This is a genomic window from Pseudoalteromonas sp. P1-7a (genome assembly GCF_001401855.1).
Taxonomy (GTDB): Bacteria; Pseudomonadota; Gammaproteobacteria; order Enterobacterales; family Alteromonadaceae; genus Pseudoalteromonas.
On sequence record NZ_LKDU01000002.1, the window covers coordinates 1 to 57,671 of the forward strand.

Annotated in this window: 56 protein-coding genes and 1 pseudogene (1 of these 57 running past the window's edge); 27 read left to right on the forward strand and 30 right to left on the reverse strand. The window is 40.0% G+C overall.

Going from position 1 to position 57,671, the window contains the following annotated elements:
• The first annotated feature begins 449 nt into the window (after positions 1–449).
• Positions 450–1,751, forward strand: coding sequence for a PAS domain-containing methyl-accepting chemotaxis protein (locus AN389_RS20795; protein ID WP_055014120.1), 1,302 nt, complete (start codon positions 450–452; stop codon positions 1,749–1,751).
• Positions 1,752–1,849: 98 nt separating this feature from the next.
• A complete protein-coding gene (locus AN389_RS02090; protein ID WP_055014119.1) occupies positions 1,850–3,985 on the forward strand; it encodes a TonB-dependent receptor in 2,136 nt (711 codons plus the stop codon).
• Between the two features lie 49 nt (positions 3,986–4,034).
• Here AN389_RS02090 and AN389_RS20110 read toward each other — a convergent pair whose 3' ends face one another.
• Entirely contained in the window at positions 4,035–4,211 is a 177-nt protein-coding gene (locus tag AN389_RS20110; RefSeq protein ID WP_082422655.1) for a DUF2986 domain-containing protein, read from the reverse strand.
• 169 nt (positions 4,212–4,380) lie between these two features.
• Here AN389_RS20110 and AN389_RS02095 point away from each other — a divergent pair, with 169 nt between their 5' ends.
• Positions 4,381–5,868 (forward strand): dipeptidase, encoded by a 1,488-nt coding sequence (locus AN389_RS02095; protein WP_055014118.1) that lies wholly within the window; start codon positions 4,381–4,383, stop codon positions 5,866–5,868.
• 74 nt (positions 5,869–5,942) lie between these two features.
• On the opposite strand, the gene AN389_RS02100 is transcribed toward AN389_RS02095, so the two are convergent.
• Positions 5,943–6,728: a putative porin gene (locus AN389_RS02100; RefSeq protein ID WP_055019175.1), complete on the reverse strand. Its 786-nt coding sequence runs from the start codon at positions 6,726–6,728 to the stop codon at positions 5,943–5,945.
• A gap of 238 nt (positions 6,729–6,966) precedes the next feature.
• Here AN389_RS02100 and AN389_RS02105 point away from each other — a divergent pair, with 238 nt between their 5' ends.
• Positions 6,967–7,146, forward strand: coding sequence for a 2TM domain-containing protein (locus AN389_RS02105; RefSeq protein WP_055019176.1), 180 nt, complete (start codon positions 6,967–6,969; stop codon positions 7,144–7,146).
• A gap of 61 nt (positions 7,147–7,207) precedes the next feature.
• Here AN389_RS02105 and AN389_RS02110 read toward each other — a convergent pair whose 3' ends face one another.
• From AN389_RS02110 to AN389_RS02115, 3 genes are all read right to left on the reverse strand, one after another.
• The gene (locus AN389_RS02110; RefSeq protein ID WP_055019177.1) at positions 7,208–7,645 is read right to left on the reverse strand and encodes an OsmC family protein; all 438 of its coding nucleotides are present in this window, start codon (positions 7,643–7,645) and stop codon (positions 7,208–7,210) included.
• A gap of 141 nt (positions 7,646–7,786) precedes the next feature.
• Positions 7,787–7,933 carry a DUF2256 domain-containing protein gene (locus tag AN389_RS20115; RefSeq protein WP_082422656.1) on the reverse strand — a complete coding sequence of 49 codons (147 nt, stop codon included), beginning with the start codon at positions 7,931–7,933 and terminating at the stop codon, positions 7,787–7,789.
• Position 7,934: 1 nt separating this feature from the next.
• The gene (locus AN389_RS02115) at positions 7,935–9,437 is read right to left on the reverse strand and encodes a cryptochrome/deoxyribodipyrimidine photo-lyase family protein (protein WP_055019178.1); all 1,503 of its coding nucleotides are present in this window, start codon (positions 9,435–9,437) and stop codon (positions 7,935–7,937) included.
• Between the two features lie 84 nt (positions 9,438–9,521).
• Here AN389_RS02115 and AN389_RS02120 point away from each other — a divergent pair, with 84 nt between their 5' ends.
• The 4 genes from AN389_RS02120 to AN389_RS02135 all read left to right on the forward strand — a co-directional run bounded on the left by AN389_RS02120 (position 9,522) and on the right by AN389_RS02135 (position 14,529).
• Positions 9,522–10,130, forward strand: a complete 609-nt coding sequence (locus AN389_RS02120) for a flavin reductase family protein (RefSeq protein WP_055017144.1) — start codon at positions 9,522–9,524, stop codon at positions 10,128–10,130.
• Between the two features lie 71 nt (positions 10,131–10,201).
• Entirely contained in the window at positions 10,202–12,130 is a 1,929-nt protein-coding gene (locus AN389_RS02125; RefSeq protein ID WP_055019179.1) for a S9 family peptidase, read from the forward strand.
• A gap of 261 nt (positions 12,131–12,391) precedes the next feature.
• A complete protein-coding gene (locus AN389_RS02130) occupies positions 12,392–13,846 on the forward strand; it encodes an ATP-binding protein (RefSeq protein WP_055019180.1) in 1,455 nt (484 codons plus the stop codon).
• Positions 13,847–13,854: 8 nt separating this feature from the next.
• The gene (locus tag AN389_RS02135; protein WP_055014111.1) at positions 13,855–14,529 is read left to right on the forward strand and encodes a response regulator; all 675 of its coding nucleotides are present in this window, start codon (positions 13,855–13,857) and stop codon (positions 14,527–14,529) included.
• An 18-nt stretch (positions 14,530–14,547) separates the two neighbouring features.
• On the opposite strand, the gene AN389_RS02140 is transcribed toward AN389_RS02135, so the two are convergent.
• Positions 14,548–15,402 carry a PA4780 family RIO1-like protein kinase gene (locus AN389_RS02140; protein WP_055019181.1) on the reverse strand — a complete coding sequence of 285 codons (855 nt, stop codon included), beginning with the start codon at positions 15,400–15,402 and terminating at the stop codon, positions 14,548–14,550.
• A gap of 253 nt (positions 15,403–15,655) precedes the next feature.
• Between AN389_RS02140 and AN389_RS02145 the strand changes: the two genes are divergently transcribed.
• Together AN389_RS02145 and AN389_RS02150 are read left to right on the forward strand one after the other, a co-directional pair.
• The gene (locus AN389_RS02145; RefSeq protein ID WP_055014109.1) at positions 15,656–15,931 is read left to right on the forward strand and encodes an EF-hand domain-containing protein; all 276 of its coding nucleotides are present in this window, start codon (positions 15,656–15,658) and stop codon (positions 15,929–15,931) included.
• Positions 15,932–15,942: 11 nt separating this feature from the next.
• A complete protein-coding gene (locus AN389_RS02150) occupies positions 15,943–16,395 on the forward strand; it encodes a hypothetical protein (protein ID WP_055017149.1) in 453 nt (150 codons plus the stop codon).
• A 128-nt stretch (positions 16,396–16,523) separates the two neighbouring features.
• Here the strand turns inward: AN389_RS02150 and AN389_RS02155 are convergent, their stop codons facing one another.
• From AN389_RS02155 to AN389_RS02175, 5 genes are all read right to left on the reverse strand, one after another.
• Complete coding sequence (locus AN389_RS02155; RefSeq protein WP_055019182.1) at positions 16,524–17,825, reverse strand: MFS transporter; 1,302 nt, start codon at positions 17,823–17,825, stop codon at positions 16,524–16,526.
• 4 nt (positions 17,826–17,829) lie between these two features.
• Complete coding sequence (locus AN389_RS02160) at positions 17,830–19,770, reverse strand: bifunctional diguanylate cyclase/phosphodiesterase (RefSeq protein WP_055019183.1); 1,941 nt, start codon at positions 19,768–19,770, stop codon at positions 17,830–17,832.
• Positions 19,771–19,903: 133 nt separating this feature from the next.
• Positions 19,904–20,743: a glutathione-dependent disulfide-bond oxidoreductase gene (gene yghU, locus AN389_RS02165; RefSeq protein ID WP_055017151.1), complete on the reverse strand. Its 840-nt coding sequence runs from the start codon at positions 20,741–20,743 to the stop codon at positions 19,904–19,906.
• An 89-nt stretch (positions 20,744–20,832) separates the two neighbouring features.
• Positions 20,833–21,414: a rhomboid family intramembrane serine protease gene (locus AN389_RS02170; RefSeq protein WP_055019184.1), complete on the reverse strand. Its 582-nt coding sequence runs from the start codon at positions 21,412–21,414 to the stop codon at positions 20,833–20,835.
• A 103-nt stretch (positions 21,415–21,517) separates the two neighbouring features.
• The gene (locus AN389_RS02175) at positions 21,518–22,201 is read right to left on the reverse strand and encodes a type 1 glutamine amidotransferase domain-containing protein (protein ID WP_055017153.1); all 684 of its coding nucleotides are present in this window, start codon (positions 22,199–22,201) and stop codon (positions 21,518–21,520) included.
• A gap of 163 nt (positions 22,202–22,364) precedes the next feature.
• Here AN389_RS02175 and AN389_RS02180 point away from each other — a divergent pair, with 163 nt between their 5' ends.
• Positions 22,365–23,288, forward strand: coding sequence for a LysR family transcriptional regulator (locus AN389_RS02180; protein WP_055019269.1), 924 nt, complete (start codon positions 22,365–22,367; stop codon positions 23,286–23,288).
• Here AN389_RS02180 and AN389_RS02185 read toward each other — a convergent pair.
• The 5 genes and pseudogenes from AN389_RS02185 to AN389_RS02205 all read right to left on the reverse strand — a co-directional run bounded on the left by AN389_RS02185 (position 23,285) and on the right by AN389_RS02205 (position 29,017).
• A pseudogene (locus AN389_RS02185) lies at positions 23,285–24,032 on the reverse strand (dienelactone hydrolase family protein). The gene AN389_RS02180 and the pseudogene AN389_RS02185 sit on opposite strands and share 4 nt — an antisense overlap.
• Positions 24,033–24,109: 77 nt before the next feature.
• Positions 24,110–25,441 carry a glycerophosphodiester phosphodiesterase family protein gene (locus AN389_RS02190; RefSeq protein WP_055019186.1) on the reverse strand — a complete coding sequence of 444 codons (1,332 nt, stop codon included), beginning with the start codon at positions 25,439–25,441 and terminating at the stop codon, positions 24,110–24,112.
• A 55-nt stretch (positions 25,442–25,496) separates the two neighbouring features.
• Positions 25,497–26,360 (reverse strand): carboxylate/amino acid/amine transporter, encoded by an 864-nt coding sequence (locus AN389_RS02195; RefSeq protein ID WP_055017155.1) that lies wholly within the window; start codon positions 26,358–26,360, stop codon positions 25,497–25,499.
• A gap of 103 nt (positions 26,361–26,463) precedes the next feature.
• On the reverse strand, positions 26,464–28,599 hold the full coding sequence (locus tag AN389_RS02200; protein ID WP_055014099.1) for a M3 family metallopeptidase: 2,136 nt from the start codon (positions 28,597–28,599) through the stop codon (positions 26,464–26,466).
• A 211-nt stretch (positions 28,600–28,810) separates the two neighbouring features.
• A complete protein-coding gene (locus tag AN389_RS02205) occupies positions 28,811–29,017 on the reverse strand; it encodes a hypothetical protein (protein ID WP_004587392.1) in 207 nt (68 codons plus the stop codon).
• A 205-nt stretch (positions 29,018–29,222) separates the two neighbouring features.
• Between AN389_RS02205 and AN389_RS02210 the strand changes: the two genes are divergently transcribed.
• The 6 genes from AN389_RS02210 to yegD all read left to right on the forward strand — a co-directional run bounded on the left by AN389_RS02210 (position 29,223) and on the right by yegD (position 36,172).
• Positions 29,223–30,086, forward strand: a complete 864-nt coding sequence (locus AN389_RS02210) for a mechanosensitive ion channel family protein (RefSeq protein WP_055019187.1) — start codon at positions 29,223–29,225, stop codon at positions 30,084–30,086.
• Between the two features lie 405 nt (positions 30,087–30,491).
• Complete coding sequence (locus tag AN389_RS02215; RefSeq protein WP_055019188.1) at positions 30,492–32,756, forward strand: TonB-dependent receptor; 2,265 nt, start codon at positions 30,492–30,494, stop codon at positions 32,754–32,756.
• A gap of 104 nt (positions 32,757–32,860) precedes the next feature.
• On the forward strand, positions 32,861–33,160 hold the full coding sequence (locus AN389_RS02220) for a hypothetical protein (protein WP_055017158.1): 300 nt from the start codon (positions 32,861–32,863) through the stop codon (positions 33,158–33,160).
• Positions 33,161–33,213: 53 nt separating this feature from the next.
• Positions 33,214–33,870 (forward strand): HAD family phosphatase, encoded by a 657-nt coding sequence (locus AN389_RS02225; RefSeq protein ID WP_055014096.1) that lies wholly within the window; start codon positions 33,214–33,216, stop codon positions 33,868–33,870.
• Positions 33,871–33,903: 33 nt separating this feature from the next.
• Positions 33,904–34,746, forward strand: coding sequence for a DNA ligase (locus AN389_RS02230; protein ID WP_055014095.1), 843 nt, complete (start codon positions 33,904–33,906; stop codon positions 34,744–34,746).
• 61 nt (positions 34,747–34,807) lie between these two features.
• Entirely contained in the window at positions 34,808–36,172 is a 1,365-nt protein-coding gene (gene yegD, locus AN389_RS02235) for a molecular chaperone (RefSeq protein ID WP_055017159.1), read from the forward strand.
• Between the two features lie 11 nt (positions 36,173–36,183).
• Here yegD and AN389_RS02240 read toward each other — a convergent pair whose 3' ends face one another.
• From AN389_RS02240 to AN389_RS02250, 3 genes are read right to left on the reverse strand one after another with little or no spacing between them, the layout of a single operon-like run.
• Complete coding sequence (locus AN389_RS02240; protein WP_055014093.1) at positions 36,184–36,648, reverse strand: methylglyoxal synthase; 465 nt, start codon at positions 36,646–36,648, stop codon at positions 36,184–36,186.
• 42 nt (positions 36,649–36,690) lie between these two features.
• The gene (locus AN389_RS02245) at positions 36,691–37,335 is read right to left on the reverse strand and encodes a LysE family translocator (protein WP_055014092.1); all 645 of its coding nucleotides are present in this window, start codon (positions 37,333–37,335) and stop codon (positions 36,691–36,693) included.
• On the reverse strand, positions 37,332–38,525 hold the full coding sequence (locus AN389_RS02250) for a multidrug effflux MFS transporter (RefSeq protein ID WP_055014091.1): 1,194 nt from the start codon (positions 38,523–38,525) through the stop codon (positions 37,332–37,334). Before AN389_RS02250 ends, AN389_RS02245 begins: the two co-directional genes overlap by 4 nt.
• 183 nt (positions 38,526–38,708) lie before the next feature.
• On the opposite strand from AN389_RS02250, the gene AN389_RS02255 reads away from it, so the two are divergent.
• Complete coding sequence (locus AN389_RS02255; RefSeq protein ID WP_055017160.1) at positions 38,709–39,185, forward strand: hotdog fold domain-containing protein; 477 nt, start codon at positions 38,709–38,711, stop codon at positions 39,183–39,185.
• Positions 39,186–39,189: 4 nt separating this feature from the next.
• On the opposite strand, the gene AN389_RS02260 is transcribed toward AN389_RS02255, so the two are convergent.
• The 3 genes from AN389_RS02260 to AN389_RS02270 all read right to left on the reverse strand — a co-directional run bounded on the left by AN389_RS02260 (position 39,190) and on the right by AN389_RS02270 (position 41,285).
• Positions 39,190–39,681, reverse strand: a complete 492-nt coding sequence (locus tag AN389_RS02260) for a polymer-forming cytoskeletal protein (RefSeq protein WP_055014089.1) — start codon at positions 39,679–39,681, stop codon at positions 39,190–39,192.
• Positions 39,671–40,834, reverse strand: coding sequence for a M23 family metallopeptidase (locus AN389_RS02265; RefSeq protein ID WP_055017161.1), 1,164 nt, complete (start codon positions 40,832–40,834; stop codon positions 39,671–39,673). The genes AN389_RS02260 and AN389_RS02265 overlap by 11 nt, the downstream gene beginning before the upstream one ends.
• Positions 40,835–40,970: 136 nt before the next feature.
• A complete protein-coding gene (locus AN389_RS02270; RefSeq protein ID WP_055014087.1) occupies positions 40,971–41,285 on the reverse strand; it encodes a YebG family protein in 315 nt (104 codons plus the stop codon).
• A 345-nt stretch (positions 41,286–41,630) separates the two neighbouring features.
• Here AN389_RS02270 and AN389_RS02275 point away from each other — a divergent pair, with 345 nt between their 5' ends.
• The gene (locus AN389_RS02275; RefSeq protein ID WP_055014086.1) at positions 41,631–41,927 is read left to right on the forward strand and encodes a ComEA family DNA-binding protein; all 297 of its coding nucleotides are present in this window, start codon (positions 41,631–41,633) and stop codon (positions 41,925–41,927) included.
• Between the two features lie 13 nt (positions 41,928–41,940).
• Here the strand turns inward: AN389_RS02275 and AN389_RS02280 are convergent, their stop codons facing one another.
• Both AN389_RS02280 and dsbB read right to left on the reverse strand, forming a co-directional pair.
• Positions 41,941–42,243 carry a DUF6170 family protein gene (locus tag AN389_RS02280; RefSeq protein WP_055014085.1) on the reverse strand — a complete coding sequence of 101 codons (303 nt, stop codon included), beginning with the start codon at positions 42,241–42,243 and terminating at the stop codon, positions 41,941–41,943.
• Position 42,244: 1 nt separating this feature from the next.
• A complete protein-coding gene (dsbB, locus tag AN389_RS02285; RefSeq protein WP_055019189.1) occupies positions 42,245–42,763 on the reverse strand; it encodes a disulfide bond formation protein DsbB in 519 nt (172 codons plus the stop codon).
• A gap of 633 nt (positions 42,764–43,396) precedes the next feature.
• Between dsbB and fadR the strand changes: the two genes are divergently transcribed.
• On the forward strand, positions 43,397–44,110 hold the full coding sequence (fadR, locus tag AN389_RS02290) for a fatty acid metabolism transcriptional regulator FadR (protein ID WP_055014083.1): 714 nt from the start codon (positions 43,397–43,399) through the stop codon (positions 44,108–44,110).
• A gap of 235 nt (positions 44,111–44,345) precedes the next feature.
• Positions 44,346–44,951: a peroxiredoxin gene (locus tag AN389_RS02295; protein WP_055014082.1), complete on the forward strand. Its 606-nt coding sequence runs from the start codon at positions 44,346–44,348 to the stop codon at positions 44,949–44,951.
• Positions 44,952–45,036: 85 nt separating this feature from the next.
• Here the strand turns inward: AN389_RS02295 and AN389_RS02300 are convergent, their stop codons facing one another.
• Together AN389_RS02300 and smpB are read right to left on the reverse strand one after the other, a co-directional pair.
• On the reverse strand, positions 45,037–47,628 hold the full coding sequence (locus tag AN389_RS02300; protein WP_055014081.1) for a TonB-dependent receptor: 2,592 nt from the start codon (positions 47,626–47,628) through the stop codon (positions 45,037–45,039).
• 541 nt (positions 47,629–48,169) lie between these two features.
• Positions 48,170–48,649, reverse strand: coding sequence for an SsrA-binding protein SmpB (gene smpB / locus AN389_RS02305; protein WP_055014080.1), 480 nt, complete (start codon positions 48,647–48,649; stop codon positions 48,170–48,172).
• A gap of 145 nt (positions 48,650–48,794) precedes the next feature.
• On the opposite strand from smpB, the gene AN389_RS02310 reads away from it, so the two are divergent.
• Together AN389_RS02310 and AN389_RS02315 are read left to right on the forward strand one after the other, a co-directional pair.
• Positions 48,795–49,232 (forward strand): type II toxin-antitoxin system RatA family toxin, encoded by a 438-nt coding sequence (locus tag AN389_RS02310; RefSeq protein ID WP_055014079.1) that lies wholly within the window; start codon positions 48,795–48,797, stop codon positions 49,230–49,232.
• On the forward strand, positions 49,232–49,549 hold the full coding sequence (locus AN389_RS02315; RefSeq protein ID WP_055014078.1) for an RnfH family protein: 318 nt from the start codon (positions 49,232–49,234) through the stop codon (positions 49,547–49,549). The genes AN389_RS02310 and AN389_RS02315 overlap by 1 nt, the downstream gene beginning before the upstream one ends.
• Before the next feature lie 61 nt (positions 49,550–49,610).
• On the opposite strand, the gene AN389_RS02320 is transcribed toward AN389_RS02315, so the two are convergent.
• Entirely contained in the window at positions 49,611–49,970 is a 360-nt protein-coding gene (locus AN389_RS02320; protein WP_055014077.1) for an outer membrane protein assembly factor BamE, read from the reverse strand.
• Positions 49,971–50,077: 107 nt separating this feature from the next.
• Here AN389_RS02320 and AN389_RS02325 point away from each other — a divergent pair, with 107 nt between their 5' ends.
• The gene (locus tag AN389_RS02325) at positions 50,078–50,392 is read left to right on the forward strand and encodes a GIY-YIG nuclease family protein (RefSeq protein ID WP_055014076.1); all 315 of its coding nucleotides are present in this window, start codon (positions 50,078–50,080) and stop codon (positions 50,390–50,392) included.
• Here the strand turns inward: AN389_RS02325 and AN389_RS02330 are convergent.
• The 3 genes from AN389_RS02330 to ilvC all read right to left on the reverse strand — a co-directional run bounded on the left by AN389_RS02330 (position 50,378) and on the right by ilvC (position 55,191).
• Positions 50,378–51,556 (reverse strand): tetratricopeptide repeat protein, encoded by a 1,179-nt coding sequence (locus AN389_RS02330; RefSeq protein WP_055019190.1) that lies wholly within the window; start codon positions 51,554–51,556, stop codon positions 50,378–50,380. The two genes, AN389_RS02325 and AN389_RS02330, sit on opposite strands and share 15 nt — an antisense overlap.
• Before the next feature lie 79 nt (positions 51,557–51,635).
• A complete protein-coding gene (locus tag AN389_RS02335) occupies positions 51,636–53,555 on the reverse strand; it encodes a methyl-accepting chemotaxis protein (protein WP_055019270.1) in 1,920 nt (639 codons plus the stop codon).
• A gap of 163 nt (positions 53,556–53,718) precedes the next feature.
• Positions 53,719–55,191 (reverse strand): ketol-acid reductoisomerase, encoded by a 1,473-nt coding sequence (gene ilvC / locus AN389_RS02340; RefSeq protein WP_055014074.1) that lies wholly within the window; start codon positions 55,189–55,191, stop codon positions 53,719–53,721.
• Between the two features lie 138 nt (positions 55,192–55,329).
• Here ilvC and ilvY point away from each other — a divergent pair, with 138 nt between their 5' ends.
• From ilvY to AN389_RS02355, 3 genes are all read left to right on the forward strand, one after another.
• Complete coding sequence (gene ilvY / locus AN389_RS02345; protein ID WP_055014073.1) at positions 55,330–56,235, forward strand: HTH-type transcriptional activator IlvY; 906 nt, start codon at positions 55,330–55,332, stop codon at positions 56,233–56,235.
• A 121-nt stretch (positions 56,236–56,356) separates the two neighbouring features.
• Complete coding sequence (locus AN389_RS02350; RefSeq protein WP_171037626.1) at positions 56,357–57,403, forward strand: GGDEF domain-containing protein; 1,047 nt, start codon at positions 56,357–56,359, stop codon at positions 57,401–57,403.
• A gap of 112 nt (positions 57,404–57,515) precedes the next feature.
• Positions 57,516–57,671 carry the 5' portion of a MipA/OmpV family protein gene (locus tag AN389_RS02355; protein WP_082430531.1) on the forward strand. Its footprint extends 708 nt past the window's final position, so 156 of the gene's 864 nt are visible here — the first part of the coding sequence; it begins with the start codon at positions 57,516–57,518; its stop codon lies off the right edge, out of view.

Here is a 57,671-nt window from a genome sequence, read left to right on the forward strand (position 1 = left end):
ATAAATGTACCTAGCGCTAACACTAATAAAATAGCCGCTTTGTTTAACTGATTAGATGCCGACGCAACATCTGCACTCATAGAAGATCCTTTAACTTTGATTTTAAAATAACGAATAGCCACACGTTAACTGTGTGGGGAGTAAACATATATTAGGTGTGGAGTGTGTCAGTGAGATGGCTATTTTAAGTTAAAAAGTGTACTGCGTCATGTATAAAAATAGTATTTTTGGCTTGTTTTACTTTTGTTAACTACTAAAAAATGATAGCTATAGTGTTAATTTATAAAAAGATAATGAAGAGCAGTAAATTAGTAAGCTATTATTTGCTCGCAGAATAGCTAAAAAACACTTATATTTACAAAGTTGTTACATTTATTGCTAGCTAACATATTATTTTTATATTTGCTTGTTATTGTCGCTCTAATATTAGTCTCTAAAGGTTTTAACATATGTTTGGTCTACGAAAAGATAACGCTAAAGTTGATGAATTGGAACGTCAACTCAATGAAAGTAAATCAGTACTATCAGCTATTTATAAGCATGTAGCGTATATTGAATTTACACCTGAAGGAAAAATTTTAGATGCTAACGAACTTTTTTTAGACACCATAGGTTACAAAAGAGAAGAAATAATTGGCAAGCATCACCGTATGTTTTGCGACTCTGATTATGCTAATTCAAATGAGTACAGCCAATTTTGGCAATCGTTGCAAGGTGCAAACTCAGCGAGCGGTACTTTTATGCGCTTTAACGCTAATGGTGAAAAACTATGGCTAGAGGCTACTTACTTTCCTGTGGAAGTTAATGGTGTGGTGAGTAAGGTGATTAAAATAGCCTCTGATATTACAAAAGATTATGTACAGCGAAAATCTCAAGAAGCGCTCACCGAAGCACTTGATAAGGCACTGGCCACAATTGAATTTAACCCCGATGGCACCATTATTAAAGCAAATCAAAACTTTTTATCTACAGTGGGTTATTCACTTGCAGAAATAGTGGGTAAGCATCACAAAATGTTTTGTACTGACTCTTTTTATCAAAATAATCCTCGGTTTTGGGAGGAGCTAAGCGAGGGACAGTTTAAATCGGGTAAGTTTAAACGCATAACCTCTAACGGGGATGAAATTTGGTTAGAGGCAACCTACAATCCTATTTTAGATAACAAAGGCAACGTAATAAAAGTCGTGAAGTTTGCCTCTAATATAACTGAACGGATAAAAGAAAACGAAGCTGTAAGTGACGCTGCAAAAATTGCACACGAGTCAGCCGTGTCGAGTGCGCAAACGGCCAAAAGAGGGTCAGAGATATTACACGATGCAATTGCAAACTCCGATGCAATTGTAAGCCAAGTGCTTAAATCGGTTGATTTAATTAAAAATCTGAATGAACAATCGGCGGTTATCGGGTCTATTGTTTCGACCATAAGCAGTATTGCCGATCAAACTAATCTATTGGCGCTCAATGCCGCTATTGAGGCCGCACGAGCGGGTGAGTACGGCCGCGGCTTTGCCGTTGTGGCCGACGAGGTTAGGCAGCTTGCTGCAAGCACCAGTAGTTCTACCAACGAAATTGCTACTGTGGTTAAAAATAACCAAGAATTGACTAACGATATTTCAAAACAAATTACCTCGGTGTCTGACTCCTCAGAGCAGGGTCGTGAGCTTGTAGCAAAAGTCTCTGAAGTAATACAAGAAATAGAACGAGGCGCTGATGCTGTCTCTGCCACAGTGTCTAGACTTAACGTGAGTTAAGTTGCAGTAATTTGTTAAACTGCGACATTTTGTCGCGCTATAATCCTATAAGTACATTATATAATTTATGCCATATATAACAGTGGCATAAATTATAAATGGCTTATATCAAACGTATACAACACACTTATTTACTCTCTCCTTTAGCACTATTAATTAGCGGCTTTTTATCGCCTGTGGTGCTCGCTGATGATAATGACTTAGAAGTTATTGAAGTTCACGGACATACACAAAATAAGCATTTATCACTTGGCTCATCAGAGGCAATGCTTGGTCATTTAGGTGTTGATTTTTCGGCTGCGGGCGGAGTGTCTAACTTACCTATTTTAAATGGTTTAATGGGCGATAGAGTAAAAGTATTTGTAGATGGAGCGGATTTAACAGCTGCCTGTGCTAATCAAATGAATCCGCCGCTTTCTTATATTTCTGCCAATCAAGTTGCGGCTTATAAGGTTGTTGCTGGTGTCTCGCCAGTAAGTGCAGGTGGCGATAACATTGCAGGTGTAATAAGTGTTAATTCTATTTCACCACAATACAGCGAAACGAGCGAGTTAGCATGGCACTCCGGTTATGTGTCGGCTAAATACAGTAGTGTCGATAATGGCCGAAAGTTAGGTGTTGGCGCTCGTATAGCCAGTGATACATTAAGCTTTGATTACCAGGGCGCGTTTAGTGATGCCAACAGCTACGAAGATGGCAAGGGTAACAAAGTACTTGATACACTATACCGCGCTCAAAATCACAGTTTAACGGGCGCGATACGCGATGAAAAACAACAACTGGTCGTAAAGCTTACGCATCAAAAAATACCGTTCCAAGGTTTTGCTAACCAGTACATGGATATGACTGACAATACCAGCTATGGCGCTATTGCCCAATATAAGCGCAGCTTTGAAAGCAGTGAGCTGCAAGGGCAGGTCAATTGGCATAGTGTAAAGCACGAAATGGGCTTTTTTAGTAAAGAAAAAACCGGCATGATGCCCATGAAAACAGATGCAAAAGATATAAGCACGCAGCTTAAATGGCGTCTTACACTTGATAAAAATAGCTCATTACTGCTCGGGCAGGAATATTATAACTACCGCATTGATGATTGGTGGCCGGCGATTGAAGGCTCAACCATGATGGGGCCAAATGATTATATAAATATTAATAATGGGAAGCGTGAGCGTATTGCCTTATTTGCAGAGTATGAAAGCCAAATTAATAATAAGCTTTGGTTAAATACGGGAGTGAGGGTTGAGCGTGTTAATACGCAAGTTGATGAAGTGCAGGCCTATAACGATGGCATGAGTATGATGGATATGGGCAGTATGAGCACGATGACCACTGCTAATAATGCGCTAGCTGCAAATGACTTTAATAATGCCGATAGAGACAAAACCGACACTTTAGTTGATGTAAATGTACTCGCTAATTACCAAATTACACTTTATGACGAGCTCCAATTAGGCCTTGCTCGCAAAAATCGCGCACCCAATTTATATGAGCGCTACAGCTGGGGTGTAAGTAATATGGCAAGTACTATGATTGGCTGGTACGGCGATGCTAATGGTTATATAGGCAACCCAAACCTTAACGCCGAAACCGCCCATACCATTAGTGCAACGTATTCAAAAACAGCTAAAGATGATGCGTGGCGTGTAAGTGCTAATGTGTGGTATACCGATATAAACGACTACATTGATGCAAATATTGTTCGTAATTTTAATAGTTATGGCTTAGCAAACACAACGCGTAATATTTTACAGTTCACTAATGTTGACGCCACATTGTATGGTGCAAAGCTTGATATAAGTAAGTCGCTTTATCAATCAAAGCAGTTTGGCAAATGGCTGTTAAAAGCAAACGTTACAAGTACCCGTGGCAAGCGCGACGACACAAACCAACCGCTATATCAAATTAAGCCATTACATACAGAGTTAACATTAAGCCAGCAAATAGGGGTATTTGAAAATACGCTGTCGTGGGAGTGGGTTGATTCAAAATCACGCGTTGATGTTAACCGCCTTGAAAACCAAACAAGCAGCTATAATTTAGTGAACTTGTCCTCTAAAACCACCTTTAATGCATTAACGCTAAGTGCTGAGGTAACTAACTTATTTGATGTGTTTTACGAGTTGCCATTAGGGGGAGTAAGTATTGCTGCACTAAAACAAAATAATAGCGCGGGCTTTACCCAATTGTCGGGGCAGGGGCGCTCATTTAATATAAGCGCAAGTTATGCTTTTTAGAGGTTATTAATAGTTAAGTCACCATTGTGTTGTGGCTTAACGCTAATTATTAATCAGTAGTCGCACTTTGCTCATCGTCGGCACAAAGAGATTGCTCTGCTTCTAAAGCTTGTTTTTCGCGCTCGGCTTTAGATACATACGCTGGTTTATTACTTTTGTGTAATTTAGCATTAGCACGTTTATCTTTTTTCTGAAATTTAGTGACGATTTTTTTACGGCGATTCATTAGTACTAATACTCTGATAAATTTAGTTCGCGCATTATACAACCAATGCGATTAAAGCCGCCATATAAATTTAAAACACGATCATTGTAATCCTGTCGCAAAGCGCTATTTAATATTATGCTGCAGCGCTATAATTTGGCCTTTATTTAGTCATACAACGGGATACGTTTTGAAAAAGTTAGTTTTGCTCTGCAGTGCTTTATTTGCTTTTAATACTCATGCGCAATTACATGAAAATATTGATAGTGTAGCTGATTACGCTGTAAATACTTATCAACAATCACAAATTCACACACTAACTAATTTAGTGGCTTTTCCTACAGTAAATAAAGATTCAATACCCGCGCCACAAAATCCTGACTTTATTAATTTTAAGTCGGTATTAAAAATGAAAGCCTCAGAGCTTGGGTTTGATTACCAAGACTTAGGCTATACCGTGCTTATAGGTATGGGCGATCAAAACGAAAAGGTTACCGTTGTTACTCACGGAGATGTACAACCTGCCAATGCAAGTAAGTGGAAACAAAGCCCATTTATCATTGATACCTCTGAGCCTGGAAAATTAGTAGGGCGCGGCACAGAAGATGACAAAGGCGCTATAGCTACTGCGCTTTACGCTATGAAAGCGATTAAAGATAAAGGCATAAAGCTTGATAACCGTATAGAGTTGATGATTTACCTTGCCGAAGAGTCAGACTGGGACCCACTTACTGAATTTATGAAAACCTATGAGCAACCAAAATATGCAGTAACCATTGATGCATCATACCCTGTAGTTGTTGCCGAAAAAGGCTGGAGCTTAATTGCCCCTACGTTTAATGCTACCTCAAAGCAAACTGGGGTTTATGTAAGTGATGTTGCTGGTGGCGCGTTTAGAAGCCAAATACCGGAAGATGCAAGCTTAGTGCTGCATAACGCAAGCGCTGCAATTATTAACTCATTAAAAACAAAAGCTAAAACGCTTAGTGACGTTGAGTTTAATTTTGAAGAGCAAGGTAAAGGCTTAAAAATAACTGTAAAAGGGGTATCTGCGCACTCATCTGAGCCTGAGTCGGGCGTTAATGCCATCGCACACCTGGGTGAGTTATTTAAAGATGTAGCGCTTGAAAATAATAGCGATGGCCAGCTTATTAAATTTGTAAACCAATTAATTGGCTTAGATATTCATGGTAAGCAATTTGGTAATATTGCTTATAAGCATAATTTTATGGGCCCAATGACAGTGGCGCCTACCCTTATCGAGCGCGATGGTAATGCACTAACGTTAGCCATTAACGCGCGCCGCCCAGTAGGCAAAGAGGAAAAACTACTTAAAGCGCAAATTAACAGTGCGATAAAGGAATGGGAAACAGCAAATAACGTAATGCTTAGTAAAGTAGATACGGTTATTGGTACACCCATGCTGTTAGATAACGCACCGCACGCACAAAAGCTACTCGATATATTTAAGCATTTTACCGGCGACAAAAAAGCTGACTTCGTATCAATAGGTGGCGGCACTAACGCAAAACTATTTGATAATGCCGTGTCATTTGGCCCTTCAATGCCGGGTAAACGTTACACAGGCCACTCTGAGCATGAATTTATAACGCTTGAGCAATTGGCGCTAAATTTACGTATGTATACGGCAATGATGATAGAGCTAGGAAATATGTAAGCTATAGCTGTTTTAATTTAAAAGCCGCCTTGTTTAACTAAAGTGACTTCAGCAAGGCGGCTTTTTTGTATTTATTAAAACTGGGCTACAAAACTGAGATTGTATATATCATAGTTATTTTTATCAGTGTAGTTGGCGCTGAAATAGTAGCTATCGTTAATAAAGTATTTACCCTCAACAACTAAATCTGAGTCGCTTACGCCGATACCCACTGCAACGTGCTTATTGAAGTAGTAATTTGCCAGTACATCAAAAAAAGGGTCATCACCAGCATCGAGATAGTCAACATTTATAGAAACGTAGCTTTCATCGTAAAGGTGAGCAAAGTAACGTGATGATAAGTCCCACGAGTCTATTTCATCATCAGTCTCGACAGTAAAACCTAGGTAGTCGGTGTCATTAATTTGATGGTTATATTGCGCTTTAAATAAATAAACCGTATCACCAAATTCGTAATCTACCATGCGTGCAGATACTTTTAACGAATCTGCAAATAAGTAACCTATACCAAGCGAATAGGTATCTGTATCGCCAATGTTGGGTAATTCAAAAGTTGCAAAAGCATTACCGTAAAAGCCTTCTCCAAAAATCCCTTTTTTGCTATAACCATCTGAATTAAAGTAATTTAAGCCTATATTACTATCTGTATCTAGGTAGCCATAATCATCCCACACTCCCGAGCTTTGTTGCTCTTCAAAGTAATAATGCGTAGATAATCCGTACACATTATCGCTGTAATAGCGTGAATCAATTTTTGCGTAGTTAATTGTATTAAACCATTGCTTTGATGCTGATTGTTCAGCGTTTACTGACGCTGCACAGCTAAGTGCAAGCAAAGAGAGTGGTATTAAGTAGCGCATAAGTATCCTTTCTTATAATTAAATAGGTGTATCTGAAAAAGGTATTGTATTTAACACTCGTTAAAATACATTTAAAAAATTGTAAGTAACTGTGTGTTTGTATAAGTATTTGTAGGAATGCGCTTGAAGGGGCTGCTATAAATTTATGACTAATGTCATATTAACTGATGACAAATAGCACCTTTCAGGCTTAAAAATTAAGGCAATAATAACCCTACATTTTAAGAGGAGAGCAAACATGAATACATCAACATTTTTTGATAACTTAAAACGTTACTTAGTGGTTTTAACTTTTTTTACTGTAGTTAACCTAATTACATCACCCAATTATTTGTGGGTTGTGTGGCCTGCGCTAGGGATGGGTATTGCGCTTCTTAACGACTTATTAGATTTAAATCGTTCAAAAAGGGTAGGGTAATGAAAGTGAAGCCAAGTGAATTTACTTGGCTTAAATTACTTAATGTAAAAGAGATAGCCGTTTATGAGGCGCTCTTGAGTGTTGCATTAAGAGATATTTCGGTATTGAGCAGCTTTGAAATAGGGCACCCTTTTTTAGTTTGCTCACACAATGCCTGAAATTGCTCGTTAGCAATATCTTTAATCCGTGCGTTTACGTCAAGTGCTATATGGGTGACTGCAAAGCCATCATCAACTTCATCGAGACTTACCGTTGCTTTGGTATCAATTTTATCGGCTGTAAAGCCTGCATCACCTAATGTAAGTGACAACGCCATACTAAAACAGGCACTGTGCGCCGCACCTACCAATTCTTCTGGGTTTGAACCAGGCTCGTCTTCAAAGCGAGTATTAAAGCCAAAAGGTTGTTTATCAAGTGCGCCGCTTTGCGTAGAAATACTGCCTTTACCTGTTTTAATATCGCCAGACCAGGTTGAGCTTGCCGTTTTTTTAATCGTCATTATCTTCTCCTTGCGTTGCATGTAAGCTTTTCAGACTAAATAAGTGCTATTTACATAAAGCAGCTAAATACAGCCTTAAAAGCCGAATTATCCATACCTTTGCAAAATAGACGCCAGATAGCTCACACGTAGCATGAAGGATTAATACTTTTTATTTTTATTACGTTTACAGCGCTCTGAGCAGTAAATAACGTTATCCCAATCACGCAGCCACTTTTTGCGCCATGTAAAAGGCCTATTGCAAACAGGGCATGTTTTTTGTGGTAAGTGACTTTTTTTGTGTGCCATATTAATTGCTTTTTGCGGTGTGTTTTTGTGTGCGAGTAAGTCCTACATGCTTTTTTAATATGTTAGGAATTGCACGTTTGACATCGGCGCGCTCTCGATATTGCCATAAACGTTCGCGCGCTTGTTTAGAGGCATCGGTTAAATCAAGCATGGGCTCGGGGTAATCTTCTCCTAATTTAAAGTCGTTAAACAGCGCTTCCATGGGTGTTTGTTGCCACGGTTCGTGTAAATATTCTATTGGTAGCTTTTCAAGTTCGGGGCACCACTTTTTAATAAAGACGCCGGTTGGGTCTTGATCTTCAGATTGTTTAATTGGGTTGTAATGCCTAATGGTGTTAATACCCGTAACTGAGGCCTGCATTTGTATTTGCGGGTAATGAATACCCGGTTCAAAGTCTAAAAAGTAATTTGCCAGAGGTAAGCTTGCCTGCTGCCAGCTTATATTTAAATGGTGCGTTACAAAGCTAACCAACATAGCGCGCATTCTAAAATTAATATAGCCTGTAGCTTTTAAACAGCGCATGCAGGCATCAATAATAGGGATACCCGTTTGGCCTTGCGCCCAACGCTCAATATCGCGTTCTACATGCTCATCGGTACGATACGGAAATACATGATAACCTGGGTTTAATGCTTTAAATTCCATAGTGCATTCACTTTCAAACTTTTGCATAAAGTGGCAATGCCAGTGCAGGCGCGATACAAAAGCAGCGAGCGGACGCTTCCAGCCTTTTTTGCTGGGGTGTTTAGAATGGTATTCATCAATTGCCATTTGGTACACTTGCTTAAGGCTAATATTACCCCACGCTAAATAAGGTGAAAGCCTAGAGCAATGAATACGGCTTAAACTGGGGCTAGATATGCCTTTTTGATATCCCTTACCGCGCTCAGCAAAAAAGCTTTGCAGTATTGTGCGCGCAGTTAAAGGCCCACCTACTTGAAAGTTATCATCATTTTGCGTGTAGCTTTTGGGTAATTTAGGTGTTTTGTGGTTATCAAGGGAAATGGTTTTTATATTTTGCCAATTAGGAATAGCAATAGGAGCCTGCATTGTTTGTTGCCAGCGTGCGTTCCAATCTTTACGGTTTTTTTTGCCACGAATAACGGCGCCCGTTTGTGATTCATGCCAGTGTACTTGTTGCTCTTTACACCACATGGCAACGGCTTTATCTCGCTCAAAGGTATTGTTTAAGCCAATTTCTTGATGGCTAAATATGTTTGCTATTTGGTATGTTTGATTAAGCGTGTTTAACAGTGTCAGCATGTCTTGGCTAAAAATATAAAGCGTTGCTTTATAGCGATTTAGCTGCTGATTTATTTCATATATTGATTGATAAACAAATCGCCAATGGCGCACATTATAATGTGCATCCTCAAGCATTAGTGGCTCAAAGTTGTAAAGCAGTAACGTGGGTAAACCGTTATTAAAAGCATGTTTAAGTGGTTGATGATCGCTAAGGCGTAAATCGCGTTTAAACCACACTATGTTTATCTTTTCGCGCATATTTAAAAAAGTGGCTGCAGTTATGAAATACTGTACGCAATAAAGCGTTTTTACGATTTGCAGTACGACGTATAAAGGAGAATTATGTTTTTAGATTTAACACAAAACACGCAGCACAATGTTTACTCTTATTTAGTTGGGGGTATTAGCCCACGGCCGATTGCTTGGGTAAGCACACTTAGTAAGGAGGGAATTGCTAATATTGCCCCGTATTCTTTCTTTACAGTGGCCAGCTGTAACCCCCCAGTGTTGAGCGTGACTCAAGTAAACCCACGCGACAAAGCCAATAAAGATACGCTTTTAAACCTTCAAGCCACTAACAGCTGCGTGGTTAATATTGTCAGTGAGGAGCTAGTCGAGAAAATGAATCAAAGCTGCGCTAATTATCCACATAATGTGAGTGAATTTGAAGCGGCGAATATTGAATCAGTTGCTAGTACACAGGTTGCAGCCCTAGGCGTTGCAACGGCTAAAGTAAGATACGAATGTACTTTAAGAGAAATTATTCAAATAAGCGACGAACCCGGTGGCGGCAAAGTTATGCTGCTCAACGTGGTAGGAATTTATATTGATGATAAGGTGTTAGTGAATGGCTATATAGACCCCACGCGTTTAAACAGCGTAGGCAAAATGGGTGGAGACTACTTTAGCTCTACCAAAGATAAATTTGTACTAAAGCGGCCACAATTGTAAAATAACAGATTAACTTTATACACTTACTGTTAACTCATTAAGCGTTACTTATAAAAACAAATGGATATTGAATGTCTAAATTTTACCTCACTTTAGTACTTGCCCTACTTAGTTTTAGTTGTCTCTCAGCGCCTGATAAAAAGTTACCCATAGAAGCGTTTGCTGGCTTAAAAAGCATAAGCCAAGTTAAGCTCTCACCTGATGGAAATAACATTGCGTATGTAAAAAACCTTGATGGCGATTTAGTTTTAATGGTGCAGAGCCTTACAACGGGCAAGGGCAAGCCGATTATTAAATCGGATAATCATACTGTATTTTTTGACTGGTTTAGCTGGGCAAACAATAATGTGTTGTTATTGGGTGCACGATACATTAAATATCAATTTGGTGGGGTTAAGTATACATCTACTTTAATGTATTCGTATAATTTAAGTGATGATAAAGGAATAAAACTGGCTTTTAGGGCAAACAAAACACGTGATGAAAAGCAGCCCCAGTTTTCTGACCAAATTATTAGTTTTTTACCGGAGCAAGAAAATAAAATACTTGTGCAGGGGGATTTTAAAATTGCCAATACCCCTGCTGTGTATGAGCTTGACCTAACTACTTTACGTAAAAAACAAATACAACGTGCTCGTGCAGATGTAACCAGTTGGTTTGCTGATAGGCAAGGCAAAGTTCGTATTGCTAAAAAAATGGATGAAACACAATTTACTTACGAGCTGTACAACGAGCAAAAAGAGTCGTGGCAAACACTATTTAGCTACGAAGTATTTAGTGAGCAAAGTATTTCGATACTTGGCTTTGATAAAGACCCTAATTTTTTATACATCACTGCGCTACATGAGGGACGTGAAGCATTATTTAAGCTTAATTTAACAACTAACAAACGTGAGCTCATTTTTAGCGATGATAAGTACGATGTAGATGGCGATATTTTTTACTCCCGTAAAACTGGTGAAGTTGCAGGCTTTACGCATTCTCAGTTAGAAGATGGTATTGCGTATTGGGATGAAGACTTAGATAAGTTACATCGTTCTTTACGAGCTTCATTACCTAAAGATTCATTTGAAATGGATATTGTTAGCACCAGCGACGATCAACAAAAATATGTACTTTATGTCAGCTCAGATAAAACTTCAGGCGCCTACATGTTAGGTGACAGAAAGCGAGGAGACTTAACATTTTTTGCAGACGTTTACCCACACATTAATGAAAGCGTATTCGCCGGTAAAGAGCTCATTAGCTATAAAGCACGTGATGGGCTTGTTATAGAAGGCTACTTAACGCTGCCTGTTGGCTATGAGAAGGGCGATAAGTTACCCACTATTATATTTCCACATGGTGGGCCTATGGCGCGAGATTATGCAGGCTTTGACTATTGGACGGCGCTACTGGCATACAATGGTTACGCCGTGTTACAGCCTAACTTTCGTGGCTCAAGTGGTTATGGTTATGACTTTTTAATGCAGTCGATCCAAGGTTTTGGTTTAGCCATGCAAGATGACTTACAAGATGGAGCTAACTGGTTAATAGACCAGGGGATTGCTCAGCCAGATAAAATTTGTATTGGTGGCGCAAGCTACGGTGGGTATGCCGCCCTAATGGCTGTTATTAAACACCCTGAAACATTTAAATGTGCGGCAAGTTTTGCAGGGGTAACTGACCTTGAGCATATTGTGAGTAAAGCTCGATACTTTACAAACAAAGACATAGTAAGAAAACAGTTTGGAACAAATAGCGATAAGTTAGAGGCTAATTCTCCTGTTAACTTTGCAAAATCGATTAACAAACCAATTTTACTTATTCATGGCAGCGACGACAGCGTAGTACCTATTTATCACAGCCGAGAAATGGAAGGTGAATTAGATGACGAAGATAAAGATGTTACTTACATTGAGCTAGAAGAGGGTGATCATTACTTGTCCTATCAGCCGCATAGAATTAAAACATTACAAGCGTTTCTCGATTTTTTTGATAAGCATTTAAAAAACGATTGATAACAAAGGCGACTTAGGTCGCCTTTATTGATCTTAAATTTCTAAATAATGCACATTGTTTGCACTTTTACTTGTTAACATTGTACGTTGTTATTAAAGGCGCTATTTATAAGTCGCTATAATAGAACACACAGTTAATACAATTGGTATTACAGGCTATTCTTAAAAGTGCTTAGAGCTTTTAAGAATACGTTTTAGCGGTAAAAAAATACGTAATAAATAATAGCTCAAATGCTTTAGAGTCAGGTTTATAAAAAATAAATGAAAATTCATAATAAACTTTTTTTAATATTATTTAGTTTTACTTTTAGCATTATTGCGGGGTTAGTTGTGCTTATTCAGTACAGTATTGGCCAAGGTGTTATTGATTTTGTTAACGCTAAAGAAGTAAAAGCATTAGAGCCATTGGCAGTACAACTCGCTAATAAGTATGCGCACACTCCCTCGTGGGATAAAATTATAGGTAACGATCAGCGCTTTTTAAGGTTGGTTGAATCGCAATTGCAATCAAGTCAGTTTTTACCTAGTTTACGCGATATGCCACAGCGCCCAGAAATTCGCGGCGAACGCAGACCCAGGCCCCCACAGCATTTGGCGCAGCGCGATCGTCGCCCACCGCCTGAGCATGCCGCGCACTATGCACTACTTGATGAAAACCAGCAGCGTATTTTTGGTAAATTATTTGAGGATTTAAAGTACATTAAAACGCCCATAGAGCTTGAAGGTAAAACAATTGCTTATCTGGCTGTTTCAAAAAGAAAAAGCCTAGCAGATGGGTACGAGCTTGATTTTTTAAAGCAGCAAACTAACTATTTATGGCTTATTGCGTTAACCGCAGGGCTACTTACCTTAATGTTGTCTTTTTTATTAGCAAGGCACTTAGTTGGGCCTGTAAAGCAAATAGCCAGCGGTATGCACAAGCTTACTAAAGGGCAGTACAGCACAAAGCTTTTATTAGATAGAAAAGACGAGCTGGGCCAGCTTAGTGAAGATTTTAACACCTTGGCCTTTACGCTTGCTAAGGATGAGCAAGTACGTAAACGTTGGCTTGCAAATATTTCTCATGAACTAAGAACGCCCATGAGCATTTTACTCGGTGAGCTTGAAGCTATGTTGCTTGGGATACGTGAACCAAATAATAAAAATATTAGTTCTGCTAACGATGAAGCGCTGCATTTAAAGCGCTTGATTGACGACCTACACATGCTAAACAGTGCCGAGTTAGGTGGCATGCATTACACCATGGAACCAACCGATGTAGGCTACTTACTTAACTCCATAGAGCAAAAATACCATGTTATTTTTAAGCAGCACGCTATTAATTTTTACCTTCTTAATAGCGCTAACAACACCACAGTAAACGCAGATAAAACACGTATACTGCAATTATTAGATAATATATTAATGAATGCGGTGCATTACGCGCAGTGTACAACTATTTCTTTAAGTGCCAATAACGTAAATATAAAAGGCCAAGCCTATTTAGAGCTTATAATAGAAGATAATGGGATAGGTGTTGAGCAAACGCATTTATCGCATTTGTTTGAATATTTATACCGTGTAGACAGCTCTCGCAACCGCCAAGAGGGAGGCTCTGGTTTAGGTTTATCAATTTGCCAACATATCGTTAAAGGCCATAATGGCGAAATAGCGGCTGAAAAAGCAAGTTTAGGTGGTTTAGCGATTATTATTCGCCTGCCTTTAGTAAAGGTTTAGAGGACAGTATGGAAGATCAAATACTTATTGTTGAAGATGAAATAAAACTTGCCAATTTAATGAGCGACTTTTTAACAAGTCATCATTATCAAACGCACCTTATTCATCATGGTGATGAGGTACTTAGCTGGCTTGAAAGTAACAAGCCAAGTGTTATTTTATTGGATATTATGCTGCCAGGGCAAAGCGGTATAGAGCTGTGCAAAGCGATAAGAAAGTTCTCTAATGTGCCCATTATTATGGTTTCGGCAAAGGTAGAGGAGATTGACCGATTGCTTGGGCTAGAATTGGGCGCCGATGATTATATTTGTAAACCGTTTAGCTATGCTGAGCTGGTGGCGCGTGTAAAAGCAATTTTAAGGCGTGTGAATAGCACAAAAGAGCCTGTAAATAATGCCATGACACTGGATGAAAGTACTTACAGTGTTAACTATAAAAATAGCAGTATAGAACTAACTAATTTTGAATTTCAGCTATTTAAGCCTTTGTATTCAAATCCTAACCGAATTTACTCACGCGATAGCTTAATGGACACCATGTACGCAGACCAACGTATAGTTAGCCACCGCACTATAGACAGCCACATAAAAAAATTACGTAAAAAGCTGGATGAAGTAACGCAAACCGAAAGCGTTATTCAGTCGGTTTACGGGGTGGGCTATCGGTTTGTTCATCCTCAATAGCTAAAAGTGAGCGCAGCTTTACTCATCATCTGCATTTTTAATACGTTCTAAACGGTCGAACTCTTCGTATTCGGCCGCTTGTATTTCATCTAGCACAGCATCTACATCTGCAACTTCGCTACTGTCTTCAAATTCCCCGCTGAGCACCGTGTTTGGCGTTAAGCTGGCCTCTTCAAACAGTGCCCACATTTCTTTTGCGTATTGGGTTTTTAAAAGGCTAGGTGCAAACTGCGCATAATAACGGCGTATGTTGTTTACATCGCGCGTAAACATTGCTTGCGCACTGTTATTAGCCGCGGCGTTTATAGCTTGCGGAAGGTCAATAATGACAGGCCCTTTATTATCAACAAGTACGTTAAATTCCGATAAGTCACCGTGGATAATACCCGCGCACAGCATTAATTTAATATAATGAATCATCATACTGTACTGCTCAATAGCGTGTTGCTGCGTAAGGCTCACATGCCCTAACTGTGGAGCAACATCACCGTCTTCATCGCACACAAGCTCCATTAACAACACGCCATCAATACAGTAATAAGTGTCGGGAACTCTGACGCCAGCACGTGATAAACGGCTAAGCGCGTCTACCTCTGCATTTTGCCAAATTTCCTCTTCTAGTTGCCGCCCATAACTAGAGCGTTTACCCATGGCACGGGCTTGGCGTCCGCCTCTCACTTTTCGACCTTCTTGATACTGTGCGGCTTTTTTAAAGCTGCGTTTAACGGCTTCTTTGTAGACTTTAGCACAGCGAATTTCGCCACCGCTGCGTACCACAAATACATCCGCTTCTTTGCCGCTCATTAAGCGGCTTATCACTTCATCAATTAGGCCATCATCAACGAGTGGCTGGAGGCGTTTAGGTATTTTCACTGCGATACAACTAGTAAAATTGGAAGATTAAACATGTATGTTTATAAGCCCTTAGTATGTTAGCTCTCAAAAACGTGTTGAAAGTGGTTTTAGGTAATTAGTTATCACAATAACCGAAATACCGAATAAGGTAAAAATAACATGATAAAAATCAGCTTTATTTTTATTTCCTTATTTTTTGCACAATGTTTGCGCTTTTTAGGCGTACTTTATATTCATACCCTTTATTAATAGCTAACCCAAGGTGACCACGATGAAGCATTTCTCTACTTTTGCCGTTGCTGCATTATTATCTATGGCTTTTTCAGCCAATGTTGCAGCCCGAGGCGGTGATAACCCACCACCTAAACCTGACTTTTCGAGCATAGATGCAGATGGTGACGGTGTGATTAGCCTTGCAGAATTTAGTGAAAGTGCGCCACCGCAAGGCGATGCGCAAACTATTTTTGATGCTATAGATGCCGATGGGAATGGCGAAATTAGCGAACAAGAATTAAGTGAACACAAGCCACCACGCCGCGCACGTTAAGGAAGAAAAAAATGATCAACAGTATTGGTAGCTCAGCGAGTTTTATGGCTCAACAATCGAGTCAAGTAAGTGCTTTAACCACAGAGCAAACTGAGTTTGTTAAAGAAACACTGGCAGAATTTGATGCACAAAACCTAAGCACAGAAGATGCGCAAAGTATTCAAGCCGCATTTGAAGAGCAGGGGATCTCGCCTACAAAAGAGTTAGCGGATTTAATGAGCGAACTTGATTTTGACGCTAAAAGTATAGGCGATGCAGGACGTCCTGAAGGGCAGCGTCCGCCACCGCCGCCACAAAACGCGCTAGAATCTGTTGATACTGACGAAGTGGTTAGCTACTTAGATGAGTTATTAACTGAGTATTCAAGCCAGCTATCAGATGAAGATAAAGAATCAATTCTTTCATCGGTACAAGAAAAATTTGGCTTAAGTGAAGGCGATTCACTGCTAAATGTAACAGCTTAGGTGTTATAACTTGAGGTAAAGCTGAGCGTTTATCCTTAGGTCTTAAGTCCAAAGTCCGGCAATTATTTTGTTGGGCTTTTTTATTATACCCATTCGCTTAATTGATTACGTATTAGTGCGGATTGGGTTTACTCTGCTTGAGGCAAAAAAATCGCGCTAATAGCACCTAATAAACCGAGCAGGCTATACAACAAAATAAGCTGTGCAGTTGATAAAAATGCATCTAAAAGCCCTATACTGCCTAACATTAGAAGCAAAATACCAATTATAGTATTGCTAACCGACACGTAATCGGTGCGTTTATTGCCTTGTGCCATATCCACTAAATAGGTTTTACGCCCGAGCCGCACCCCTTGATGAGCAATACAAAGCAAAAAATAAAAACTAGGTATTACCCAAGCATATTCAAACAGTTGGCTATACCATGAGGCTATTACAAACACGCTTACGCCATTTATGGTGACAAGTAACGCACTGATCACAAGTACCTTTTGGCTAGAAAAATCGCTAAGTCTTCCCCATATTGGCCCAGAAATTAAACTTGCTAAGCCAGACACGGCTAAAAATATTGCCAATAATGAAAATTCAAACTGTTGAGAGCTTGCTAAAATAATATAAAAAGGCGCGCTTAGGGCTGAGCAAAGTAAAAAGGCGCGGGTAATGACAAAGTGTGCAAATTGTTTATCTTGATAAAGCAGCTGTAATTTACTTAGCGCATTTAAAAAGCCATTTTTACCGCCTTGGGTCGCGCCTTTGTATTCGTTTATGCGGCTATAAAAAAGTGCAGCAGCAACCCACAAAACGGCGCCTAAACTTAGCGCAATTAATACCGTATTTTGCTCTTTTTGCCCCGAAAAAAAACACATCATTAAACCAAAAGTAAGTGTTGCAAGTCCGGCAATACTTGCTGCCAGGCCACTAATATTACCTCGCTTTTTTTTAGGGATCACTTTACCTAATACATCTTTAGCAGCAATAGAGTTAAACCCGCGGGCGAGGCTAAAGAGCACCAACAGAGCTAAAATTGCATAGCCAGCTTGAGCGCCTTCTAGCACAAATGAAACACCCACCATAGCGCCAATACATAAAGCTTGGGCAAATGCACCGCAAACCCATACCCACTTTCTCACAGGGCGTTGGCGGATAATATTGGCTATCGCTAATTGGGGTAATAAAGAGCCTGATTCTCTAATAGGCACAAGCCAGGCTATAAACGCGCTTGGTACGTTTAAGCTTTGCATTAACCAAGGTAGGGTTACTTTAGGATTGAGGAGGGCATCGGCAAATTTACTAAAAAGCTGGCTTGCTAATAAAAGAATAAAGTTACCAGCAACTTCTTTGCAGTCTTCATCGTTTATGTCTTTACAGGCACGTGCGTCTTCATCGTTATTAAGGCGTTTATAGACTTGCTCTTTAGTGAGTTTTTTCATATTGCTAGCTACACAATTTGTTTTGCTCGTTGAGGTATGATTCTACAAAGTGTTGTTCCATAGGTTTAGAAAAATAATAACCTTGCAGGTGAGACACGCCAATTTCTTTTAGCACATTGGCTTGCTCTAGGGTTTCGACGCCTTCGGCAACTACTATAAAATCAAGTGTAGAGGCCATTTGCACAATTGCATGAATAATACTTAAGCCTCGCTTATCCATATTCTGAATAAAGCTTTTATCTATTTTTACTATGTCTACACCAATATCTAACATGCTCGATAAGGATGAATACCCCGTACCAAAGTCATCTATAGAAATACAAAATCCTTGTTTTTGCAGCTCTTTTACTGCGGCTAAAAAGGTGAGCTTATCCTCTGCAAACACAGATTCAGTGATTTCAAGGTGCAGGTTTTCGGGCTTTACATGGTATTGATTCACTATATTTACAACTTTAGTGACAAAATCAGGGTCTTGAAGTTGTATTACCGATACATTAACGCTCACAGCAATAGTGGGTTGTACGTTTTTAAACGTGCAAGCTTGCGCACACGCTTGTTCAATCACCCATAAGCCAAGTTCGGTTATGAGGTTGTATTGCTCGGCAATGGCAATAAACTCATCGGGAAATATCGCTTCGCCATTTAACTGCCACCTTAAAAGCGATTCAAACGAGGTTACCTTTGTTGTTTTACTATCAACTATAGGCTGAAACACTAATCGCAAGCCGTTATTTTTTATTGCCATTGCTAATTGTTGGCTGAGTAACTGTTCGCGCTCTTGCTGACGCTTTAAGTCGTTGTTGTAAATATTAACGCAGCCTTTTGCAGTTCGCTTTTGATGGTACATGGCTAAATCTGCTGAGCGGATTAATGCGCCCAAATCAGCCTCATGTTCAGGAAATAAAGCGATGCCAATAGTGGCTGATACCCAACTTTGATATTTATATCGTTCATGCTCGGCACTAATACTTTTAATCACCTTTTTGGCAAAATTAAATAAATCTTGTTGATCTTCGTAGGTTGTTAAAATTAAAAATTCATCTCCGCCCCAGCGACATTTGTATAGATGTCGAGTGCACACCGTACTGAGGCGCTCGGCTATTTCCTTAAGCACTTGATCACCTATTTTATGTCCCATAGTGTCATTAATTTGCTTAAATCCATCTAGATCTACAAAAAGTAAAGCGAGTTTTTCGTTAGGGTGATCTGCAAGTTGTTTATTAGCTACCTTTAAAAAAGCGGTGCGGTTTAATAAATTTGTTAGTGGGTCAGTATTAGATAAGCGGTAAATTTCTTCAGTGCGCTTTTCTACTTTGCTTTCCATCTCGTTAAGTAGTTTGCGGTTTTGATTTCGTAATTTTATTGCTGTTTGGGTAAATGTGGCAGATTTATAGGAAGAGGCAACCATAATGGCTGAAAAAGTAATGCCTAAGAACCCAAGTATATACTGGTAATAGTTATCAGATAAGCTAAGCACTAAAGAGTAAGGCATTAATAAAATAATGCTGTAGCACACTGAGGTAAAACGACTGCCAGAGAGTAAATTGGCAGAGCCTCCAGCAAAGGCAGACAAAATAGCTATAGTGGTGGTAATTTCAACGATGGATGAGCTTTTATGAAACCACAGTGCGTAACATGACCATGAAATAGCAGTTGCAATGCAGCCCACTGAAAAGCGTTTTAAAAAGTTATTTGCATTAAATCGGTGGTTAACGACTTTAGTGTAGTTGAAGTAAATAACATCAATTAGCCTAATTGCTAAAATGACCAGCATGAAAAAAAGCCAAATTATTTTTTCTTGTTTGGTTGTCTTATTCGTTAAGTCAAAAGCAAATACAAGCACAAAGCTTACCAATGCAGAAACGCCAATGCCAGATAAAGCATTAGAATATAAAAGTTTTACGGCTTCTATGCGTTCATTACTATTTAGGTTTTTATATTGCACTCATCAAAGCCTTATTAAAGTAATGCGGGTTACATTTATAAAAATACAATAATAAATATAGTTTAATGATAGGAAAATGCAGACTTTAAATAAAAAAATGCCCATAACACAATGTCTTGTTATGGGCTTTAAGTTAAAAATCGTTAGCGCTATGACGCTCGCTGAGTTGTTCTTCTTCTGGGCCCCAAGTACGATTAACCCGCTGACCACGTTTAACAGCGGGGCGCTTCGCTATTTGTTCTGCCCAGCGCATTACATGAGTGTAAGAGGCTACATCTAAAAACTCGGCAGCGTCGTATAGTTTTCCAAGCACCAATGAGCCATACCAAGGCCAAATAGCAATGTCGGCAATAGAGTATTCACTACCCGCCATGTATTCGTTTTCACTCAAGTGACGATTTAATACATCGAGCTGTCGCTTAGTTTCCATAGTAAAGCGGTCTATTGGGTATTTCATTTTTGTTGGTGCGTAGCTATAAAAATGGCCAAATCCACCCCCTAAATAAGGTGCAGATCCCATTTGCCAAAACAGCCAATTACGGCATTCTGTCTTGGCTTTAAAATCTTTTGGTATTAGTACATCAAATTTTTCTGCCAAGTATTGTAAAATTGAACCCGACTCAAAAATGCGTGTTGGTGGTGTGGTTGAGTGATCCATAAGCGCGGGGATTTTAGAGTTTGGATTAATATCAACAAAGTCCGAGCCAAATTGGTCGCCTTCGCCAATGTCAATTAAGTAGGCATCGTAGTCGGCATCGGTTAGACCAAGCTCTAATAGCTCTTCAAACATAATGGTCGCTTTTTGGCCATTAGGCGTAGCTAATGAATAAAGTTGAAATGGATGTTCGCCAATGGTCAAGTTTTTATCATGTGTGGGGCCTGCAATAGGGCGGTTGATGTTGGCAAATTTACCACCACTTTCACTGTCCCACGTCCACACTCTAGGCACAGTGTGTTCGTTTTCATTACTCATAAATAACCTCAATTTAAAATGTATTAATTTCTATACTGACAAATAAAAAGCTGGGGGTGTAAATAATTATTTAAAGACAATGCAAAAAATTATCGTGCTTTTAATTTATCTGATTTGGCAAGTTTATATCCTAAAAAGAACCCACTTAACGCACCAAATAGATGACTTTCAAATGAGACATGAAAGCGCTGTGGCAAAACGCCCCAAATAAAGCCGCTGTAAAGCACCGCAACTACTACGGCAATAACAATCGATTTGAGTGAGCGCCTAACCACTCCATAGCACAGTATAAACCCCCACAAACCATAAATAACACCGCTTAAGCCTACATGAAAACTACTACGACCAAAGGCCCACACTAATAGCCCACCCATTAATGCAGTAAAAATGAACACAGTATAAAAGCGTTTTACACTGTATTGGCAAATAAGCCAGCTAAGTACAGTAAAAGGCAACATGTTGCTAGCAAAGTGCCACCAGCTTCCGTGCAAAAATGGAGCGCATAAAATGCCAATTAACCCGTGTACACTTCGCGGATAAATTCCTAAACCATTAAGGGTAATGCCTGGTAAGCTATTGATAATTTGCAGTACTAAGCACAAAAAAACAACGCTAAATATTGCAAATCGAGTACTGGTTATAACTGAAGAAGATGATGAGTTAGTTGGCATATAAACGCCTTTGTAGGATTATTTTGTACCAGTATAGGAGTATGTTTTCGCTATTAAAAGCAATTTAAAAAGCGCGGCGATATACACCGCGCTTAATGGTTGTTTAACCAAGTTTGGTTAATAGCTTTTTCGCCGCAAGCTCTGAACTTGCTGGGTTTTGGCCTGTAATCACTAAACCATCTTCTACAGCTAATACGCCCCAGTCGTCGGTTTTTTGATAATCACCGCCTTTTTTAATAAGTTCATCTTCAACTAAAAATGGCACTACATCTGTTAATTGCACGGCGGCTTCTTCTGAGTTACTAAAGCCTGTCACTTTTTTACTCGCTACAAGCGTATTACCTTGCTCGTCTTTAACATTTAAAAAAGCAGCACTAGCGTGACAAACAGCCGCCACAGGTTTTTGTTCTTTTACAAACTTTTCGATAAGTGAGATTGAATCGCTGTTATCTACTAAATCCCATAGTGGGCCGTGGCCGCCTGGGTAAAATACAGCGTCAAAGTCGCTGGCGTTTACTTCGCTTAATTTTTTTGTGTTTGCCATAAGTGTTTGTGCTGCGCTGTCATTGTCATAGCGCTTTGTTGCAGCAGTTTCAAAATCAGAAAGTGTACTCGTTGGGTCAATCGGTGGCTGGCCACCCGCAGGGGAAGCAAGTGTTACCTCTGCACCGGCATCTACAAACGCGTAGTAGGGGGCTGCGAATTCTTCTACCCAAAAACCTGTTTTTTCGCCTGTGTTACCAAGCTCTGAATGCGAGGTAAGTACCATAAGTATTTTTTTAGCCATAACAATATTCCTTCGATTAGTGAGTAAATTAAAGCTTGGTGTTAACCAAGGTGTTGTAATAACTATATGCACTCACAAGGATTTAAACAACGATGATAAAGTTAACTTTATTGGTTTAATTATTGATACAATGATTGAGTTAATAACCAAAGGTGGGTGTGTGATGAAAGTGTCGTTTGAGCAACTTAAAAGCATGGTGGTATTTGCGCAAATAGTAGAGCAGGGCAGTCTAACCGCGGCTTCGAAGCAATTAGGGTTAACGCGAGCGGTGGTAAGTTATCACCTTAAGAAACTAGAAACGCAATTAGAAGTAACATTGCTTAACCGCTCTACCCGCACAATGGCGCTAACCGAAGCCGGTATTGCTTATTACGAACGCTGTAGAGTGATCACCGAGCAAGCAAACGCGGCTAATCAGCAAATAGAAAACATTAAAAGTGAGCCACAAGGAATATTAAAAATAAGTTGCCCTGTTAATGTTGGCATGCAATTAATTGTGCCCGCAATTAATACGTTTAAACGCCAATACCCTAAAATTGAAATAGACTTACAGCTCACCGATGATGTGGTTGATATAATAAAAAATGGCTTTGATATAGCTATCCGTGGCGTCGCTTTAAGAGACTCTAATTTACAGGCTACTAAATTAACAACCATGAGTACCTGTATTTGTGGTTCTGCAACGTACTTTGAGCACTTTAGCAAACCGTACACGCCAGCTGAATTAGCCTCACATAAATGGGTGGTGTACCAACTTAGCAGTAAAACATTAACCCTTAGCAAAGAGGGCAAAAAATACGATGTAATACTACAAGGTGGCATAAGCACCAACAATGCCGCCGCGCGTACAGCGTTTGTGGAAGCTGGGCATGGGCTTGGTCGTATTCCTTTGTATGACGCGTGGCCTAAAGTACAAGCTGGGCTGCTAGAAATAATACTTGATGACTATAAAACAAAAGATATAGAGCTTTATGGTGTGTTTCCGCCTGGGGCCGCTGGCTCTAAAAAGCTTAGGTTATTTATTGATTACTTAAAAGCGTATTTTGTAAAACAGCACACCGCGTTGGGCATGCTGAAAAACGTTTAAAAAGCCTTGTGTTGAAGCGTGCGGCTAAATAATGCCAGCTTGCTGATACATAGTGATCGCAAGCGCTGCATCGTAGCGGTCGCCCTCATCACGCATAAACGCATGCTGTGCGTTTACTTCTTGCCAGTGGTAGTTAATACCTGTAGCGACACATTGCTGATAAATTTTACTACGCCCTTGTTGCGGTACATGTGGGTCTTGTTTACCCCAAATAAAGTGTACTTCGCCTTTAATATCAGCCATGCGTTCAAACGAATTGTTACCTGCATTAGCGGGTAAGGTATCACTATGAATATCGGTGGCGTATAAACAAAATGCCGCTTGTATATGTGGATTTAATGCGGCTCTGTAAGCTAAATGCCCACCGATGCACACACCCATAGCTCCTACGGTACCAGTGCAGTAATCTTGGTTTTGTATAAAGTCGATGAGTGCTTGGGTATCGCTGTCGTGTTGCTCAAGTGGCTTTTGCCATTTATCGGCATTGCCTTTATCTTTACCCGCCTCATCGTAGGCAAGTACAGTACCAATCGGGTTTAGCTCATGAAATACCTCAGGCACTAACACAACAAAACCATGGCTTGCTAAAATTGCGGCGCTGCGCGCAATCGGGGCTGTTTGCTGAAAAATCTCAGAGTAAAAAATAATACTTGGGTATTGGCCAGGAGCATGAGGACGGTAAACGGTAGTTCGCATCAAGCCTGTTGGGGTGGGTAGGTCGGTATTATGGTGTTGGATTATCATAAAAGCGCTCAGTTAAATAATTAATAAGGTTATGGTAACTGAGCGCAAAAAAATAAACGACCGCTATAATACGTTTTTTAAATACTTGCAGGCATTTTATTGCAACTTGCGTAGTAGCTTACGGTCGCAGGCCAATCCGAAAATATTCCTATAACGCCTACATCCTGCGCGAGTACATCAACGACCTTCATCATGTCGCCATCGTTATCAATAACATCAGCGATAGATTGATAGTAATAGCCACCGCCCTCGTTAAGAGGCCCCGAACGCTCTAGGCTCCATGCAATTAGTTCAAGCCCCGCTGCTTTTGCATCAATAGCGTATTGTGAGGGGACTATATTACTTTCGTTATCGATAGTAAGCATCATCCAAATAGGAGGCGCTAAGATTTTAACACCATCGGCTACCAGCGCTTCCATACTTGGTTGCCATGTATCAGGGTTACTTGGGTCAAAGCCCGCTTCGCTGTCGCGGCCATCTAAATATACGCTTTGATTTGCAAAGTCAGGATTGTTATTTATCCAATACTTTACATCATCAAGATTAAACGATTGCGGGTACACATCACTGCTTGGTACGTCTAATAGCGTGTACTCATCAAGCATTTTTTGTGCGTATTGCTGTTGTGTCATCCCCTCAAAAGGCATGCTAACTTGCGGCGACTTTAGCTCTGGGGTCATTTTTACCCCAAGGCTTTTAAATAACTCAATACTTTGTTTATGCGTTAATAACGTGCCACTAGTAGCGTATAGGTCTGTACGCCAGCTAGGCGTACCTTTGATGTATTCATCGACGGTGCTGGCTTGGGTATTGGCGCCATCCATTTTACCTTCAAGTGTTAAAAATTCGCTTAAGGTTATATCGCTTGTGCAGCATTTAGCGGTGGCAGGCGTGCCACTTGCCGTGTTAGCTGGCGTAAAAGGCACACTGCATTTAGCGGCAAGTTCATCAATGGCTAATATATTGGTGGTGGTGTGCAAATCGCACTGAGAGTGGCGACACACTAACTCTTTGTCGCTTGTAAAAGTGACATCGCACTCTACAATACCTGCTCCCATTCGCGCCGCAGCTATATAAGACTCTTTCGTATGCTCAGGGTATTGCATAGGCGCACCACGATGCCCAATAGAAAAATCTGTACGATAAAATGGCCCATCTTTACACGATTCTAATTTTGTTTTTAAATCGCTCTGAGTCATATCGTTAATTAGGTAATCAGCACGAGTACCTAACTGAATATCTGGCGCATCGCCTTTTGCCACTTCAACAATCACTGGCGTAGGTACTTCAACAACTTCAACAGTGGTATTGGTAACCACCACCTCTTTTTCTACCACTTCGACATCGTCATCGCACCCGCTAAGTAGTGCCAGCATTACAGAGCTTGTTATTAGGGTAAGGTGTTTCATGTTTAATCCTTCATATTATTTTCCTTAACCCTAATCGTATTTAATGACAAATTAACTACAAGGGTGTGACGTTCTGTTTATTTGTGCCTACTTTATTGACTGCCAGTGCTGCTAACATAATTACCCCACCGATACTTAAGCGCATAATATCTGCATCTTTATTCCATATAAGCACGTTAACAATAATGCCGGCAGGAATAAGTACGTTGTTCATAACGGCTAACACGCCTACATTTACTTTGGTTGCGCCTTTATTCCATAAAAAGTAACCAAGGCCCGAGGCAACAATACCTAAATATATTAAAATACCCCACTGGGTAGGTGTACTCGGTAACTTGCTTGTATCGCCAAATAATACGTAGCAAGCACTTGCCACCACCAAGGCGCCAATAAAAAACCAGCCAAATACGGTTTTGTCATCTAGCTGATTAGAGGCCATTAAACGTTTATAAGTTACTTGTCCTGTTGCAAAACTAATATTGGCACCCTGAACCAGTAATAAACCTAACATATAGTGATTATTGAGGTTTTCCCAGCGGATAGCCACCGCGCCCAACACAGCGATAAGCGCCACTACAAAAAAGCGCGGGTTAAAATGTTTGTTAAGCGCATCGTTTAAAAGCGTTATATAAAGCGGCGTCATAACAGTAAAAAGCAACACTTCGGGCACGCTTAAAAATAAAAAGGAATGATAGTAAAAGCTGTACATAACACCCAGCTGCACAGCGCCTATCAGCATAAGCTTTAGTGCGAGTGGTTTTGAGGTAAGTTTAGGTTTTAAAAAGGGTAAAAAAACCAATGTGGCTAATGCAACGCGTATTAATACGCTAAACCATGCGTCTACTTGGCCTGCTAGGTACACACCAATTAAACTAAATGAAAAAGCCCACAGTAAGGTAACAGCAAATAAATAGCCCATAATTGTCGTTTTTTATAATTTATAATGTGGCTAGTTTATCTGTTATAAACAATAAAAGCCCGCAAGCGGGCTTTTATAAAGCAAAAATTAATAAACGAGGTTATTAATCAACTAAACCACGACGCTTAAGAAGTGCATCTGTTGTTGGTTTTTGGCCTCTAAACTCAATGTAGCTTTGCATTAAGTCGCGGCTGTTACCTTTAGATAGGATTTCTTCACGGAACTTGTCACCGTTTTCGCGGGTTAGGCCACCGTTATTTTCCATATGTGCAAAGGCATCTGCTGCAAATACTTCTGTCCATAGGTAGGCGTAGTAACCTGCTGAGTAACCACCGGCAAACGTATGGCTAAAGTAGTTTGATTTATAACGCGGTGGCACTGGGTAGTAATCAATACCGTGTGCTTTTAGCGCATCGCTTTCAAACTTTTGAACATCACTGATTTTTTTATCAGAACCAAATGAGTGCCATTCCATATCAAGTAAAGCAGCTGCTAAGTATTCAGTAGTACCAAAGCCTTGGTTGAATTTTTGCGATGCTAGTACTTTATCAAGTAATGCTTGTGGAATTGGCTCACCCGTTTTGTAATGCTTAGCGTAGTTAGCAAGTACTGTAGGTTCAATCATCCAGTCTTCGTGGGCTTGTGATGGAAACTCAACAAAGTCACGTGCTGTAGCCGTACCTGCTAGGCTTGGGTATTTAACATTTGAGAATAAACCGTGCGCAGCATGACCAAATTCATGGAACATAGTCGATACTTCGTCGAAGGTCATTAGCGTAGGCTCGCCCTCAGCTGGTTTTGGAATGTTTTGTGCGTTATAAATAACCGGTTTAGTGCCTTTTAAGCCGCTTTGGCTTACATATGCACTCATCCATGCACCGCCACGCTTACCTTCACGTGCGTATGGGTCCATGTAAAATAAACCAATAGCGCTGCCATCAGCGTTAAATACTTCGTATGCAGTTACATCTTCATGGTAAACAGGTAGGTCTTTACGCTCTTTAAAAGTGATTCCGTACAGCTTGTTCATTGCGAAGAATAAACCATCATGGATCACAGAGTTCATTTCAAAGTATGGCTTAACTAGCGCTGGGTCTAGGTCGTACTTTTCAGCACGTACTTTTTCTGCGTAAAACGCCCAGTCCCAGGGCTTAAGCTCAAAGCTCTCGCCTGAATCGTTAATTACTTTTTGGATAGCGGCCGCTTCTGCTTTGGCTTTTTCAACTGCTTTTGGTGCTAGGTCATCTAAAATGCCGTACACGTTATCGGTTGTTTGTGCCATGCGCGATGTCATTACATACGATGCCCAATCTTTAAAGCCTAATAGCTCTGCTTTTTGTGCACGCAGGTTTGTTTCTTCAATAATGATAGGACCGTTAGTTTTAGCAGCACGGTTTGTAGAGGCTTTAAAAATTTGCTCGCGTAGCTCACGGTTTTCAAGGCTTGATAAAATTGGCTGCTGAGTAGTATTAACCAAAGTTATCATGTAGCCCTCTTTACCTGCTTTTTTAGCAGCGGCTGCAAGGCCTGCAATTTCACCTTCAGATAGGCCGGCAAGTTTAGATTTGTCAGTCACTACAATTACGTCTTCTTTAAACGATTTTAAAATGTTTTGAGAGAACGCGGTAGATAGTTTTGCAAGCTGAGCGTTTATTTCACGCATTTTTGCTTTTTCAGCATCGCTTAACTTAGCACCAGCTTTTACAAACTGCTTGTAGTAGTAATCAACTAAGCGTTGATCTTCAGCGTTAAGTGCATCTTTATTATCGTAAATAGTTTGTACACGCTTAAATAACGCACCATTTAGGTAAATGTCATCAGAGTGAGCAGATAATACCGGCGCCATTTTTTTACTTATACGTTGGTATTCGTCATCTGAAATTAAACCCGATAGATTATAAAAAGCAGCAGATACGCGGTTTAACAATTCGCCAGACTTTTCCATCTCAACAAGTGTATTTTCAAATGTTGCTGGTTCTGGGTTGTTTGCAATTGCTTGAACTTGTGCAGTGTGCTGAGCAATACCTGCATCAAAGCCTGCTTCGTAGTCTTTTGTACCAAATTTATCAAACTCTGGCGCCATGTATTGTAATGGGCTTGGTTTGAATAATACATTGTTTGCGTTCATATCTTGCACTTGTGCTGCGCTCTCTTTAGCTGTGTTCTGAGTTTCGTTAGATGAACAAGCAGATAGGATTAGGGCACTAGCAATAGTAGTGGCGATCAGTGTTTTACGCATAATAACTCCATAAAAAGATGAGCCGAAATAGGCTTTTCGAGTCGAAAACCCAGTTAACTTATCAAATTTTGGCGTTTATACAATAAAGTTTATCGGTATTAAGCGGGATTTAAACGCAAATTAGCTACTAAAAATGCGTTTTGGAGGTAAAAGTAGCCTTAAAAATAAGCGTAAGGCTACTTAAATATTGTATTGTGTGTGTTTTAAAAGGTTAGTTATAGCCAAGCACAAAGCGTTTTTCAGAACCAAAGCTATTTGATTGCTGGCCAAATTCTTTATTAATTGTCGCCAGTGTTTGTTCTTGTTCAGCAAGAAGACACAAAATTTTATTGCGATAATCTAGGCTGCTTTCAAACAAATTTAAGTCTACCTGCGGCTGCAAAGTGGCGAGTCTTTGATTTAAAGTAAGTTGTGACATATGTAATCTCCAGTGCGTGTACACTATTTATATAGCACTCGGTGCAATAAAGAGTTAATAAATTGTTTAAACAAAAACGTTAAACCTATTAACTTAGCGACTTAACCCTATTATGCCGTGCTAAGCTTAGCGAAGACTGAACCACACTAAATTTTTACTGAACAAACAACAAACAACAAACAATGAATAAGACTTTGGAAAACATATGACGCTCGAACATATTCAACATTATCTTAGCTTTGTCATTTTTACCTACAACGACGTGCACATCACCGTAGCTAAGGTTATACAGGTCCCTTTAATTTTATTTGCTATGTGGTTTGTAGTAACGCGGATTGGCAAACTTATTAAAAAAACACTGCTGGCTAAAAAAATAAGCCAAGATGCGGTCCATCTGTTTACGCGCATTTACTTTATTTTGAGTATTGCGATACTTATTTTCACCTCGTTAGAGGTCTTAAATATTCCACTTACTGCCTTTGCTTTTGTATCAGGAGCCATAGCCATAGGGGTAGGTTTTGGCGCGCAAAATATTATTAATAACTTTATCAGCGGTTGGATATTAATGTGGGAGCGCCCAATCCGCATTGGTGATTTTTTAGAAGTGGGTAACGCAAAAGGCGTTGTTGAAACTATTAATACACGCTCTACCCGTATCCGCCGAAACGATGGTGTACATATGCTGATACCTAATTCCCAGCTTTTAGAAAACACCGTGACGAACTGGACGCTAATAGATGGTAATGCACGTTCGTCGGTAAGCGTGGGCGTAGCCTATGGTTCAGATGTTGTGCTTGTTAAAAAGTTAATTCAACAAGTGCTTGATGAGCATGATGCTATATTAGCAAATCCAACAGCTTCTGTTTTATTTGATGACTTTGCTGATAGCTCTCTTGTATTCAATGCGGTTTTTTGGGTTTGTGCAGAGTCAGAAACCATGCTCAGAAAAGTACGTAGCGATATCCGCTTTAGTATTTATGCCGTTTTTGAAAAACACGATGTGGTGATTGCATTCCCACAGCGCGATATTCACATTGATGGAGAAATAGCGCTAAAGCGTACTCAATAAATGTAGCTTTTAAAATTTAGTGGCATTGGTGGGTTTTAATTGCGTGTTTCTGTATTGGGTTTATTTGTCAGGTTATATATTTTGCTACTTTAAAGTGGGTTTTGATGATAAGGACATATGTCCGCATTATTAGCCTTTTGCATCTAAATAAGGGTAAAAAAGCAAGAAAATGTGGTTAAATGTTGCAAAAAAGTTTACTTTTTTGTACATATTTATGCAGTAAATTTGTAATACAATGGTATAATCTGCATCGTTCGTTCAGCCTCATTACTCCGTTTTTGTACTCTCGGTGATGAGGTCCGCGCAACTTTTTAGTCGCGAAAAATTGGCCGAACCCGCAATGAATACATTGCGCAACACAAAAAACCGTTGAACAAGAGTGCATACAAAAGGTTAATACCCGACATGAAAGCAATCAAAAAAACTGCAATAGCGACCATTATTAATGCTGCTTTATTATCTGCAGCTGGTACCTCTGTTTCTACTCTTGCTGCTGAAGAAGAAACAGCAAAAAAAAATAACCAATTAGAAGTTATTCAAGTTACTGCTCGTAAACGTGTAGAAAATGCACAAGAAGTGCCTGTTGCTGTATCTGCATTACAAGGTGATAACCTTGATGCTTATAGTTCTGCTGGTATGGATATTCGCTTTATGAGTGCGAAAATTCCAAGCCTTTCAATCGAATCATCGTTTGGACGTTCTTTCCCTCGTTTTTATGTTCGTGGTCTGGGTAATACCGATTTCGATCTTAATGCTTCACAACCTGTTTCATTAGTTGTTGATGAAGTAGTTCAAGAAAATGCTATTTTAAAAGGCTTTCCTGTATTTGATGTGGAGCGTGTAGAAGTACTACGTGGCCCACAAGGTACTTTGTTTGGCCGTAATACGCCGGCTGGCCTAGTTAAATTTGACACTGTTAAACCAAGTCAAGAATTTGAAGGTTACGGTGCTGTTTCTTACGGTAGCCGTGGCGCTGTAGATACTGAGGGCGCTGTAGGTGGTGCACTAACTGACCGTTTATCTGCACGTGTTTCTTTGCTATGGCAAGATAAAGATGATTACATCGATAACCAAGCGCCTGGCTTTGAAGCGAAAGACGAGCAGGGCGGCTACACAGAAAAAGCAGCGCGTATTCAGTTTTTATACGAAGGCGATGACTTTACTGCTTTACTAAACTACCACACGCGTGACTTAGACGGCTCACCAATTGCGTTTCGTGCAAATGTTATTGAAGCTGGCTCAAATGATTTAGTAGACAACTACGAGCATGATGTTGTTTATCAAGATGCTGCTGTACGCAACACACAGCAAGTTGAATCTGAAGGCGCAAGCTTAAAGCTTGAGTGGGATATTAGCGATGAATACACGCTAACCTCTATTTCAGGTTGGGAAAGTGCAGAAATATACTCACGTGCCGACATTGATGGTGGTTACGGTGCTTCTTATATCCCAGATTACATGGGTCCAGGTTTTATTCCATTTTCTTCAGAAAGTGCGGATGGTATTCCTGAGCAAGACCAGTTAACGCAAGAGCTTCGCCTTGCTAGTAACTTTAGCGGAGATTTCAACTACCAAGTTGGTCTTTTTTACTTTGATGAAGAGCTTACAATCGAAAACTTTAGTTACGATACGTTCTCTTCACCTGCTGGCGCTTTAAACGGTTATGTTCAGCAACAACAAGACACAACAGCATGGGCTATTTTTGGCTCAGTAGATTACATCTTCTCAGATAAGTTAAAAGTAACTGCGGGTCTTCGTTACTCTGATGACGAAAAAGATTTTGTTGCAGACCGTACAATTAGCCCAATTGGCGGTGGTGCTTTATACGTAGAGCGTAGTGTTAGCGACAGCCACGTAAGCTGGGATTTATCAGCAAATTACAAAGTTAATGACGATGTGAACTGGTACAGCCGTGTAGCAAACACGTTCCGCGCGCCTAGCTTACAAGGCCGTATTTTATTTGGTGATGACGTAACAACGGCTGAATCAGAAACCGTCACTTCATTCGAAACTGGTATTAAATCAGACGTTCTTGACGGTCAAGGCCGTGTAAATGCAACGGTATTTTACTACACAATGGACGACCAACAGCTTACTGCTGTAGGTGGTGGTGCTAACTTTAACCGCCTAGTTAACGCTGATAAAACAACAGGCTACGGTTTTGAGCTAGATACAGAATGGGTATTAAGCGATGAGTTTAATGCAACATTTAACTTAAGCTACAACAAAACTGAAATTAAAGACGATGAGTTAGCTGTAGCGGTGTGTGCTCAATGTATCGTAAATGACCCTATTAACGATGCAGGCTTAGCGGTACTTGATGGCAACAGCTTACCGCATGCGCCGGAGTGGATCTCTAACTTTACCCTTCGTTATAACAAAGAGCTTGAAGATGGCAACTTCTTCGCATTAGGTGATATTTCTTACCGTAGCGAAATTAACATGTTTCTTTATGATTCAGTAGAGTTTGAAGGTAAAGCATTAACAGAAGTAGGTTTACGTGCAGGTTATGAGTGGGCTGAAGGTGACTACGAGTACCAAGTATCTGCATTTGTTCGTAACTTATTTGATGAGCAACAAGCAATTGGTGCGGTAGACTTCAATAACAATACAGGTATTGTTAATGAAGAGCGCTACATTGGCGCTGAATTTAAAGTTAACTTTTTCTAAAGCTAACTTAAATTAGATTAATTTTAAAAGCCTGCCTTGTGCAGGCTTTTATGTTTTTATAAAGCTGGTAAAGTAGCGTTAATTAAATTGAATGAGATAAACAAATGGCTGGATTTTGGAACTACCGTGTAATTTTTTGTGAAGCAACGAAAGACGAAGCAGCGCAATACCAAATACACGAAGTAGAATATAACTTAAATGGCAAAGTAACTAATTGGTCAGAAACAGGCGCAGCGCCTTTTGGTACCACACTTGATGAATTAGCCGCTGATGCCGAACGTTTAAAAACGGCGCTAGAAAAACCTGTACTTAAGGTTGTTCGCAAAGCCCGAGGCTACGAATTGGTTGACGTTGAAACAGGTGAAGAAGCATTTGCGGAGCCACCTGCTGGCTTAACAGCATAATATTATAAAGGCGCTTAGGCGCCTTTTTTAACGTTAAAATTTAAGGAATGAGGATGAGTTTAAACGCAGTATTGTTTGATATGGACGGCACGTTAGTTGACTCTGAAAGCATGCACTTTGCGTGTTGGAGCCAGCTGCTTGCACCCTACAATGTAAGTTATAACGAAGTGGAGTTTTGTCAGCGCTTTTCAGGGCGCCCAACGTTAGAAGCTGCAATTGATATTAAAAATGAGCATAATTTAAACGTCAGCGCACAGTTTTTAGCAGATGAAAAATATCGATTATTTGGTGAATACGTAAAAACTAATTTACCGCCTGTTATGCCTTTTACTGAGCAAACTTTACACGCTGTTAAAAACTGTGGGCTAAAAATGGGATTAGTTACCGGTAGTGCTCGCAGCGAAGCCATACCTATTTTAAAAGGGCTAGGTTTTTATGAGTTATTTGATACGGTAGTGACAAAAGATGATGTAGCAAATCCAAAGCCTGCAGGCGATCCTTACCTTTTAGCGCTTGAACACATACATGTAGCCCCAGAGCATGCAATTGCAGTAGAAGACACCTATACGGGCGTTTGCGCTGCAAGTAATGCACAGGTTAGTGTTGTTGCCATTGCAAATCATCACACAGTTGACCATGACTTTACTAAGGCGACCTATAAAATGGCTGACCTAGGTGAGTTTTGGCAGTGGGTAGAATCTCAACTATAGTTAAAGCCTTATTTTATTTGCAGGGATGCAGTAATGGCTCAGCTAAAGTACTTACTTTTAATTGTTATTTTAATAGGTTCATCGCTTACGTTTGCGGCGCAGCCTCAAGTGTTATTGGCAAAAGTATATGATGAATCTAAGCATGGTGATATTAGTGAATACCTCGTTAGTGAAAAATTCGATGGTGTAAGAGCAATATGGACGGGTGATAAGTTTATTACCCGCAGAGGAAATGCGATTAATGCCCCGAGTTGGTTTACGGCGCCTTTACCCGATGTTTGGTTAGATGGAGAGTTGTGGATAGCACGGGCTCAATTTTCTTTGGTCAGTGGGGTTGTAAGAACTAAGCATCCCCGTAATTCAGATTGGCAGGCTATACGCTTTCAAATATTTGATATGCCAGATGCAACCCTTCCTTTTAGTACGCGTTATAAAAACTACCAAGCCTTGGTAAAACAAATCAATAAGCAGCATATAACTGCAGTTAAGCAACACCGCTTTACCAGCACAGCCCAACTAACAGAGTACTTTGAAGATTTAACTAAGCAAGGGGCTGAAGGGGTGATGCTGCATTTAGCCAATGCTAAATATAAAAGCGGACGCAGTAATACATTATTAAAATTAAAGCCCTACCTAGATGCTGAAGCAGTTGTTATTGCACATTTACCCGGTAAAGGAAAATACACCGGTATGTTAGGTGCATTAAAAGTAAAAACGCCCCACGGGCAAATATTTAAAATAGGCACGGGCTTTAGTAACAAACAGCGCCAAACACCGCCGGCTATAGGTAGCACGGTAACATATCGGTACCACGGTTTAACAAAACATGGTTTACCACGTTTTGCGAGCTTTTTAAGGGTAAGGGAGGGTCATTAGCGTTTATAACTTTGGCAAAGTATGCTAAATTGCGCGGCCTTTTTCTAATGTATGGTGAAGTATGTTTGTAGGTTTTGATTACGGTAGTTCTAATTGTGCCATGGGAGTTATGGAGCAAAAGGAAGTACAGTTAGTGCCACTTGAGCAAGGAAAACATTATTTACCTTCTACTCTTTATACGCACCATAGCGCATTAGTTGTCGACTTTGTGGCAAAGCATGTAAAAGGCACAGCACACGAGCATGACTTTTTAACGCAGCGCCAAGCTTTATTAAATACACTCCCGCGTATTAAGTCAGACCTGGATTTACAACCTACAGATGAAACGCTTTTTATTGGCCGTGAAGCTATTAGTGAATATGTGCAGTTTCCTGAAGAAGGCTATTTTGTTAAATCTCCTAAATCATTTTTTGGTGCCACAGGATTAAAGCAAGGGCAAATTAATTTTTTTGAAGACATTGCAACCGCAATGATTTTAAAAATAAAGCAACGCGCCGAGCTTTCGCTTGATAAAGCACTTACCCAAACAGTTATTGGGCGTCCTGTTAACTTTCAGGCCGTTGGCGGTGAGCAGTCAAACCAGCAAGCGCTTGGTATTTTAGAGCGAGCTGCAAAACGCGCAGGCTTTAAATATGTTGATTTTTTATATGAGCCGCTTGCAGCCGGAGTTGATTACGAAAGTGGTTTGACTGAAGATCAAAAAGTATTAGTTATAGATATTGGCGGTGGTACCAGCGACTGCTCGTTTGTACAAATGGGGCCAAGCTTTAAAGGTAAAAGTGAACGCGATAATGACTTTTTAGCGCACAGCGGTAAACGTGTTGGCGGAAATGACTTAGATATAGCCCTTAGTTTTCATGGCTTAATGCCTTTGCTTGGTTTGGGCAGTACCTTTAAATCGGGCTTACCTTTACCAAACCAACCCTTTTGGCAAGCGTGTAAAATTAACGATGTAAATTTACAAAGCCAGTTTTACAGTGAAAGCCACTACAGAGAACTCACCGCACAATTACGCGATGTAAGTGCGCCTGCGCTTTACAAACGCTTAATACAATTACAGCAAAATAAGCAAGGTCATCAACTAGTTCAACAAGGTGAGGCGGCTAAAATAGCACTTTCAACTGCAAGTACATTTGATTGCAACCTACATTTTTTAGATAGTGATCTTAATAAAAACCTATCGGTTAGTGATTTAGCGGTTGCAGTAGAAAGCAGTATTAGTCAAATAGTTACGCTTGCCAAACAAGCAATTACCGATGCAGCCACCACCCCAGACGTTATTTATTTAACGGGCGGAAGTGCGCAGTCACCGCTTATTAAAGCGGCGTTAAGTGAGCATTTAGGTGATATAAAAATGGTGAACGGAGATCACTTTGGTAGTGTTACAGCTGGCCTAACAAAATGGGCCAGCATGCTTTATAAGTAACCTAAAAAACTTTAAAGATTGATTTGCCGGGTTGCGAGATACTTTTCGTAATCCGGCAAAGTACGTTCCAGCTCTGTATCCATAAGTGGTGAGCTCAAAAGCATATCGGCACTGACTTCATTACAGGCCACGGGAATATTCCAAACAGCGGCTAAACGAAGAAGTGCCTTCACGTCCGGATCATGTGGCTGCGAGGCCAATGGGTCCCAGAAAAACACCAATACATGAATTTCATGTTCGGCAATTTTTGCGCCTAACTGCTGATCGCCTCCCATCGGGCCACTTAATAATTGAACAACTTCAAGCCCTGTTGTTTTTTCAATCAGATGCCCTGTAGTGCCTGTGCCATAAAGCGTGTGTTTGCTAAGCGTATTTTTGTGTTTTTCACACCATAGTTTTAGCGCGGCTTTTTTTCCATCATGAGCAACTAAGGCAATATTTTTATTGGCTGGTAACGACTGTTTTTTTTGTTCCATGCTGCGTCTTATTATTTGTGAATAAATACTACTTACTTGTAACTAGTATAATAAATTTATGGCAAGCGCAATAAACACTATACCGGTGACTCTATCAATCCACAGCTGACTGTGTGGATTACTTCTAAAAAACTGGGCAATTTTATCGCCAAAATAAATATACGTGCAGTCAATCGGAAAAGCAAAAATAGGGTAGAGCAAACCAAAAAAAGCCAGCTGAAAAGTCGCTGATGATAAAGTTGGATCTACAAATTGTGGTATAAACGCAATAAAAAACAACGCCACTTTAGGGTTTAGCACCTCGGTCATCATGGCTTGAAACATTACATTTGATTTTTTACTCGTACTAATGTGCGGTTTGTCTTCGCTTGTACTGTCCTCTGAAGTGTCGGGGGTCTTTAATGTGCCCTTTATCATCATAAGCCCTAAGTAACATAAATAGGCGGCCCCTGCATATTGCACTGCACTATAAGCGGTAGGGGAGGCTTTTAGTACCGCGCTTAGGCCAATTACGGCAAAAAAGGTATGTATTACCCCACCTAAAGCAAAGCCAAATGCGCTTTGCATGCCTGCTGTTCTGCCATTGGCAAATGTTTGCGCCATTAAAAATGCGTTTGATGGCCCAGGGGCCACCGCCATTAAAAAGCTCGCCAATAAAAATGATGCTAAAAAATCAGGGTTGATCATGTATTAACCGGGTGCAATGTATGGGCTTTTTTACTCATTAAAATTAGCCAAAGTGGCGTCAGTAATAATAAGTGAAATGCAATTAGCCAAGGTGTGCTAAGGCCTAAATATTGAGTCAAAAATACAAGTAAGCTAGCGCCACTCATTTGCATAGCTCCAATTAATGCTGAGGCAGTACCCGCTTGCTTAGGGAAGCGCGATAATGCCATACCAGCTGCAGAGCCTAAGCTCAAAGCAAAACCAAGTGCGGCTATTAAAATAGGCAGCATAAGCGCAATGGCCGACTCGATATGGCTAAGCGCAATCATTAATATACCTGAGCCTACTAACACAGTAACACCTACACGCAGGGCTTTTTGACTATTGCGCTTAATGTAAATGGGGGTAGTAAAGCTGGCTACGATGCTTAAAATTGCATTGAGCGTAAACCAAAAAGTAAAGTCGGCCACAGTGCCACCTAGGTGTGTAATAATCCACCCCGGTGCTAAGGTAACAAACACAAGGATTGCGGACATCGCAACCATACACAGCAAGCTATTAAATAAAAATATGGGAGTGGTTATTATTGGAACAAAGCGACGTAGGTCTAAAATGTGCCCTTGATAGTGACTATCTGCTGGGCGAGTTTCTCGAAATAGAGTGAGCGTAATTACCAACCCCGTTAAGGCAAATAAAGTTAAAAACATAAAGTTCATACGCCAGCCAAATTGCACGGTAAGCCAAGCACCTAAAATAGGTGCAAGCGCAGGAATAAAGCACACAATTCCATTTAAATAGGTGATCATTTGCCCACTACGTTCGCTGCCATACTTATCACGTACGATAGCAAAGGCAACAACAAACGTAGCACATGCACCTAAGCCTTGTAGAGCGCGTGCACACATTAATACAGCAAAAGAGGGCGCCATATAGGCGAGTAAAGCTGAGCCTGCATATAAACTAACACCAACAACCGCTACTGGTTTTCGGCCAAACTTATCGGCAAGTGGCCCCGCAATTAATTGCCCTAAACCCACAGTAAGCATAAAAATAGCTACCGTTTGCTGAACTTGTTGTTCAGTTACATTAAATTGCTTGGCAATAGTTGGAAAAGCGGGCAGATATATATCAATAGCCATAGGGCAAAAGATTACGAGTAACGCTAAGATGAGTAATAAAATTAAGTTAGGTTTAGCGGGCTGTGTTTGCATTAGGTCTCCTTTTGCTGGCTATTTTAGGGGTCCGCTTATAAAAAAGAAAGGACTTATGAGTGAGCCACACTTCATTGTGATAAATATTTCATGACATAAGGATTAACAGCACGATGAATTGCACTTTTTTTAACTGGTCTGATGTGTTAGTTTGGATTTATAAACACAAGATGGGAAATAACAATGAGTAATAAATCTGCCCTTTTAAAAACGTGGCATAAATTTAAACGCTTACCTTTTGGCAATTGGTTGTTTAGTAAAGCTGTTTGTATTAAAGCCCCTTATTTTGGCTCAATGAAACCGTATGTGCTCGATTTAAGAGAAGGGCACTGCAGTGCTGTGGTAAAAAATCGACGAAGCGTACATAACCATATTGGGACTATTCATGCTATTGCACAATGTAACTTAGCAGAGCTGTGCGCTGGTGTAATGGTAGATGCGACCGTGCCTTATAAAACGCATCGCTGGATCCCTAAAGGAATGACGGTGCAATATTTAGCTAAAGTTGATACCGATGTAACGGCTATTGCAGAAATTGACTTGCCACGCCAATGGTTAGATAAAGAGGATTTAGTGGTGCCGGTCAAGCTTTTTAATACCCGCAATGAACTGGTGTTCACTGCCGATATTACAATGTACATAACCGAAAAAAAGCAATGAGTGCTTAATTAGATTTAGCTTTATCAGCGGCTTGTTTATTTACAAACGATAAGTCGCTATCAGCCCCATCAAGCAAAGTTTTTACTTCTTTTGCGGGCTTTAACTCTTCGCTAATAAGTTCCGGTTCTTCTTTTTCAAAGCGTTGTTTTAAGCTGCCTTCAATAATGGCTCCTGCGTCAATACTGAGGGTGTCGTGAAAAACATCGCCATGCACGTGAGCACTGCTTTGAATATTCACTTCACTGGCATTAAGAGAGCCAATAATTTTACCCTTTACAACGACGCTTTTAGCCTCAACCACACCTTCAACAATGCCGGTAGAGCCAATTACCAGGTGCTCTGCTTTTATATCGCCATCAATGCGGCCATCTAGCTGTACTTCGCCTTGGCTGGTAAGTGTGCCAGTTAAGCGCACATCTTCAGAAATAATAGAAGGGGTGTGATTTACTCTTTTTAAAGTAGCCTGGCTACTTGATTGCTTTTTTTTACCGAACACGAGAAAGCGCCTTTGTTATTTTTAGAGGATTGACATGTTTGCCATCGAGTAACACTTCATAGTGTAAGTGGGTGCTGGTACTTCTGCCAGTGCTACCCATTAATCCAATTACCTCATTTTTAGCGATTGTTTGGCCTTTTTTTACTTTAATCTTATTTAAGTGGCCAAAACGAGTTATCAAGCCATTTTTATGCTCTAGCTCGATAAAGTTACCATAGCCGCCGTTTCTGCCAGCGCGAAGCACAACAGCATCGGCAGGGGCAAAAATTTCGGTTTTGTGCCAGCCGGCTAAATCAACACCTTTGTGAAAAGCTCGGCGGTTGTTCATTGGATCTTTTCGAAGACCAAAGTTGCTCGAAATATAGTATTTAGCCGCAGGTAAGGGCAGCGAGTTAGGCAGCTCGGTTAAAAAGTTTTCAAGGTTGTTGAGTAATAAAAGCTTATCAACAATGACTAAAAACGGCTTTGGTATTTTAGTTTCATCAAATACATCTAACGGCCCACCTTGTGCGCTGTTTTGGGAGGCCAGCGCTAAATGTTGTTCAAGAGCGGATTCTAACCCAGCCCCTTTTAACATCGCTAAAATTGCATCATGGCGCTTATTTATTTGTGCATCGATACGCGCAAAATTATGCTCATAGTGTTTATTTAAGCGCTCATATCGTGCAGCAAAAGTTATTGGCGTTAATAGGTTTGCGTGTTTGTTTTTTTGTTCTTCATCAACAAGCGGCTCATGAAACTCGCCTTTGTCTTCATTTATAGGCGATTCAAGTTGCTCTTCTAGTTTTATAGTATCTTTGCTTATAGATGCGGGGAGAGATTCAATCATACCTTGTAAAAGCGCTTGCTTTTGCTCAAGGACGGCAAGTTGCTCTAACTGCTTAGCGTGCAGCGCCTTTTGTTCACGAACCTGTTTTTGCCAAACTTGTTGCTTATCAATTTGGCTTTGTTCAATGTGTGTTATTTTATTTGTTTGGCTATAAACACGAAAACTAGATATACCCACCCAAATAATAGTGCCTAAAATAAGTAGTACTGTAAAAAGCTGAAACCAAGGCGCCAAAACAACATGCTTAACTTCGCCATTTTGACGAATAAGTAACTGACGGGCTGGAAAAATTTTTTGGTAAAAAGACTTAATAAATACTGACATGACACATAAATACTCGCTATTAACCGGATTAATGTATCAATTTCAGTTTAAAAAGCCAGAAAAAATTTGTAACTGTTCAAAAATTAATAAAAAAGGGCTGCTATTAATAGCAGCCCTTTTTATAATTTGACGCAAATTAGCTAGCTTGTTGCTCATCGTTATTTTTTATTGATGCTACGTTGTCGGCTTTTTTAGCTTTAGCTGCGCCTTTTGTTGAGGGCTCTTTTGCACCTTTTAGCACTGCCATAAAGTCATCTTTACTCTTTGCAATTTCAAGCGCGAGCGATTCTACTTGTTGCTCGCTTAAAGGCACATCTACTTTTTCCAGCATTACTTCAAGCGATTCTGCTATATCGAGCATTTTGTCATAGGCATCCGCTTCTTTTTTAGTAGTAAACGTCATTCGCTCAACTCCGTTTCGTTCTACAACATATTTAACAACAACAGCCATGATCTCTCCTGCTTGATTGCGTGGTAATGTGGTTACTGACTTGTAGGTCACTGTTTTTATATACAGTAAATGTTTGCGAAATAAATTGCAAGTATTCACGACATTTTAGATTGTCATAGATTTGACAAAAAAGCGTAACTTTACTTTATTTAGATAATCACTTTGTTGTACCAGCTGCATTTTAGGTTTTCGGATTTAGGTGATTATGCACTGGAAATAATATAAGTGATGCAAGTCGATCCTTATTTTAGATTATTTCCTCTAATAAAAATTAAGCCCTTGCTTAAAGCCAAATTAGCCGTTTAACCATAACGCTTTGGCATAAACAAAAATAAGGAATAACAAATGAAAAATCTTTTAACGCTACTTATTATTAGCTTTCTAGGTTTTAGCGCGCTCACCTACGCTAACCCTGTGGTTGATAAGCCTATGGCCGAAATGCAACAACCCCCCGTTATTAACATTAATAGTGCCGATTCAGAAATGCTATCAACGCTTCCCGGTATTGGTAAGAAAAAAGCGCAGGCTATTGTTGATTACAGAGCCGAAAATGGTGAGTTTACTGAGCTAAGTGATTTAGCTAACGTAAAAGGAATAGGCAAAAAGTTGGTAGCTAAATTAGAAGGAAAAGTATCTCTATAGGTTAGGCAGGGCGCTAAGCGCCCTGTGAATATTGCTCAAGTGCTTTTGTTAAATACTTTTTAGCAAAGTTTATTTCAATCGGTGTTGTTAAAAGCGGGTAACACAGTCCACCTAAAATTAAGAAAGGGAGGAGTTCCCATCCTTTAAAAACAGTAAATAATAAAAATAATGGGCTGAGCAATAGCAGCTTTACTATTCTCAATAACACTCTATCGGTTGCGGGGAGCATACTTAGTGCAATCGCAACAACGGCTTGTCGCTGTCTCACTTTAAGGTGCTTTAATTCAGGCAGCTGACTGGAAAAAAATGTAAACATATTAAATAGACTTTTTAGTAAGTAAGCGAGTGATAACAAGTACAAAAAGCGTGATAGTAAATAACGCAAAAAGAATTTCCATCCACGCTGGCATACTTAATCCTGCAAATTGCCAATCAATATTTCCGCAATCCCCAGTGGCTTGAAAAAAACTAGGGATCCATTCATGCAGTGGCATAAAAGCTGGGAAGTTAGGCTCAAATTCACAGCTAAACGCAAAGGGATCGGTGGTTGTTTGCATTTCTATGTGTTCCCGCGCAATAAGGTAGCCCCATACGCTAGATATACCCCACACTAAATAAGCAATAGTACGTACTAGTTTACTCTGCGGTTTAGTTGCGCCAATAATACCCGCTCCTAATAACCCTAATACCGCAGTTCGCTGGTAAATACACATAATGCATGGTGCCAGGCCCATTTGATATTGAAAAAACAGTGCGGTGACTTCTAATAAAAATACAATACCTGTAAATAGTAGCCATGGAGTGCGTTTAGTAGGGAGGTGTGCTAGCCAGTTCATAAAAAATCCGCATTGAATTAAGACGTTGAATTATGTACTAGGATAAAGTAACGAGCAACAAAAAGGGTAAAAAAGCTACCGAAAGGGCATTTTTTAAGATGAAATTAATAAGAAGTTATTGCCAATTCTATTGAGATAAAGGTTATTTTGCTAAATAAAACATCTAAGAAAAGTAAAAGGCTTATTTAAACGTTACAGTTTACATGCTCTGCTGTATGCATGCTTGAATGTACTTGCATACAAGGTGCTGCGCACTTGAGCTTTTGTAGTAACGTAATGGTGAAGTATTACAGTAATAGTATTACATAGATGCAAGTGATGAGATTAACGCAGCAGTTATAGAGCCCATTAAGTTACAAACCTCCCGGCGCGATTTAATCCCCCCTAGATTGAACAAATTCAATTCAAAAAGATCAACACGCTTTAATGTACCTACTATGAATAGGGTAAATTTATATAGCAAATTTGGCCAAATTTAAGCATGTTGAATTTTACAATTTATTATTACGAAATTTTCAGCTGATGGTTGACACTTATATCAACGAGTTTACTTGTTAGTTATATTTCATCTGGTACAATCTGTCAGTTATTCGTATAAAACGATGTGTTGTGATTAATTCGAGTGGGAATTGAATGAGAATTTTTAAAGCTAAAAGCCCAGCAGGATTTGCTGAAGAGTATATAGTTGAATCTATCTGGAACGGCGATTTCCCTCCAGGTTCAATTCTACCTGCAGAGCGTGAGCTTTCTGAGTTAATTGGTGTAACCAGAACAACCTTACGTGAAGTACTGCAACGCTTAGCCCGTGACGGTTGGTTAACGATTCAGCACGGTAAGCCTACAAGAGTAAATAACTTTTGGGAAACATCAGGGCTGAATATACTTGAGACTCTAGCGCGTTTAGATGAAGACAAAATGCCTGAGCTAACAGATCAGTTACTATCTGCACGCACCAATATTAGTGCTATTTATACTCGTGCAGCTATTAAATATAACCCTGAGCGTGTTATTGAAATTTTATCTAAAAGCGATGAGCTCGAAGACACAGCACAAGCTTTTGCTGATTACGATTATAAAGTTCACCACGAATTAGCTGTTGCGGGTAATAACCGCATTTACGTACTTATACTTAACGGTTTTAGAGGGTTTTACTTTAAAATTGGTTGTCATTATTTTTCAGACGCAGGCACTCGCCAGTTAGCACGCCAATTTTATAAAGACCTAACCGTATTGGCTGAAAAACGTGAGCACGATGGTGCGATTTCGATGATGCGTAAGTTTGGCCATCAAACGGGTGAAATTTGGCAAAATATTAAGGGCGATATGCCTTCCGATATCATGGATTAAATACTTTTTAAAACCTGCAGATGCAGGTTTTTTTATAGCCGTAATAAAGTTTTAATATCTGTTCGGTATTTTCGATTGTATACATCGCTAAATACGATTGTTCTTTTTTCCTTATTAAATTTAAAATGCCATGTAATTATGTGTTGGCGCTATTGTTTTTTAATTTTTAGCGCCCATATAAGTATCAGCATTGCGTATGCAATCGACAACAAACTCAAAATATTTGGAGAATAAAATGGGTGTATTAGTAGGCCGCCAGGCACCAGACTTTACCGCTGCAGCTGTTCTAGGTAATGGTGAAATTGTAGATAGCTATAACCTTCATGAAACAATTAAAGGTAAAAAAGCAGTAATCTTCTTTTACCCACTAGATTTCACGTTTGTATGTCCTTCAGAACTTATCGCATTTGATAAGCGTTATGAAGAATTCCAAAAGCGTGGCGTAGAAGTAATTGGTGTTTCTATCGATTCACAGTTCTCACACAACGCATGGCGTAACACGCCTGTAGCAGACGGCGGTATTGGTAAAGTTAAATACGCACTAGTTGCAGACGTTAAGCACGAAATTTGTAAAGCGTACGACGTTGAGCACCCAGAAGCGGGCGTTGCATTTCGTGGCTCTTTCCTAATCGATGAAGAAGGTAACGTACGTCACCAAGTAGTGAACGACTTACCACTTGGCCGTAACATTGACGAAATGATTCGTATGGTTGACGCACTAGCATTCCACAGCGAAAACGGCGAAGTATGCCCAGCTGGTTGGGAAGAAGGTAAAAAAGGTATGGACGCAAGCCCTGAAGGTGTTGCTAAATTCCTATCTGAAAACGAAGGCGAGCTATAATCTAGCCCTACGTTTTTAATAAAAAACCGCCAATTGGCGGTTTTTTTGTTTTTAGTATGCCCATTTAATAATGGGCTATATTAAATTAAAACGAGAAGGTTACTTTAGTGTAGAAGTAACGACCACGTGGGTTGTGTACTCCCGACGCATAACCGTAGAGATCCGAATCGCCATCACCAATGGCAAATGGTGGCTCTTCGTCAAACACGTTATTTACACCCAGCGACACTTTCGTTGCATCACTTACACGGTAAGATGTTTGTAAATCTACCAGTGCTTGCGAGTCAACCATTCGTGATGTATTACTATCAAAGTCTAAGTTACCGTCAAAGTCTATATCTGGGGTATCTTCAAACTCGCCTACATAGCTAATATTTACGTTGGTATTAAATTGGCCAATTTCCCAGTTAGTAGAGAAAATCCAACGGTGCTCTGGATAATAGTATTCACCCGTGTAATCACGACCATCTTTTTCAAACTTGTTCTGGTATGCCCATTCTAAGTTAAATTTAAGTAAGCCTAAATCATCCAATGAGTGGTTGTAATTTGCTGATAAATCAACACCAGACACTTCTTGCGAAGAGACGTTTTCAAAGGTGCTGTATATTTTTTGAATAGTCCCTAAGCTATTACCGCCACTAGGGGCTAAGCGTACACATACAGTGCTATTTTGGTTATTACACTCAGAGTTATAAATTGGGCCAAATTCTTGCTCATCAATTTTATTATCTTGAGTAATACTCCACACATCTACGCTTAAACCAAACTCAGCAGAAGGGGCCCAAATAAAGCCAACATTCCACGATTCTGACTCTTCAGCTTCTAGGTCAGGGTTACCAGCAAATTCAATGTTGTAATCTAGCGCGTCACAATCAAGGCCGGTTGCTTCACAGCGGTATGTATCTACAAAAAACTGACTCTCCTGTGATGGACCTAAACCTACTTGTGCAAGCGATGGCGCTCTAAACCCTTGTGCCCACGAACCACGAATGGTTATTTCGTCAGTCGGTGCCCAACGTAAAGCGACTTTAGGGTTTGTTGTATTACCAAAGTCGCTGTAATCATCGTAACGACCAGCTAGTTGTAGCTCTAGGTTTTCAGCAAGTGGGATTGAGAATTCCACATAGGCTGCGTATTGGTCGCGCTCTGCTGCAGCAGACACAGACTCAGTACCAAAAATTAAACCGCGCTGAAATTGGTCATCCGGTGTATCGGTTACATCTTCTTCACGGTATTCAATACCTGCGGCCATCATAACCACATCATCACCAAAGCTAAATGCTTCACCAGAGATGTTAGCGTCGAATGAGGTCATATGAGACTCACCGCGGCGTACTAGGCTTGTGGTAATTCTGTCAATGACTTCAGGGCTGTTATAGGTGCCACCAAATGGGTTGTAGTTACCGGCATCAATCTCTTGTTGTAAAAAGTCGGTGCGTACCCAGCCTTGTGAGCGATCGCCCGTTTGCATTGACTTACTACGGCCTTTTTGAACAGCAGCTTCCCAGCTCCATTCGTTTATTTCACCTCTTAGACCGGCCACAAATCGTAGTGTGTCTGACTCAATATCCCATTGGCGAGCGCCTGCATCCACTGTGCGGTAGCGGCCAATTTGGATATCTTCACCAAACGGATTATTTGGGTGGCTAGCGGGTACAGTTAAACCTGCGTCTTCATCAAGTGGCGTAGGGGCGCCGGCTGCCACAGAGGTATTATGCTGTACTGCCATTTCTAAAAAGCCAGTAATGCCGTTATCAAAATTGTATTCAAATTGAGAAATAGCACCTACGCGCTCAGACTCAGGGGCAATATAACCAAATGGGCCGTAATCAAATAAACAACTGCCGCTTGCTGTTGCGTTTTCTGCGGGACAATCAGGGTCAATTGTTTTTACACCATCAACATAAAAGTAGCCAGGAAAGCCACGAGAAGAGCGAAAGTCTTCGCCGCCATAAGGCGATTGATTAGCGGTGCCTAAACTGCCCATTTCGTCTGATGAAAGCGAAGTGTTTTTAAAGTAGTCAATAATAATTGAGGCGCTACTTTTTTCGCTAGTCGTACCCCATACTAAACTTGCTGTTGTTTCTTCGTAATTAGGGCCATCGGTACCGCCGTAGCCTAAGTTTAGTTCAACGCCATCTATGTCTTTTTTCAAAATAACGTTGACAACGCCCGCTACTGCATCAGAGCCATAAATTGCTGATGCGCCATCTTTTAAAATATCAATGCGTTCAATCGCCGATACCGGAATACTATTAATATCGACAAATGAGTTTGTAATACCTTCGGCAAAGGCACTAATAGCCACACGACGGCCGTTGATCAATACTAAGGTAGCATCAGCACCTAAACCGCGTAGGCTGACCGCCGCAGATCCATTTGCAGTTGAATCTTGATTGTTGCCGCGAGTAGAGAAAGTACCGCTGCCTGCCACTGGCATTCTTTCGAGGAGCTGTTGAAGGTTATCGTAACCCATGTTTTCGATATCTGCTTTGCCAATAGATTGTACAGGCGAAGGTCCTTCGATATCGGTGCGTTTTATGCGCGAACCTGTTACTTCAATGCGTTCTACTTTTTTTGCTTCTTCAGCAGCATAAGCTGTTGTTGTAAAACCTGCTGAGAGTGCGATTGTAGCACCTGCAATTATGCTAGGTGTAAATGCAATTGATTGCTTCATCCTTAAGTCCTTGTTGATATGTTATAAATTTAGTTGCTTAATACCAATTCGCGATAATACTTAATCATTTTGAGGGGCTAAACGTGTCGCTATCTGTGTTAAAAAATTCTCTTTTAGAACAACTAAATAACGAACTTTTTGCCTAGCTATCAACACGTTTTTCCAACCTCAAAATAGAACAATTAATTAAGCGAATTGGTATTACAAGCGCTGATATTAATATCATGTAACTTAAGTGTTATCAATCTTCACCCTTTGCGATTTTAGTATGAGTTTTTGAAGAGTATTGAGGGAAAAATATTCAATAATAGAAACAAAGAAAAAGGATAGACAAGGCTAAATTACTCGCTTTGCACTATAAATTTTGCACACTAAAATGGGCGTGTATCTAAAGAAGTTAAAAATATAAATAAAATGTAATAATTTATTTATACTACGCACGGGGATGAATTAAATAAAGCTGAGGGTAATTTGATCAGGTTGTTTTAAATTCAACCGATGAGAACTTAAAAAAAACGCCTAAATAAATTAGGCGTTGTGCTTATACTTTGTGTTTCATGAGGCGTTCTTTCTCACGCGACCAATCTTTATTTTTGCCATCTTCACGTTTGTCATGCATTTTTTTACCTTTAGCTAAGTGAAACTCAAGTTTCACCCAACATTTTTTCCAATACATGGCGGTGGCAACAAGTGAGTAGCCCTCTCGCTCAGTGGCACCGACTAATCTATCAAGCTCTTTGCGGCTTAATAGTAGCTTACGATAACGCATAGGATCGCAGATAACGTGGGTTGAAGCGCTATTTAAAGGCTGGATTTGACTGCCTAACAAAAAAGCTTCGCCATTTTTAAGATGAATATAAGTTTCTGAGATATTTACCTTACCAGCTCGGATACTTTTTACTTCCCAGCCCTGTAGTTCAACACCTGCTTCAAACTTATCGTGTAAAAAATACTCATGACGCGCTTTTTTGTTAAGCGCGATGGTATTACTGTTCGATTTTGATGATTTTTTCTTAGCCATAGTGCCCTATAATATACGTATTAAGAGATGTTTTACATCGATTTTTTACATGCGCCTTTAAAATAATCAAGTGAACTTAAGACCATGAAAATTTGGGGAAACGCGCAAAGCTTGCTAAAATTCGCCCACACAGTTGGGAGTGAGTATGCCACAAATAGAAAAAAGTGCGCTGGTTATGTACAGCACTAAAGAGATGTTTGACCTAGTTAATGATGTAGAAGCTTATCCGCAGTTTTTACCTAATTGCTCAGACTCTAAAATCGTTTCGCAGCACAATAATAACATGACCGCGAGTTTAGAAATATCTAAGGCCGGTATAAAAAAGTGGTTTACCACTGAAAACACCTTTATAGATGAACAAACTGTTCAATTAAGGCTTGTTGATGGCCCGTTTAAAACATTAAAGGGGCGTTGGCATTTTCAAGCGTTAGATAATAAGGCATGTAAAGTTGAGCTTAAGCTTGAATTTGAATTCTCTAGCAAGCTTATCGAATTGGCGTTTGGTAAAATATTTAATGATGTAGCCAAAAATATGGTTAGTGCATTCACGCAACGTGCAAAAGATGTATACGGAGCAAGATAATGATTAGCGTTGAGATAGTTTTTGCATTACCGACTAAAGCAACCACATTAACGGTGGAAGTAGCGCAAGGAACCACAGCCGAACAAGCTGTTATTCAATCGGGGATCATTGATAAGTGCCCTGAAATAGATCCAACTGCGCTTACACTAGGGGTATGGAATAGAACAGTAAAAGCGCATTACGAATTAAAAGATGGTGACAGAGTTGAAATCTATCGCCCACTTATCGCAGACCCTAAAGATGCTCGAAGAAAGCGTGCAGAAAAAGCAAAAGAGGAAGGTCGAGCAAATAAAATTACCGGTGGTCGTCCTTTATAAAAGTAACCAGTATAGGTATTAAAAAGGTGAGCCATGCTCACCTTTTTAATACCTAAAGCGTTTACTGCTCTAGAGGAGTATCAAAGTTTTCGGGTTGATCATAATCACCCGAAACAGCAACCAGTTTTTCATTTTCAAATTTAATCACCAATTCTTTATGCTGCTCATTATCGCGGCCTTTGTTAAAGCTATACACATAACGCCAGGTGCTATTATCAAAGGCATCCTCTGCAATGGGACGACCTAGTACATAAATAACTTGCTCTCGCGTCATATTTACACGAAGCTTATCTACATCTGATTGCTCTAAAAAGTTACCCTGTGGGATATTGATTCTATATACCCAGCTAGAACAACCTGCTAAAGAACTGAATGTGAGAGCAACGATAAGCCAAAGAGAAAAAGTTTTTAACGACTGCATTGTTAGTTGTGATCCTTATTTTTTATAATCTGCATAATACCGATTAGTCACTGAAGGTAAAACCCTTTTAAGAAATTGTTTTTAGTTACGAGGGTTAGGGCAAGGTTTTGACCACAAACACACACAAAAGTTTAAGTATAAATATAAGCAAGGAACACAAAGTACCCTCAACGTGGTATTTGTATATAGTGCAAACGCGTTTAGGCCACTGGTATACAGGTATAACAACAAATGTTGATAAGCGCATAGCTGCACATCAAGCAGGTAAAGGTGCAAAAAACCTAAAAGGCAAAGGCCCTTTGGTTCTAATTCATCAACAAAAGGTAGGCACAAAGAGTGAAGCCAGTAAGTTAGAGTGGCAAATTAAAAAATTAAGTAGGACTCAAAAAGAGCATTACGTCCAGCATCTAATGATTAAGTAGGGCTGTGGCATTTTTTAATGCATTTAATTTATTACGATAGCGGGCTTTGTCATAATTAAATTCGGCATTTATACCCGCCAAGCGCATATAATGTGTTGCCTGCTTTATATTGCCGGTAAAATAATACGCTCGCGCAAGGCCAAAGTGGCTTTCGTGTAGTTTAGCGTCAATTTTATAAGCGCTTTTAAAATGCTTAATCGCTTGAGAGTAGTTTTTAAGTGCCAGCTCACTATTACCCAGTGATATATGGTAATACGGGTTAGCTTGGCGCTTTTTATTGAGCTGTTTTAGCATTTGCTGGCCCTGTTTAGCGCGGTTACTTAAGGTGTACAATACAGCAAGGTTACCTATGGCAGTGTGGTTATTTTTATCAAGCAATAAAGCATAGTTATAAGCCTGTTCGGCTTCTTTTAAATAATTAAGCTGCCTAAATACAATGCCTAAATTCCCCCAGCCACCGCTGTATAATGGGGCGGCTTCAACTGCGGCACTAAAGTAGCTATAAGCTAAATTATAATTTTTATTTACTAAAGCTAGAGCGCCTTTATTGTTATAAAACATAGCCGTAACAAACTCTTTGCTTAATGGGCTGGTTTTTAATCGTTGTTTTCTTATATTCGGGTCAAAATCTATGGTTAACTGTTTATCACGTTGATAAACCATTGTGGCTGGTATTGTTTGCATAAGCGCATTGTCAATTGATAAGTTAATATGTCCTGTTAGTAAATTAACCCCTTTATTCATTGCCCAATATTCAGGAATATGAACTTTTTGAAAGCGCGCTTTTATGCCTAAATAATCGGCTAAGCTATACGCTAATATCGATAACGACAGGCAATTAGCGTTTAAATTAGCGTAGGTTTGCGATGCACTCAGCGTGGCGCCACTTTGATAAGTTAACGAGCTATCGCCGTTTTTTAATAAAAAACTTAAAATACTGTTTGCTAAGTAATGCGCGCTTCGCTTACTGGTTAGGTGGGCATCAAGTTGGGAGGTGATTGTTTTATCGAGCTTAAATATGTCTTGCTCGGTTTCAACGTTAATACGGTTAAAGCTTGGATGGTTTGCAAGGGTCAGCGGTGGCGGCTCACGCACTGTGCTGTTACATGCGCTTAAGTATAAGCAACTACTGAGTAATAATGCGTTAAAACAAGATATGCTCATAAACCACCTCCAACATATTACATCTATAAGTGTAGATGCAATATGCGAAGGTAGTTTATTAAAGTGTTACAAAACGTGTTTAGTGGTGTTTTTCAAAGGTGGCCACGAGTGCATCGAGCGCTTGAGCGCTATTTGCTAAATCGCGAATTGCTTGCTCTGTGTTTATTTGCTCATTCATAGCACGGTCGCTAATTTCACTTATTTGCTCAATATTACGTCCTACATCGGCAACCACGTTACTTTGTTGCTCAGTAGCGGTGGCAATTAAAGTAGCCATATCGTTTATTTGATTTGCTGTTTCGCTTATAGCATCAAGCAACTCAACAGAGCTCTGCATTGCGCCTACACTTTGTTGGGCCTTTTGTTTTGATTGACTAATATCGCTAACCACATCTTCAGAAATAGTGGTTAACTCTTCAATCATAGACTGAATTTCGGTGGTTGATTGCGAGGTACGATTAGCAAGTGCGCGTACTTCATCGGCCACTACGGCAAAACCTCTGCCGTGCTCACCAGCACGAGCCGATTCAATGGCTGCGTTTAAGGCCAGTAAATTAGTTTGCTCTGAAATGCCGCGGATAGAATCAACAATACTCGCTATATCAATTGTTTTTTTAGAAAGCAGTGTTACTTGCTCCGTAATACCATCAATGTCAGTGGCAAGCGCTGAAATAGAGGCTTGGCTTTGCAGTACTTGCTGATGGCTTTGACTGGTGTTTTCTTGACTGCTTTGAGTGAGCTTGGCTGCATTAGCTGCGCTTTGTGCTATTTCTTGTACTGTTGCGCCCATTTCGTTGATGGCTGCAGCCACCGAAATGGTTTGCTCTTTTTGATTATCAATAGACTGCGAGTTGTTTTTTGCTTGTTCAAATACATGGTTAGAGCTTTGGCGTATTTCGGTACTTTCGTTAGCCACTTGCTTGATGGCAGTTTCAATTTTATCAATAAATTGATTAAAGCCATGGCTTAAATTATTTAGCTCGGGCTGATTAGACTCTGGCAAACGGTAGGCTAAATTAGCATCGCCTGATCCTAAACGTGAGAACAGTTCAGCCATATCAGAAAGCGGCGACGCTAAAGAGCGAGCTAACAAGTAGCTTAGAATACTAGCCACAAGTGCAATAACGATCGTAAAGGTAAAAATTTGCCACTCCAAAGTACTTACAGTTGCAAAAACTTCACTTTTTGGTACTTGGGCTAATACGTATAAGTCGGTATTGGCTATTGGCATTGCAGCTAAAAATGTGGCTTCGTTATTTAGTGTCAATTCTGTAATTGCAAAGCCAGAGGGGTTGAACAAAGTGCTATGTACATTACGGCCATAAAGTGTGTCTATGTTTACTTTAGCCACTTTATTTGCATCTTTGTGTAACTGAATTAGGCCGCTTTTATCTGCGATAAATACAAAACCTGTTTGCTCAATTTTAAATTGTTGTAATAGCTTTTGCATGTCGGTGATGCTTTTTGCAAGCCCCGCTAATCCAAGGCCATTTGTTTGTTGATGATTTACAAACATTTTTACATCAGTCGGGGATTCTTGATAAATACTGATTGAGTACGGATTATTTGAATTGGTAAAGCCAAAAAACCAACCATCCGCCGCATCGTTTTTAAGTACGCGTAAAAAACCGTCTTGGTTCCAATATTGTGCTGTATCACGGTTGGCCCATGACGCCGTTGCTAAATCAAACTGCTTTGCTACGCGGTTTAATTCTTTGAGCAGTAGTGTGTCGTCTTGGTTATTTGAGCGTGCCCACGCTAAGATAAATTCATTTGATGATAGTTGCTGTGCAGCGCCTAGTAGTTCGTTTATTTCGCCACCAATTTGATTGCTAATGCTATGTAATTTGCTGGGTAGCTCCGATTCAATCATACGTTGCTCTATAATATCTTCAGAGCTATATAAAGACGTTAAACCAATTAATGCAGCTACACATATTGCTATGGTACTGCCTAAAATGGTAATTTTTTGAGTGATAGTTAGGTTTTTTATCGTCATATTATTTAACTTTACAACTAGGTAGATAGCCATGTTAGCACATTATTAATTAAGCGCTAATTATTGCAATATATCTAAAAGGGTATACTCGTTACTTTTTTTACTTGCACGAAAAAGCCCACAGCATATGCATGTGGGCTTGGTTTCTAACAAGCGAAACTAGTTATACAATTTTCTTCATTGCTGACATGTAGCCGCGCAGTCTTGCGCCAACAATTTCAACAGGGTGCTCACGTAGTGCCGTGTTAATTTGAATCAATGTTTGGTTATCTACTTGGTTACTTTGCTCATTTAAGCCTTTACCGATAACATCGGTGTCGATGTTTTTCATAAAATCGGCAAGTAAAGGTAAACACGCATGGTTGTATAAGTAACAGCCGTATTCTGCAGTATCAGAAATAGTACGGTTCATTTCGAATAACTTTTTACGTGCTATTGTGTTGGCAATTAACGGTGTTTCGTGTAACGACTCATAATAAGCCGACTCGTCAATAATGCCCGCTGCAGTCATGGTTTCAAATGCAAGTTCAACGCCCGCTTTAACCATAGCAACCATTAAAATACCGTTATCAAAAAACTCTTGCTCCGAGATTTCTACATCACCAGCAGGGGTTTTCTCAAAGTTAGTTTCGGCTGTTTCAGCGCGCCACTTTAGTAGGTTTGCATCATCGTTTGCCCAATCTTCCATCATTACGCGCGAGAAAGTACCGTCGATAATGTCATCTTGGTGCTTGTTATAAAGCGGGCGCATAATAACTTTAAGTTCTTCACTTAGTTCAAATGCTTTTACTTTTGCAGGGTTTGATAAACGGTCAAGCATGTTAGTAACGCCGCCGTATTTAAGGGCTTCGGTAATTACTTCCCACCCGTATTGAATTAGTTTTGATGCATAACCTGCATCAATGCCTTTTTCAACCATCTTATCAAAACATAAAATAGAACCCGTTTGTAACATGCCACAAAGAATTGTTTGCTCACCCATTAAGTCTGATTTAACTTCAGCAATGAACGATGATTTAAGTACACCGGCACGGTGACCACCGGTACCCGCGGCATAGGCTTTAGCCTGCGCTAAGCCATGACCTTGTGGGTCGTTTTCAGGGTGTACTGCAATAAGCGTAGGTACACCAAAGCCGCGTTTGTATTCTTCGCGTACTTCAGAGCCTGGGCACTTTGGTGCAACCATGATTACCGTAATGTCTTCACGAATTTGCATGCCTTCTTCAACAATATTAAAACCGTGCGAGTAAGCAAGTGTAGAGCCTTGTTTCATTAAAGGCATAATGGCAGTAACAACGGCCGTATGTTGCTTATCAGGAGTTAGGTTTAATACTACGTCAGCACTAGGAATTAGCTCTTCGTATGTACCAACAGTAAAGCCGTTTTCAGATGCATTAAGATATGATTGACGACGTTCATCAATTGCTGATTGGCGCAACGTGTATGATACATCTAGACCTGAGTCGCGTAAGTTTAAACCTTGGTTAAGACCTTGTGCGCCACAACCAACAATAACTAGCTTTTTACCTTTGAGTGCATCTACACCGTCGGTAAATTCACTTGGGTCCATAAACTCACATTGAGCTAGCTGCGCTAACTGCTCGCGTAAAGGTAAAGTGTTAAAATAATTCGCCATGTTAGTGTCCTATAATTCGTGTTTGTTAGATGCAAAGCCTATTTGCTTTGCTTAAACACACCATAAAAAAAAACTTTGCTTGCGTAAAATGATATATTTGCACTAAAGTATTTCAAAAAACGAAACGTGGAGGCGGTTATGGATCATAAGCATTTAAATTACTTTTTAGCGTTAGCTAAAACGCTCCATTTTGCCCGCGCGAGTGAGCTCTGTCATATAAGCGCCCCTACATTAAGTCGAAATATTAAGCAGCTTGAAGATGAAGTGGGTGTTGCATTATTCATACGTGATAACAGAAGTGTAAAGTTAACTAAAGAAGGGGAGTCATTTATTGATTACGCCACCTCTACACTGGCTAATTGGCAGCGCTTTAAAGCGAATGTCAAAGATCCCACTCAGCATATTTACGGCAATGTGAGTATTTATTGCTCAGTCACCGCCTCGTATAGTTTTTTACACCAAATATTAGAGCAACTCCGCGCGCAGCATCAGCATATTGAAATAACGCTAAATACAGGCGATCCAGCGCTGGCAATAAACCGAGTGCTGGATGCTCATGAGTCAATGGCGATTGCTGCACGGCCTAGTAAACTCCCTGCCCAAATTGCATTTGTGAATATAGGCCACTCTCCATTAGTTCTTATAGGCCCTAAAATTCATTGTCCAATTAGTGAAAACATAGCTAAAAATGCCCCTGATATTGATTGGTCAGAATTGGAGTTTATTGTTCCAGAGCAAGGGTTTTCTAGGCAGCGATTAGAGCAATGGTGGCGAAAAAACAATGTACATGGAAAAATTTATGCGCAGGTGGCTGGGCACGAAGCAATGGTGTCTATGGTGAGTTTGGGATTGGGTGTCGCCATGGTTCCTAAAATAGTGCTAGATAATAGTCCACTGCAAGATAAGGTACACGTGCTGCCGAGCAAAAATTACCAACCAGAAGGGTTTGATATTGGTTTAGCGGTACTTAAAAAAGAGCTTAACGACCCTGCAATCAGTGCATTATGGAATATTGCGCAAACTTTAGGCGCAAATGTTATTTAATATTTTAACGGTTAATATAATTCAGTAAATAGTATGATTAACAGTTGCGTATGAGTTTACTATTACTTAACATGAAAGCTTAATAATAAAAAATAATGACGCACGAGAGTTTATAATAATTATGGATCATGCTGTATCGCTCGCTCATTCTGCTCAATGTTTAAAAAAAGCAATTCCTTTGATGGTAAAGTACCGGATGCCGGTAACGCCTATCAACTACGCAATTTGGTATTGCTATGTGCAAGGGAGTAAGCCGGCATTAAATGCTGAGCTCGATCACGTCATTGCTGAGCAACAAACATGTACTCAAAATAGGGCGAAAGAAATTTTTGATAAGCATTTAAGCGAAGATGACTTAGTGTTTTTTCAAGAGATGGCTGATCGCTTCCATGGCACTATGCAGCAAGTACAGCATGATATAAGCGTAACCCTCGATCATTCTAAAAGCTTTACCACCTCGTTGGTAGATTCTCAAAATGAGCTGGCAAGTTTAGTTAATGTAAATTCATTTAATGAGATACTTGGTTGTGTTGAGCGCTTGACAGATGAGTCAGTGGCTATGCAAGAGTATGCGCGTGAGTTCCAAACTAAGCTTGCTCTAGCTTATAACGAAATTAAAGATTTAAAGGAAGCTTTAAACCTTTCTCAAGAAGCGGCAGATACAGACCCTCTTACAGGCTTTTTTAATCGAAGAAAGTTTGATGATGATATTCAGAAGTTCTGTCAAAACTATTCAGAGCAAGCTGATGACAGCGTTTTGGCGGTACTCATCATGTTTGATATTGATCACTTTAAGCGTTTTAACGACGATTTTGGTCATCAAAAGGGCGATGAAGTACTTAAATTGGTTGCCAAAAAAGTGTCGCAAAATATCAGTGATAGCCTAAATGTTTACCGCTATGGCGGAGAGGAATTTTGTATTACCGGGTATTTTGACAGCATCAACGACATTATGGTGTTTGCTGATAAAATTCGCTTAGATATTGCCTCATTAACTATCCGTAAAAAAGACGATATAAATTCTAAACGTGCAATTTCTGCAAGTTTTGGGCTTGCAATTTTACGCCCCTTTACCAAAGGTTCGGTGCTTATTGAGCGTGCCGACCGTGCTTTGTATATTGCTAAAACCCATGGTCGTAACCGTATTGAAATAGCGCCTGATATTTAAATGTTATTTAGGTGTGTAAAATTTGTGAATGATTGTAATCAGGTGGCGCACATTTGTGCTTACCTTGCTAGTATGAGTCACTTACTTATTTTTACTCACTCAGATTAGTTTAATGCGGCTAAAACCTTTAGTTTATATTTTGTACTTTGTTGTTTGCTTCGTTTGTTTGCCCAGCCAAGCGTCACAGGCCAATAGTGAGCAAAAATATGCGCAGCAACATATTACTGTTAAGCAATGGCATGTAAATCTTAGCGCTGGCGTGGGTGTT

Bases quoted from the DNA above. Each gene is read 5' to 3' on its own strand.
- AN389_RS20795 (WP_055014120.1), top strand. From the start codon at position 450: ATGTTTGGTCTACGAAAAGATAACGCTAAAGTTGATGAATTGGAACGT.
- AN389_RS02090 (WP_055014119.1), top strand. From the start codon at position 1,850: ATGGCTTATATCAAACGTATACAACACACTTATTTACTCTCTCCTTTA.
- AN389_RS20110 (WP_082422655.1), bottom strand. From the start codon at position 4,211: ATGAATCGCCGTAAAAAAATCGTCACTAAATTTCAGAAAAAAGATAAA.
- AN389_RS02100 (WP_055019175.1), bottom strand. From the start codon at position 6,728: ATGCGCTACTTAATACCACTCTCTTTGCTTGCACTTAGCTGTGCAGCG.
- AN389_RS02105 (WP_055019176.1), top strand. From the start codon at position 6,967: ATGAATACATCAACATTTTTTGATAACTTAAAACGTTACTTAGTGGTT.
- AN389_RS02110 (WP_055019177.1), bottom strand. From the start codon at position 7,645: ATGACGATTAAAAAAACGGCAAGCTCAACCTGGTCTGGCGATATTAAA.
- AN389_RS20115 (WP_082422656.1), bottom strand. From the start codon at position 7,933: ATGGCACACAAAAAAAGTCACTTACCACAAAAAACATGCCCTGTTTGC.
- AN389_RS02115 (WP_055019178.1), bottom strand. From the start codon at position 9,437: ATGCGCGAAAAGATAAACATAGTGTGGTTTAAACGCGATTTACGCCTT.
- AN389_RS02120 (WP_055017144.1), top strand. From the start codon at position 9,522: ATGTTTTTAGATTTAACACAAAACACGCAGCACAATGTTTACTCTTAT.
- AN389_RS02125 (WP_055019179.1), top strand. From the start codon at position 10,202: ATGTCTAAATTTTACCTCACTTTAGTACTTGCCCTACTTAGTTTTAGT.
- AN389_RS02130 (WP_055019180.1), top strand. From the start codon at position 12,392: ATGAAAATTCATAATAAACTTTTTTTAATATTATTTAGTTTTACTTTT.
- AN389_RS02135 (WP_055014111.1), top strand. From the start codon at position 13,855: ATGGAAGATCAAATACTTATTGTTGAAGATGAAATAAAACTTGCCAAT.
- AN389_RS02145 (WP_055014109.1), top strand. From the start codon at position 15,656: ATGAAGCATTTCTCTACTTTTGCCGTTGCTGCATTATTATCTATGGCT.
- AN389_RS02150 (WP_055017149.1), top strand. From the start codon at position 15,943: ATGATCAACAGTATTGGTAGCTCAGCGAGTTTTATGGCTCAACAATCG.
- AN389_RS02155 (WP_055019182.1), bottom strand. From the start codon at position 17,825: ATGAAAAAACTCACTAAAGAGCAAGTCTATAAACGCCTTAATAACGAT.
- yghU (WP_055017151.1), bottom strand. From the start codon at position 20,743: ATGAGTAATGAAAACGAACACACTGTGCCTAGAGTGTGGACGTGGGAC.
- AN389_RS02170 (WP_055019184.1), bottom strand. From the start codon at position 21,414: ATGCCAACTAACTCATCATCTTCTTCAGTTATAACCAGTACTCGATTT.
- AN389_RS02175 (WP_055017153.1), bottom strand. From the start codon at position 22,201: ATGGCTAAAAAAATACTTATGGTACTTACCTCGCATTCAGAGCTTGGT.
- AN389_RS02180 (WP_055019269.1), top strand. From the start codon at position 22,365: ATGAAAGTGTCGTTTGAGCAACTTAAAAGCATGGTGGTATTTGCGCAA.
- AN389_RS02190 (WP_055019186.1), bottom strand. From the start codon at position 25,441: ATGAAACACCTTACCCTAATAACAAGCTCTGTAATGCTGGCACTACTT.
- AN389_RS02195 (WP_055017155.1), bottom strand. From the start codon at position 26,360: ATGGGCTATTTATTTGCTGTTACCTTACTGTGGGCTTTTTCATTTAGT.
- AN389_RS02200 (WP_055014099.1), bottom strand. From the start codon at position 28,599: ATGCGTAAAACACTGATCGCCACTACTATTGCTAGTGCCCTAATCCTA.
- AN389_RS02205 (WP_004587392.1), bottom strand. From the start codon at position 29,017: ATGTCACAACTTACTTTAAATCAAAGACTCGCCACTTTGCAGCCGCAG.
- AN389_RS02210 (WP_055019187.1), top strand. From the start codon at position 29,223: ATGACGCTCGAACATATTCAACATTATCTTAGCTTTGTCATTTTTACC.
- AN389_RS02215 (WP_055019188.1), top strand. From the start codon at position 30,492: ATGAAAGCAATCAAAAAAACTGCAATAGCGACCATTATTAATGCTGCT.
- AN389_RS02220 (WP_055017158.1), top strand. From the start codon at position 32,861: ATGGCTGGATTTTGGAACTACCGTGTAATTTTTTGTGAAGCAACGAAA.
- AN389_RS02225 (WP_055014096.1), top strand. From the start codon at position 33,214: ATGAGTTTAAACGCAGTATTGTTTGATATGGACGGCACGTTAGTTGAC.
- AN389_RS02230 (WP_055014095.1), top strand. From the start codon at position 33,904: ATGGCTCAGCTAAAGTACTTACTTTTAATTGTTATTTTAATAGGTTCA.
- yegD (WP_055017159.1), top strand. From the start codon at position 34,808: ATGTTTGTAGGTTTTGATTACGGTAGTTCTAATTGTGCCATGGGAGTT.
- AN389_RS02240 (WP_055014093.1), bottom strand. From the start codon at position 36,648: ATGGAACAAAAAAAACAGTCGTTACCAGCCAATAAAAATATTGCCTTA.
- AN389_RS02245 (WP_055014092.1), bottom strand. From the start codon at position 37,335: ATGATCAACCCTGATTTTTTAGCATCATTTTTATTGGCGAGCTTTTTA.
- AN389_RS02250 (WP_055014091.1), bottom strand. From the start codon at position 38,525: ATGCAAACACAGCCCGCTAAACCTAACTTAATTTTATTACTCATCTTA.
- AN389_RS02255 (WP_055017160.1), top strand. From the start codon at position 38,709: ATGAGTAATAAATCTGCCCTTTTAAAAACGTGGCATAAATTTAAACGC.
- AN389_RS02265 (WP_055017161.1), bottom strand. From the start codon at position 40,834: ATGTCAGTATTTATTAAGTCTTTTTACCAAAAAATTTTTCCAGCCCGT.
- AN389_RS02270 (WP_055014087.1), bottom strand. From the start codon at position 41,285: ATGGCTGTTGTTGTTAAATATGTTGTAGAACGAAACGGAGTTGAGCGA.
- AN389_RS02275 (WP_055014086.1), top strand. From the start codon at position 41,631: ATGAAAAATCTTTTAACGCTACTTATTATTAGCTTTCTAGGTTTTAGC.
- AN389_RS02280 (WP_055014085.1), bottom strand. From the start codon at position 42,243: ATGTTTACATTTTTTTCCAGTCAGCTGCCTGAATTAAAGCACCTTAAA.
- dsbB (WP_055019189.1), bottom strand. From the start codon at position 42,763: ATGAACTGGCTAGCACACCTCCCTACTAAACGCACTCCATGGCTACTA.
- fadR (WP_055014083.1), top strand. From the start codon at position 43,397: ATGAGAATTTTTAAAGCTAAAAGCCCAGCAGGATTTGCTGAAGAGTAT.
- AN389_RS02295 (WP_055014082.1), top strand. From the start codon at position 44,346: ATGGGTGTATTAGTAGGCCGCCAGGCACCAGACTTTACCGCTGCAGCT.
- AN389_RS02300 (WP_055014081.1), bottom strand. From the start codon at position 47,628: ATGAAGCAATCAATTGCATTTACACCTAGCATAATTGCAGGTGCTACA.
- smpB (WP_055014080.1), bottom strand. From the start codon at position 48,649: ATGGCTAAGAAAAAATCATCAAAATCGAACAGTAATACCATCGCGCTT.
- AN389_RS02310 (WP_055014079.1), top strand. From the start codon at position 48,795: ATGCCACAAATAGAAAAAAGTGCGCTGGTTATGTACAGCACTAAAGAG.
- AN389_RS02315 (WP_055014078.1), top strand. From the start codon at position 49,232: ATGATTAGCGTTGAGATAGTTTTTGCATTACCGACTAAAGCAACCACA.
- AN389_RS02320 (WP_055014077.1), bottom strand. From the start codon at position 49,970: ATGCAGTCGTTAAAAACTTTTTCTCTTTGGCTTATCGTTGCTCTCACA.
- AN389_RS02330 (WP_055019190.1), bottom strand. From the start codon at position 51,556: ATGAGCATATCTTGTTTTAACGCATTATTACTCAGTAGTTGCTTATAC.
- AN389_RS02335 (WP_055019270.1), bottom strand. From the start codon at position 53,555: ATGACGATAAAAAACCTAACTATCACTCAAAAAATTACCATTTTAGGC.
- ilvC (WP_055014074.1), bottom strand. From the start codon at position 55,191: ATGGCGAATTATTTTAACACTTTACCTTTACGCGAGCAGTTAGCGCAG.
- ilvY (WP_055014073.1), top strand. From the start codon at position 55,330: ATGGATCATAAGCATTTAAATTACTTTTTAGCGTTAGCTAAAACGCTC.
- AN389_RS02350 (WP_171037626.1), top strand. From the start codon at position 56,357: ATGGATCATGCTGTATCGCTCGCTCATTCTGCTCAATGTTTAAAAAAA.